This is a genomic window from Massilia sp. BHUDP2 (assembly GCF_046236355.1).
Taxonomy (GTDB): Bacteria; Pseudomonadota; Gammaproteobacteria; order Burkholderiales; family Burkholderiaceae_D; genus Telluria; species Telluria varians.
Genome location: NZ_JBJUVW010000001.1, coordinates 1,023,538 through 1,078,576, shown reverse-complemented (window position 1 = coordinate 1,078,576; position 55,039 = coordinate 1,023,538). Strand labels below are relative to the sequence as shown.

53 protein-coding genes (2 of these 53 running past the window's edge) are annotated in these 55,039 nt (G+C 66.5%); 26 read left to right on the top strand and 27 right to left on the bottom strand.

From position 1 onward, the window contains the following. The 3 genes from ACK6C6_RS04765 to ACK6C6_RS04755 all read left to right on the top strand — a co-directional run. On the top strand, positions 1-992 hold the 3' portion of the coding sequence (locus tag ACK6C6_RS04765; RefSeq protein ID WP_409266161.1) for a JmjC domain-containing protein. Its footprint begins 130 nt before the window's first position; 992 of the gene's 1,122 nt are visible here — the last part of the coding sequence; the start codon falls outside the window, past its left edge; the stop codon is at positions 990-992. A 12-nt stretch (positions 993-1,004) separates the two neighbouring features. Beyond that, a complete protein-coding gene (locus tag ACK6C6_RS04760) occupies positions 1,005-1,493 on the top strand; it encodes a hypothetical protein (RefSeq protein ID WP_409266160.1) in 489 nt (162 codons plus the stop codon). Positions 1,494-1,761: 268 nt separating this feature from the next. After that, positions 1,762-2,037 (top strand): hypothetical protein, encoded by a 276-nt coding sequence (locus ACK6C6_RS04755; protein WP_036214272.1) that lies wholly within the window; start codon positions 1,762-1,764, stop codon positions 2,035-2,037. 135 nt (positions 2,038-2,172) lie between these two features. Here ACK6C6_RS04755 and bamC read toward each other — a convergent pair whose 3' ends face one another. The 10 genes from bamC to ACK6C6_RS04705 all read right to left on the bottom strand — a co-directional run bounded on the left by bamC (position 2,173) and on the right by ACK6C6_RS04705 (position 10,370). Further along, on the bottom strand, positions 2,173-3,327 hold the full coding sequence (bamC, locus tag ACK6C6_RS04750; protein ID WP_409266159.1) for an outer membrane protein assembly factor BamC: 1,155 nt from the start codon (positions 3,325-3,327) through the stop codon (positions 2,173-2,175). Between the two features lie 42 nt (positions 3,328-3,369). Next, positions 3,370-4,251: a 4-hydroxy-tetrahydrodipicolinate synthase gene (gene dapA / locus ACK6C6_RS04745; protein WP_313030721.1), complete on the bottom strand. Its 882-nt coding sequence runs from the start codon at positions 4,249-4,251 to the stop codon at positions 3,370-3,372. A 57-nt stretch (positions 4,252-4,308) separates the two neighbouring features. Further along, entirely contained in the window at positions 4,309-4,884 is a 576-nt protein-coding gene (locus ACK6C6_RS04740) for a class I SAM-dependent methyltransferase (protein WP_409266158.1), read from the bottom strand. Continuing rightward, positions 4,881-5,537, bottom strand: a complete 657-nt coding sequence (locus tag ACK6C6_RS04735; protein ID WP_209588952.1) for a site-2 protease family protein — start codon at positions 5,535-5,537, stop codon at positions 4,881-4,883. Before ACK6C6_RS04735 ends, ACK6C6_RS04740 begins: the two co-directional genes overlap by 4 nt. 53 nt (positions 5,538-5,590) lie before the next feature. Continuing rightward, a complete protein-coding gene (locus ACK6C6_RS04730) occupies positions 5,591-6,214 on the bottom strand; it encodes an L-threonylcarbamoyladenylate synthase (RefSeq protein WP_209588951.1) in 624 nt (207 codons plus the stop codon). Positions 6,215-6,233: 19 nt separating this feature from the next. Further along, positions 6,234-7,109 carry a protease HtpX gene (gene htpX / locus ACK6C6_RS04725; RefSeq protein WP_036214262.1) on the bottom strand — a complete coding sequence of 292 codons (876 nt, stop codon included), beginning with the start codon at positions 7,107-7,109 and terminating at the stop codon, positions 6,234-6,236. A gap of 98 nt (positions 7,110-7,207) precedes the next feature. Next, entirely contained in the window at positions 7,208-8,038 is an 831-nt protein-coding gene (locus ACK6C6_RS04720; RefSeq protein WP_209588950.1) for a 3',5'-nucleoside bisphosphate phosphatase, read from the bottom strand. An 85-nt stretch (positions 8,039-8,123) separates the two neighbouring features. Further along, entirely contained in the window at positions 8,124-8,672 is a 549-nt protein-coding gene (locus ACK6C6_RS04715) for a FlgO family outer membrane protein (protein WP_036214256.1), read from the bottom strand. A gap of 18 nt (positions 8,673-8,690) precedes the next feature. Continuing rightward, positions 8,691-9,362 carry a hypothetical protein gene (locus tag ACK6C6_RS04710; RefSeq protein WP_036214254.1) on the bottom strand — a complete coding sequence of 224 codons (672 nt, stop codon included), beginning with the start codon at positions 9,360-9,362 and terminating at the stop codon, positions 8,691-8,693. A 114-nt stretch (positions 9,363-9,476) separates the two neighbouring features. Continuing rightward, positions 9,477-10,370 (bottom strand): alpha/beta fold hydrolase, encoded by an 894-nt coding sequence (locus ACK6C6_RS04705; protein ID WP_409266157.1) that lies wholly within the window; start codon positions 10,368-10,370, stop codon positions 9,477-9,479. Between the two features lie 163 nt (positions 10,371-10,533). Between ACK6C6_RS04705 and ACK6C6_RS04700 the strand changes: the two genes are divergently transcribed. Further along, positions 10,534-11,058 (top strand): gamma carbonic anhydrase family protein, encoded by a 525-nt coding sequence (locus tag ACK6C6_RS04700; RefSeq protein WP_036214250.1) that lies wholly within the window; start codon positions 10,534-10,536, stop codon positions 11,056-11,058. 4 nt (positions 11,059-11,062) lie between these two features. Beyond that, positions 11,063-12,013: an Hsp33 family molecular chaperone HslO gene (gene hslO / locus ACK6C6_RS04695; protein WP_036214248.1), complete on the top strand. Its 951-nt coding sequence runs from the start codon at positions 11,063-11,065 to the stop codon at positions 12,011-12,013. 52 nt (positions 12,014-12,065) lie between these two features. Here hslO and ACK6C6_RS04690 read toward each other — a convergent pair whose 3' ends face one another. After that, complete coding sequence (locus ACK6C6_RS04690; protein WP_209588946.1) at positions 12,066-12,809, bottom strand: hypothetical protein; 744 nt, start codon at positions 12,807-12,809, stop codon at positions 12,066-12,068. A gap of 193 nt (positions 12,810-13,002) precedes the next feature. Here ACK6C6_RS04690 and ACK6C6_RS04685 point away from each other — a divergent pair, with 193 nt between their 5' ends. Further along, positions 13,003-13,509 (top strand): Dps family protein, encoded by a 507-nt coding sequence (locus tag ACK6C6_RS04685; RefSeq protein ID WP_036214244.1) that lies wholly within the window; start codon positions 13,003-13,005, stop codon positions 13,507-13,509. A 65-nt stretch (positions 13,510-13,574) separates the two neighbouring features. Here ACK6C6_RS04685 and ACK6C6_RS04680 read toward each other — a convergent pair whose 3' ends face one another. Next, positions 13,575-13,850 (bottom strand): hypothetical protein, encoded by a 276-nt coding sequence (locus tag ACK6C6_RS04680; protein WP_409266156.1) that lies wholly within the window; start codon positions 13,848-13,850, stop codon positions 13,575-13,577. Positions 13,851-14,099: 249 nt separating this feature from the next. Between ACK6C6_RS04680 and ACK6C6_RS04675 the strand changes: the two genes are divergently transcribed. Then, complete coding sequence (locus ACK6C6_RS04675; protein WP_229445978.1) at positions 14,100-14,519, top strand: PAAR domain-containing protein; 420 nt, start codon at positions 14,100-14,102, stop codon at positions 14,517-14,519. Between the two features lie 42 nt (positions 14,520-14,561). Here ACK6C6_RS04675 and ftsB read toward each other — a convergent pair whose 3' ends face one another. From ftsB to ACK6C6_RS04655, 4 genes are all read right to left on the bottom strand, one after another. Then, positions 14,562-14,906 (bottom strand): cell division protein FtsB, encoded by a 345-nt coding sequence (ftsB, locus tag ACK6C6_RS04670; RefSeq protein ID WP_027864309.1) that lies wholly within the window; start codon positions 14,904-14,906, stop codon positions 14,562-14,564. 72 nt (positions 14,907-14,978) lie between these two features. Further along, on the bottom strand, positions 14,979-16,265 hold the full coding sequence (gene eno, locus ACK6C6_RS04665; RefSeq protein WP_285378403.1) for a phosphopyruvate hydratase: 1,287 nt from the start codon (positions 16,263-16,265) through the stop codon (positions 14,979-14,981). Between the two features lie 142 nt (positions 16,266-16,407). After that, a complete protein-coding gene (kdsA, locus tag ACK6C6_RS04660; RefSeq protein WP_292037655.1) occupies positions 16,408-17,262 on the bottom strand; it encodes a 3-deoxy-8-phosphooctulonate synthase in 855 nt (284 codons plus the stop codon). After that, the gene (locus ACK6C6_RS04655) at positions 17,259-18,938 is read right to left on the bottom strand and encodes a CTP synthase (RefSeq protein ID WP_409266153.1); all 1,680 of its coding nucleotides are present in this window, start codon (positions 18,936-18,938) and stop codon (positions 17,259-17,261) included. Before ACK6C6_RS04655 ends, kdsA begins: the two co-directional genes overlap by 4 nt. A 222-nt stretch (positions 18,939-19,160) precedes the next feature. Here ACK6C6_RS04655 and ACK6C6_RS04650 point away from each other — a divergent pair, with 222 nt between their 5' ends. The 3 genes from ACK6C6_RS04650 (at position 19,161) to ACK6C6_RS04640 (ending at position 23,168) form a co-directional block, all read left to right on the top strand. Continuing rightward, positions 19,161-20,312: a YjgN family protein gene (locus tag ACK6C6_RS04650; RefSeq protein WP_409266151.1), complete on the top strand. Its 1,152-nt coding sequence runs from the start codon at positions 19,161-19,163 to the stop codon at positions 20,310-20,312. Positions 20,313-20,322: 10 nt separating this feature from the next. Next, positions 20,323-21,369 (top strand): M48 family metallopeptidase, encoded by a 1,047-nt coding sequence (locus ACK6C6_RS04645; RefSeq protein WP_409266150.1) that lies wholly within the window; start codon positions 20,323-20,325, stop codon positions 21,367-21,369. A 116-nt stretch (positions 21,370-21,485) separates the two neighbouring features. Next, positions 21,486-23,168 carry a methyl-accepting chemotaxis protein gene (locus ACK6C6_RS04640; RefSeq protein WP_409266148.1) on the top strand — a complete coding sequence of 561 codons (1,683 nt, stop codon included), beginning with the start codon at positions 21,486-21,488 and terminating at the stop codon, positions 23,166-23,168. A gap of 77 nt (positions 23,169-23,245) precedes the next feature. Here the strand turns inward: ACK6C6_RS04640 and ACK6C6_RS04635 are convergent, their stop codons facing one another. Then, the gene (locus ACK6C6_RS04635; RefSeq protein ID WP_409266147.1) at positions 23,246-24,577 is read right to left on the bottom strand and encodes an amidohydrolase; all 1,332 of its coding nucleotides are present in this window, start codon (positions 24,575-24,577) and stop codon (positions 23,246-23,248) included. A gap of 312 nt (positions 24,578-24,889) precedes the next feature. Between ACK6C6_RS04635 and ACK6C6_RS04630 the strand changes: the two genes are divergently transcribed. The 7 genes from ACK6C6_RS04630 to ACK6C6_RS04600 all read left to right on the top strand — a co-directional run bounded on the left by ACK6C6_RS04630 (position 24,890) and on the right by ACK6C6_RS04600 (position 34,790). After that, on the top strand, positions 24,890-26,587 hold the full coding sequence (locus ACK6C6_RS04630) for a methyl-accepting chemotaxis protein (RefSeq protein WP_409266146.1): 1,698 nt from the start codon (positions 24,890-24,892) through the stop codon (positions 26,585-26,587). Positions 26,588-26,804: 217 nt separating this feature from the next. Beyond that, on the top strand, positions 26,805-27,965 hold the full coding sequence (locus tag ACK6C6_RS04625) for a YaiO family outer membrane beta-barrel protein (protein ID WP_409266145.1): 1,161 nt from the start codon (positions 26,805-26,807) through the stop codon (positions 27,963-27,965). Between the two features lie 3 nt (positions 27,966-27,968). Then, positions 27,969-30,320, top strand: a complete 2,352-nt coding sequence (locus ACK6C6_RS04620; protein WP_409266144.1) for an LTA synthase family protein — start codon at positions 27,969-27,971, stop codon at positions 30,318-30,320. Further along, a complete protein-coding gene (locus tag ACK6C6_RS04615) occupies positions 30,317-31,249 on the top strand; it encodes a hypothetical protein (RefSeq protein WP_409266142.1) in 933 nt (310 codons plus the stop codon). Before ACK6C6_RS04620 ends, ACK6C6_RS04615 begins: the two co-directional genes overlap by 4 nt. 60 nt (positions 31,250-31,309) lie before the next feature. After that, on the top strand, positions 31,310-31,846 hold the full coding sequence (locus ACK6C6_RS04610; RefSeq protein ID WP_409266140.1) for a dihydrofolate reductase family protein: 537 nt from the start codon (positions 31,310-31,312) through the stop codon (positions 31,844-31,846). 7 nt (positions 31,847-31,853) lie between these two features. Beyond that, entirely contained in the window at positions 31,854-32,429 is a 576-nt protein-coding gene (locus tag ACK6C6_RS04605; RefSeq protein ID WP_409266139.1) for a TetR/AcrR family transcriptional regulator, read from the top strand. Positions 32,430-32,531: 102 nt separating this feature from the next. After that, complete coding sequence (locus tag ACK6C6_RS04600; protein WP_409266138.1) at positions 32,532-34,790, top strand: penicillin-binding protein 1A; 2,259 nt, start codon at positions 32,532-32,534, stop codon at positions 34,788-34,790. 52 nt (positions 34,791-34,842) lie between these two features. On the opposite strand, the gene ACK6C6_RS04595 is transcribed toward ACK6C6_RS04600, so the two are convergent. The 6 genes from ACK6C6_RS04595 to ACK6C6_RS04570 form a co-directional block, all read right to left on the bottom strand. Next, the gene (locus ACK6C6_RS04595; RefSeq protein ID WP_409266137.1) at positions 34,843-35,364 is read right to left on the bottom strand and encodes a c-type cytochrome; all 522 of its coding nucleotides are present in this window, start codon (positions 35,362-35,364) and stop codon (positions 34,843-34,845) included. Between the two features lie 139 nt (positions 35,365-35,503). After that, complete coding sequence (locus ACK6C6_RS04590) at positions 35,504-37,114, bottom strand: DUF4139 domain-containing protein (protein WP_409266136.1); 1,611 nt, start codon at positions 37,112-37,114, stop codon at positions 35,504-35,506. A gap of 104 nt (positions 37,115-37,218) precedes the next feature. Continuing rightward, on the bottom strand, positions 37,219-37,728 hold the full coding sequence (locus ACK6C6_RS04585; protein ID WP_409266134.1) for a gluconokinase: 510 nt from the start codon (positions 37,726-37,728) through the stop codon (positions 37,219-37,221). A gap of 19 nt (positions 37,729-37,747) precedes the next feature. After that, on the bottom strand, positions 37,748-38,371 hold the full coding sequence (locus tag ACK6C6_RS04580) for a DUF6624 domain-containing protein (RefSeq protein ID WP_409266133.1): 624 nt from the start codon (positions 38,369-38,371) through the stop codon (positions 37,748-37,750). After that, positions 38,368-38,850 carry a DUF3592 domain-containing protein gene (locus ACK6C6_RS04575; protein WP_036214221.1) on the bottom strand — a complete coding sequence of 161 codons (483 nt, stop codon included), beginning with the start codon at positions 38,848-38,850 and terminating at the stop codon, positions 38,368-38,370. Before ACK6C6_RS04575 ends, ACK6C6_RS04580 begins: the two co-directional genes overlap by 4 nt. A gap of 133 nt (positions 38,851-38,983) precedes the next feature. After that, positions 38,984-42,166, bottom strand: a complete 3,183-nt coding sequence (locus ACK6C6_RS04570) for an error-prone DNA polymerase (RefSeq protein WP_409266132.1) — start codon at positions 42,164-42,166, stop codon at positions 38,984-38,986. A 111-nt stretch (positions 42,167-42,277) separates the two neighbouring features. Here ACK6C6_RS04570 and ACK6C6_RS04565 point away from each other — a divergent pair, with 111 nt between their 5' ends. The 3 genes from ACK6C6_RS04565 to ACK6C6_RS04555 all read left to right on the top strand — a co-directional run bounded on the left by ACK6C6_RS04565 (position 42,278) and on the right by ACK6C6_RS04555 (position 45,652). Continuing rightward, entirely contained in the window at positions 42,278-43,177 is a 900-nt protein-coding gene (locus tag ACK6C6_RS04565; protein ID WP_409266131.1) for a PhzF family phenazine biosynthesis protein, read from the top strand. Next, the gene (locus ACK6C6_RS04560) at positions 43,174-43,641 is read left to right on the top strand and encodes an RcnB family protein (RefSeq protein WP_409266130.1); all 468 of its coding nucleotides are present in this window, start codon (positions 43,174-43,176) and stop codon (positions 43,639-43,641) included. The genes ACK6C6_RS04565 and ACK6C6_RS04560 overlap by 4 nt, the downstream gene beginning before the upstream one ends. A gap of 163 nt (positions 43,642-43,804) precedes the next feature. Continuing rightward, the gene (locus tag ACK6C6_RS04555) at positions 43,805-45,652 is read left to right on the top strand and encodes a M61 family metallopeptidase (protein ID WP_409266129.1); all 1,848 of its coding nucleotides are present in this window, start codon (positions 43,805-43,807) and stop codon (positions 45,650-45,652) included. 56 nt (positions 45,653-45,708) lie between these two features. On the opposite strand, the gene clpP is transcribed toward ACK6C6_RS04555, so the two are convergent. Beyond that, the gene (gene clpP / locus ACK6C6_RS04550) at positions 45,709-46,326 is read right to left on the bottom strand and encodes an ATP-dependent Clp endopeptidase proteolytic subunit ClpP (protein WP_409266128.1); all 618 of its coding nucleotides are present in this window, start codon (positions 46,324-46,326) and stop codon (positions 45,709-45,711) included. A gap of 149 nt (positions 46,327-46,475) precedes the next feature. Between clpP and ACK6C6_RS04545 the strand changes: the two genes are divergently transcribed. After that, positions 46,476-47,171, top strand: coding sequence for a sigma-70 family RNA polymerase sigma factor (locus ACK6C6_RS04545; RefSeq protein WP_409266126.1), 696 nt, complete (start codon positions 46,476-46,478; stop codon positions 47,169-47,171). 21 nt (positions 47,172-47,192) lie between these two features. Here the strand turns inward: ACK6C6_RS04545 and ACK6C6_RS04540 are convergent, their stop codons facing one another. Next, entirely contained in the window at positions 47,193-48,077 is an 885-nt protein-coding gene (locus ACK6C6_RS04540; RefSeq protein ID WP_409266124.1) for a LysR substrate-binding domain-containing protein, read from the bottom strand. Positions 48,078-48,199: 122 nt separating this feature from the next. Between ACK6C6_RS04540 and ACK6C6_RS04535 the strand changes: the two genes are divergently transcribed. The 5 genes from ACK6C6_RS04535 to ACK6C6_RS04515 all read left to right on the top strand — a co-directional run bounded on the left by ACK6C6_RS04535 (position 48,200) and on the right by ACK6C6_RS04515 (position 54,648). Further along, the gene (locus ACK6C6_RS04535) at positions 48,200-48,400 is read left to right on the top strand and encodes a hypothetical protein (protein WP_409266122.1); all 201 of its coding nucleotides are present in this window, start codon (positions 48,200-48,202) and stop codon (positions 48,398-48,400) included. A gap of 97 nt (positions 48,401-48,497) precedes the next feature. Further along, on the top strand, positions 48,498-50,939 hold the full coding sequence (locus ACK6C6_RS04530) for a TonB-dependent receptor plug domain-containing protein (RefSeq protein ID WP_409266121.1): 2,442 nt from the start codon (positions 48,498-48,500) through the stop codon (positions 50,937-50,939). Positions 50,940-51,150: 211 nt separating this feature from the next. Then, positions 51,151-52,641 carry an ATPase domain-containing protein gene (locus ACK6C6_RS04525; RefSeq protein WP_409266120.1) on the top strand — a complete coding sequence of 497 codons (1,491 nt, stop codon included), beginning with the start codon at positions 51,151-51,153 and terminating at the stop codon, positions 52,639-52,641. Further along, complete coding sequence (locus tag ACK6C6_RS04520; RefSeq protein ID WP_409266119.1) at positions 52,628-54,352, top strand: response regulator; 1,725 nt, start codon at positions 52,628-52,630, stop codon at positions 54,350-54,352. Before ACK6C6_RS04525 ends, ACK6C6_RS04520 begins: the two co-directional genes overlap by 14 nt. Before the next feature lie 86 nt (positions 54,353-54,438). Continuing rightward, on the top strand, positions 54,439-54,648 hold the full coding sequence (locus ACK6C6_RS04515; protein WP_209588917.1) for a hypothetical protein: 210 nt from the start codon (positions 54,439-54,441) through the stop codon (positions 54,646-54,648). Between the two features lie 107 nt (positions 54,649-54,755). Here ACK6C6_RS04515 and ACK6C6_RS04510 read toward each other — a convergent pair whose 3' ends face one another. Beyond that, positions 54,756-55,007 carry an MbcA/ParS/Xre antitoxin family protein gene (locus tag ACK6C6_RS04510; protein ID WP_409266118.1) on the bottom strand — a complete coding sequence of 84 codons (252 nt, stop codon included), beginning with the start codon at positions 55,005-55,007 and terminating at the stop codon, positions 54,756-54,758. A gap of 11 nt (positions 55,008-55,018) precedes the next feature. Continuing rightward, positions 55,019-55,039, bottom strand: partial view of a branched-chain amino acid ABC transporter substrate-binding protein gene (locus tag ACK6C6_RS04505; RefSeq protein WP_409266116.1) — the 3' portion only. Its footprint extends 1,107 nt past the window's final position; the window shows 21 of its 1,128 coding nt (coding positions 1,108-1,128); the start codon falls outside the window, past its right edge — the gene reads right to left on this strand; the stop codon is at positions 55,019-55,021.

Here is a 55,039-nt window from a genome sequence, read left to right as displayed (position 1 = left end):
CCGAGCTCGCTCGCCGGAATGACGTCGAGTCGCGCCTCGTCACCCTGCGCGGCGGCCAGTGGGACATGCAGCACGGTCCGCTGGAAGAACTGCCGTCCCGCAGCGAACGCGAGTGGACCATGCTGGTCCAGGGCGTCAACCTGGTCGACGAGCGCGCCGACGAACTGCTGCGCCAGTTCCGCTTCGTGCCGGACGCCCGCCTCGACGACCTGATGGTGAGCTACGCCAGCGACGGCGGCGGCGTCGGCCCGCACTTCGACTCCTACGACGTGTTCCTGCTGCAGGCGCAGGGCAAGCGCCGCTGGCGCATCAGCGCCCAGCAGGACCTCGACCTGGTCGAAGGCCTGCCGCTCAAGATCCTCGCCAACTTCGAGGCCGAGGAAGAATTCGTGCTGGAGCCGGGCGACATGCTCTACCTGCCGCCGCACTATGCGCACGACGGCGTGGCCGAGGACGAATGCATGACCTATTCGATCGGTTTCCGCTCGCCCTCCTTCCAGGAAATGGGCGAAGCCTTCCTGCAGTTCATGGCCGATTCGATCGACCTGCCGGGACGCTATGCCGACCCCGACCTGCAGCCGACCAAGAACCCGGCCGAGATCCCGCGCGAGATGCTCGCAACCATCGTCGAGGAACTCAACAAGGTGCGCTGGGACGAGGAAGACGTCTCGGTATTCCTGGGCGAATACCTGTCCGAGCCGAAACACAACGTGTACTTCACCGGTCCGGCCAAGCCGCTGACGGTCGGCCGCTTCATGGAAACCGCGGCAAAGAAGGGCTTGAAACTGTCGAGCAAGACCCTGATGCTGTATCGCGGCAAGAGCGTCTTCATCAATGGCGAGTCCTTCGCCGTTAGCCGCGCCGACAAGGCGGTGCTGGACGTGCTGGCCAACGAGCGCCGCATTGGCGGCGAACTGCTGGGCAGCGCCACCGACGACGTGCTCGAAGCCCTGTACACCTGGTACCAGGACGGCTGGGTGGAACTGGGCTGAGCGGGAGGCGCCATGCAGGAACCGGCAAGGGAAGCAGTCCTCCGTTTCGACACCCGGGCGGAATTCGAGACCCAGATCCGCGCCTGCCTGGCTGCCGCGCGCACCAGCCTCGACCTGTTCGACCCCGACTTCGCCGTGTTCCCGCTGGGAAGCAGCGAGGTCGATGCAAGCTTGCGGGAATTTTTCAGACGCGGCGGCGTGCTGCGCCTGGCGCTGCACTCACCAAGCCACATCGAACGCCATTACCCGCGCTTCCTGCGCCTGCTGCGCGACTATGGCCACCTGCTCAGTTGCCGCAACACGCCGAAAGGCCTGCGCAATCTCACCGACTCCTTTTGCATCGCCGACGACCTGCACCTGGTGCGCCGCTTCCACAGTGCGCACATGCGGGGCGAAGCCAGCTTCGCGCTCGCGCAAGCGGTGGAGCTGCCGCGGCATCGCTTCGACGCGATCTGGATCGAATCTTTTTCTATCCTTCAGTCAACCACAACCGGCTTATGAACGTTATAAGCCTGTTGCTACCAGCTGGCGGCCTGGCCGTTTCATCTTGTAACAATATGAAGCTTGTTAAACCGCAAAATACTTTCGCCAAGGAATGAGTTCGCTATTGCGATTCAGTAAATTTGGCTATAATATCAGGTCAGGAAGGTTCCGTTGCCTATCTGGCAGTATTGCTTTTAACGAAAGCACGAAAATTCCTCTGAGCAATAATTACCGGTAATTATTATTCAAACAAGCAGTACTTACTTTTGAAATATTAAGGAAAATCATGAAAAAATCCCTGCTGATCGTTTCCCTGATGGCTGTTGCTCTGGCTGCTTGCAGCAAGAAAGAAGAAGCTGCTCCGGTCGCTCCGGCTGCTGTTGAAGCACCTGCTGCTACCACCGACGCTGCTGCTACCCCGGCCGCTACCGACGCAACCACCGCTGCTCCGGCTGCTGACGCTGCTGCTGCCGCTTCGGCTGCTGCTTCGACCGCTGCTGACGCTGCTGCTGCTGCTTCGACCGCTGCTTCGCAAGCTGCTGACGCTGCTGCAACCAAGTAATCAGCGCGATCTGATTCAAGACCGGCCTGCGGGCCGGTTTTTTTTCGCCCCTACTGTTTGCGTTTCCCGCAAACCACCCGCGCATAAAAAAACCGGCCGCACGGGCCGGTTTCGACGACATCGTCAAGTTTCCGATTATTTCAGCTCATCCGCCAGCAGCTTCAGGATCTTGGCGCCGGTCTCGCCGGTTTCAAGCTTGCCGTCATTGGTCTGCACGCTCACCTGGCTGGTCGAGGCGCCCTGCTCCGCCTTGACGATCACGCGGTAACGCTGGGCTTCCTTGGCCTTGTCGTCCGCGCCGAAGGTGAACAGCTTCTTGAAGAAGCCATCCTTGTTGGCCGCATCCTGATCGACGTAGCGCACGAAGTACACGCCCTGCACGCGGTCGCGGTCTTCCACGGTGAAGCCGACGCGATCCAGCGCCAGGCCGACGCGGCGCCATGCGCGGTCGAAGCCTTCGTTCAGTTCCACGGCATTGCCGACCAGCGTGGCCTGCTGCGGCGCCACCGGCGCGTTCGCGACCATGGTCTCGGCCGGCTTGGTTTCCTTGACGCCGGTCAGCTGGGCCACCAGGCGGCCCAGGAACTGTGCCTCCAGGCCCGGATCGTTCGGACGCACGGTCCAGACCGTGGTTTCCTTCTGGGCGCCCTGCAGCACTTCCTCGGCGCCGCGGTGGCTGATCCAGATTTCGGTCGAGCCGTCCGGCAGGCGCTCCAGGCGGGTGCGGAACTTGTCGCGCTCGCCGGTCGAGTAGGCGCTGTCGAACACCTTGCCGATCGAGCGGCGGATGAAGTCCTGCGGGATCTTCGAACGGTTCTCGACCCAGTTGGTTTCCATGGTGCCGGTCGTGGCCGACTCGGTCTCGATGGCGAAGCCCTGGTTTTCCCAGAACTGGCGCAGCTGCGGCCACAGTTGTTCCGGGGTCTGCTTGACCACCAGCCAGCGCTGGTCGCCGTTGCGCTGCACGCTCACGGCGTCGGTCGAGACCGGGCCGATCGGCTGCAGCGAACCGGCCACCGGCGCCATCGCACCCTGCGCGCCCATCTGCTGCTGGAAACCGGATGCCGTCGCCACGCCCTTGCCGTCCGGGACGGCATAGCGGTTGTCGCGTTGCAGCGCGGTCAGGTCCGGCGGAACTTCCAGGTTGGCGGCCTTCTTGGCGCCACGGTAGTCGACCTTGTCCGATTCGAAGATGGTGGTGCAGCCGGCGAGGCTCAGCGCGATCGCGGTCAGCGTCAGCACGCGCGCGGCGCCAGGAGTCGCGAGGGTCTTATTAGTGCGATTTGTCATGTCGTTCGATATCAGTTACCAGGAACCGGAACCCTTGCGGGTTCAGGCAGTGAGAAGGCCCGCCTGGGCCAGTGCGCCACGCACGGTATCGTGGAAGGACGAGCCCAACGGCGCCAGCGGCAGGCGCAGGCCGGTCGGGATCCGGCCCATTTCGGCCAGGGCCCACTTGACCGGCACCGGGTTCGGTTCGACGAACAGCTTGGCATGCAGGTCGAGCACGCGGTTGTTGATCTCGACCGCGCGCGCCACGTCGCCCGCCATGGCGGCGGCGCACAGCTCGTGCATCGCGCGCGGGGCCACGTTGGCGGTGACGGAGATGTTGCCGGCGGCGCCGCAGAACATCAGGGCCATCGCGGTCGGGTCGTCGCCCGAATACACACCGAAGGACTTGTCGACCATGCGCAGCAGCTCGATGCCGCGGCCGATGTTGCCGGTGGCGTCCTTGATGCCGACGATGTTGTCGATCGGTGCCAGGCGCGCGACGGTCTCGTTGCTCATGTCGGCAACGGTGCGGCCCGGGACGTTGTACAGGATGACCGGCAGGTCGACCGCTTCGGCGATGGCCTTGAAGTGGCGGTACATGCCTTCCTGGGTAGGACGGTTGTAATACGGAACCACCTGCAGCGAGGCGTCGGCGCCGACGTCCTTCGCGTGCTGGGTCAGTGCGATGGCTTCCACGGTGGAGTTGCCGCCCGCGCCGGCGATCACCGGGATGCGGCCGGCGGTATGATCCACCGCGATCTTGATCAGTTCGGCGTGCTCCTCGGGGGAGACGGTGGCCGATTCGCCCGTGGTGCCGACGATGACGATGCCGTCGGTGCCTTCCGCGATGTGCCAGTCGATCAGCTTGCGCAGAGAGTCGCGGTCAAGACTGCCGTCCTCGAACATCGGGGTGACGATTGCTACGATGCTGCCCTTAATCATATGCGTTGGCCGTGCCGGAAAGTAAATAAAAGTCTGATTGTAGCGGATCGCCCGCCTCTATGGTTCATTCGTACCCACATTATGGTCGAGCTTTGCCTCGGTTTTGGCAAAGCCGGGACCGGCCGCGCACAGACGCTGCACCTGTGCCGGGTGGGGGCGGTCGACGTGGCCATCCTCGTAGGCCAGCACCTGCAAGCCGCCCCCGTGCGCCAGGCCCAGCAGCTCTTCCGGGGCCAGCAGGAAATCCGGGTTCGAGGGCTTGCCGTAGACCTGGTTGCCCTGGGCGAAGGTCTCATAAATGAGGATGCCGTCCGGAAGCAGGCTGGCCGCCAGCTGCGGGAACAGTGGGCGGTACAGGTAATTGGTGACGACGATCAGCGCGAAGCGCCCCGGTTCGAAGGGCCAGACGGCGTCCTCGGCCTCGAGGTCGTGCTGCAGCGTCGTCACGTTCGGGCCGGCAAGCGACGCCAGGAGCTCGGCGTTGCGGTCCAGGGCCAGCACCTGCATGCCGCGCGCCGCCAGCAGACGCGTGTGGCGGCCGCTGCCGCAAGCCAGGTCGAGCGCTTCGCCGGCTTTCGCCAGCGGCGCGAAGCGTGCGACCCAGGGCGAGACCGGCAGGTTCATCATGTTCATGTGAGCAGCAGGGTCAGGGGCGAGGCGATCAGCTGCAGCAGGATGCGTCCCAGGTTCATCACCGGCATCACCCAGAAGGCCAGCAGGTTCATGAAGATCAGACCCAGCACGATGAAGAAGCCGTACGGCTCGATGCGCGCGAACTTGTAGGCCAGGGAATTCGGCAGCATGCTGGTGAGCACGCGGCCGCCGTCCAGGGGCGGGATCGGCAGCAGGTTGAAGGCGAACATCAGGAGGTTGGCGAACAGGCCGGCCTGGGCCACCTTGTGCGGGAATTCCTCGCCGACGCCGAAGGCGACCAGCAGCACCGCCAGCACCAGCCACAGGAAGGCCATGATGAAGTTGGCGGCGGGACCGGCGAGGGCCACCCAGGCCATGTCGCGCTTCGGATTGCGCAGGCGGTTGAAGTCGACCGGCACCGGCTTGGCATAGCCGAACACGAATCCGGTGGTGAGGTAGAGGGCGATCGGAATGACGATGGTGCCGAGGATGTCGACGTGCACCAGCGGGTTGAGCGTCATGCGCCCGGCGGCATAGGCGGTGTTGTCGCCGAAATAGCGGGCGACGTAGGCGTGGGCGGCTTCGTGCAGGGTAATCGCAAAGAGGACGGGCAGCGCGTAGACGGCAATGTTGCGTATCAGTTCAGGATCCATGTGCGCGATTCTATCAGGTCCGCAGGACCCGGCTGTTAGGAGAAACTGAAGCCCTACAGCCCGAACGCGGCCGGATCGCCCCTGCCCTCGCGCACCAGTTCCGGCGCCGGCCCGGTCAGGTCGATGACCGTGGTCGCCTCGAGCGTGCCGGCCCCGCCGTCGATCACCAGCTCGATCTGCTTGCCGAGGCGAGCCAAGACTTCGTCGGGATCGGACAGCATGTGGTCGTCGCCCGGCAGCTGCAGCGTGGTGCCGATCAGGGGCTCGCCCAGTTCCTCGATGAGCGCCAGCATGATCTGGTTTTCCGGGACCCGCACGCCGATGGTCTTGCGCGACGGGTGCGACAGGCGGCGCGGCACTTCGCGCGTGGCTTCCAGGATCACGGTGTAGGGGCCCGGCATGGTCGCCTTGAGCAGCCGGTACTGGGTGTTGTCGACGCGCGCGAAGTGCGCGATCGCGGACAGGTCGCGCACCAGCAGCGTCAGGTGGTGCTTGTCGTCGACGCCGCGAATGCGGCGCAGCTTCTCGACCGCAGCCTTGTCGTCGAGGCGGCACACCAGCGCATAGGCCGAGTCGGTCGGCGCGGCCACGATGCCGCCCGAACTGATGATCTGGGCCGCCTGCTTGACCAGGCGCGGCTGCGGGTTCTCGTGGTGGATCTGGAAGTATTGGGCCATCTGGATGCCGCCTTTCTTTTTATCTGATTGCCTGCAGCGCCGCGATACGCTGCTCCATCGGCGGGTGGGTCGAGAACAGCGCGCCCCAGCCGCCGCCGCTGCCCGAGATGCCGGAAGCGGCCATCGACGAGGGCAGCGCACCCGGCGCCAGGCCACCGAGGCGGGCCAGCGCATGCTGCATCGGCACCGGGCTGCCCAGCAGCTTTGCCGAACCGGCGTCGGCGCGGAACTCGCGCTTGCGCGAGAACCAGGCGACGATGATCGAGGCCAGGATGCCAAATGCGATCTCGCACACGAACACGGTGATCATGTAGCCGATGCCGGGGCCGCGGTCCTCGCTGCGAAACAGCACCTTGTCGACGAAATAGCCGACCACGCGCGCCAGGAACACGACGAAGGTGTTGACCACGCCCTGGATCAGGGTGAGCGTGACCATGTCGCCATTGGCGATGTGGGCCACCTCGTGGCCGAGCACGGCCTCGACTTCGTCCTGGTTCATGCTGGCCAGCAGGCCGGTGGACACCGCGACCAGCGCGGAATTCTTGAAGGCGCCGGTGGCGAAGGCGTTCGGTTCGCCTTCGTAGACGGCGACCTCCGGCATGCCGATGCCGGCGCGCTCGGACAGCCGGCGCACGGTGTCGACCAGCCAGCGTTCGGTGCCGTTGGCGGGGGTCTCGATGACGCGCGCGCCGGTGGACCACTTGGCCATCGGCTTGCTCATCAGGAGCGAGATGAAGGAACCGGTAAAGCCGACCACCAGCGAGAACACGGCCAGGCTGCCGATGTCGATCCCCTGCCCCGTGACGGCGCGTCCCACCCCGAGCAGGTTGAGCACGAGCGACACCACCAGCACCACGGCGAGGTTGGTGGCAAGGAACAACACGATGCGTTTCATGGACAGCCCTCCTGGCAACAAGATGATGTCAGGCTGCAAAGATTGGGCTGTTCAGCCGAAAATTCAAGTAGGGTGGACGGCTCTGCCGTCCACCCTACCTAGAACCAGTCGTGCCAGACCGGCGTGAGCCCGGCCGGCAGCGGCGGCAGTTCGGCAAACTCGACGCGCGCTTCTCCCGGCGCGTGGAAATCCGTCCCGCGCGAGGCCAGGAAGCCGTAGCGCCGGGCGAGCTCGGCGTAAGTCTGGTACTGGTCCGGCGTATGGCTGCCGGTGACCACTTCGATGGCATTGCCGCCCAGCTGGCGGAATTCGTCGAACAGCGCCCCTTCGGCCGTGTCGCTGAACGGGTAGCGGCCCGGATGCGCGATCACCGGGATGCCACCGGCGCCGCGGATCCAGCCGACCGCGTCCGCCAAGCTGGCCCAGCGGTGCGGCACGTAGCCCGGCTTGCCCTCGGTGAGGAACTTGCGGAACACTTCCGAGGTCGAGCCGCAGGCGCCGATCTCGACCAGGAAGCGGGCGAAGTGGGTGCGCGAGATCAGGTCCGGGTTGCCGACGTAGCGCAGTGCGCCCTCATAGGCGCCGGGAATGCCGGCAGTGTCCAGCTGGGCCGCGATTTCCCTGGCGCGCGCCTGGCGGCCGTTGCGGGTGGCGGCCAGGCCGTCGATGAGGGCCCGGTTGTCCTCGTCGACCTGCAGGCCGACGATGTGGACGGTCTCGTTCGCCCAGGTCACCGAGATCTCGACGCCGGCCACGAAGCGCATGCCGAGTTCGCCCGCCGCCTGGCGCGCGGCCTTGATCCCGCCGATTTCGTCGTGGTCGGTCAGCGCCCAGACATCGACGCCACCCTTGCGCGCATAGGCGGCGACGGCGGCGGGTGCGAGCACGCCGTCGGAAACGTTGGAATGGCAGTGGAGATCGGCTTTCATGGCACGGCGCGTAGTGACTATTGATTGGCGATGGAGCGAAACATTGTACGCGCCAATGGGCCCGCCATGCTGCCAGGAGAACAGATCAGTTGGATTGAAGCATGGAACGCACCGTGCCCTCTTTCGCCAGCACGTAATCGTGGCCGGCCAGCACCAGGTTGGTGCTCGGCTGGATCACCTTGACGTTGATGAAGACGGCGTCGCGGGTCTCGGCATACGAGCCCACCACCACCGCCTGTGCGTTGTGGGCGCTGGCCACCTCGCCGATCTCGCGGGTGAGCATCAGCTCGCCCTGCCCGCGCTTGAGGTACACGCTGTTGCGCAGCTTCATCTCCAGCATCTTCATGCCGCCCTGCGCGAGGCGGGTCGAGAGCTGTTCCGACACCAGGCGGCCCAGCATCGAGGTCTGCTCGAGCGCGTCGATATTGACGATGGTGGCCATGATCAGGGGCTTCTCGTCGCCCAGCTTGCCGCGCAGCTGCAGCGCCAGCGCGTCGGCGGCGCGGTAGTTGGCGGCCACGAAGGCATTCGCCGAGACCGAGGTGTAGTTGGTGTCTTCCTTGGTCGTCGAGCAGGCGCCCAGCAGCAGGGGCAGCGCGAGGAGCGCGGCGCGGAGGGTCAGGGTTCGCTTCATGGCCTCAGTGCTCCGTGCTCAATGGTTGCGGACCGCGAAGGTCTTGGTGGGTTGCGCCGCCGCGTCGTACAGCGCGCGATCGCTGTCGGTGGTGTAGTACACCGAGGTGGTGCGCGCGTAGTAGCGCGCGTCGTCGGCCAGCGACAGGTTGACGATGATCTCGGTCTTCGGCGTGTCGCCGGTGGCGAACTGGGAATGGAACCAGGAATAGGCGTCCTCGGCGAAGATGGCGGCGGTGGCCAGCCACTCGACGGTGTGGTCGATTTCGGTCAGCACCCAGGCGCCCGCCACCAGCAGGCTGCGCTCGCCGGCGAACTTGTACTGCGGACGCTTGGCCGAGAAAGCCACTACCTGGGTGTCGAGTTCGATGCGCAGGGTGTTCGCATCCGGCACCTTGACCACGATGTAGCCGTCGTTGACCAGGGCCGAGACCAGGTGGCTGCTCACGCCCTGGGCAAAGGCGCTCGACTGCTGCGAGCTGACGTACAGCGGGCGTTTCGCATTCACCTTCAGCGAGGGCGCGAGCTGGCCCGCCATGTGGCGTGCGATCACGCCCCAGTGCGCGGCCGCCTGCAGCTTGGCCTGCTGGGTGCTGGGGAAGTTGGTGGCCACCGGGGCCGGGCTGTAGGGAATGGCGCAGCCCGCCGCCAGGAGGGCGCCGCAGAGCGCGAGGGCGGCTCGAAATCGCATGTGTGTCCTGTCAGTCTGTCGAAGGGCGCGCGGGGCGCCGGGTCGGGTGGGACTGTAGCACAGGCGTTTCCGTGCGGCAATTAATGCTGCGTCGGTTGAGGGCTGCTTACAACGCTAGGCCGGCACCTCGGCGCCATTCAGGAATGCCTCGATCATCCGCGCCAGCAATTCCGGCTGATCGTGATGCAGCATATGCCCCGCTCCCGGTATCATGCGCGCCGTGACCTTGGCCAGGTGTTCGCGGCGCCGGTCGATCTCCGCCCGCGCCTGTTCCTTCGGCCCCATCCAGCGCCACATCTCGGTTTCTTCCGCCTCGATCCACAGCACCGGCGCCGTGATCTGGGTCCAGCAGGCCAGCACCTCGTCGGCGTGGTACAGCAGCGGGCCGGTCATCTTGTGCGCCGGGTCGCCCAGGATGCGCCACTGGCCGTCCGCGTCCTGAGCCGCCCAGTGCCCCGCCAGGAAGGCGGCCCGCTCGCCGGATAAACGCGGATTGGTCTTCTGCAGCCGCGCCGCCACCTCTTCCAGGCTGGCATAGCCGCGCATCTCCGGCTTGGCCTTCAATTCGTCGAGCCACTTGGCGAAACGCCCCGGCGCCTGCGAGGGGCGGGTCGCGGGCAGGCCGAAGCCTTCCAGGTTGATCAGCCGGGCGATGCGCGCGGGGCGCACGCCTGCATACAGGCTGGCGATGTTGCCGCCCATGCTGTGGCCCAGCAGGTTCACGGCCTCGCCCGGCGCGTAGTGGTCGAGCACCGCTTCCAGGTCGGCCAGGTAGTCCGGGAACCAGTAGGTGTCGGAGTGCGAGCGCTCGCTCAGCCCGAAGCCGCGCCAATCAAAAGCAATCACGTGCCAGTCGCCCCTGAGTGCGTCGACCACGAACTGGAACGAGGCGGCGACGTCCATCCAGCCGTGCTGCATGAAGATCTTCGGGGCGCCTTCGCGGCCCCAGTGGCGCACATGGGTGCGCAGGCCGCGGATGGTGAGGAATTCGGAACGGGATGCTTGCATAAGTCAGGCAAAAGCGTGAGCGAAAGGAGAAAAAAAGTACGACCGTTCGCATTATACCGCTTCAATCTTGATTTCGTCTTGCCCGTCCCCATTTGCGATCGACCGGACGATGGCGGACAGGGGGTTTACAATAGCGGCATTTCAATCTTCCGCGAGCACATCCATGGCGATTTACCAGCTGGGCGAGCATGCGCCCGAGATCGACACCTCAAGCTTCGTGGCCGATTCGGCAACCCTGATCGGCAAGGTCACGCTCGAGGCCAACGCCTCGGTGTGGTACGGCGCGACGCTGCGCGGCGACAACGAGCGCATCACCATCGGTGAAAACAGCAACGTGCAGGAAGGCACGGTGATGCATACCGATATGGGATTCCCGCTCACGCTGGGCAAGAACGTGACCGTCGGCCACCAGGCCATGCTGCACGGCTGCACGGTCGGCGACGGTTCGCTGATCGGCATCCAGGCCGTCATCCTGAATGGCGCCCGGATCGGCAAGGGCTGCCTGGTGGGCGCCGGCGCGCTGGTCACTGAAGGCAAGGAGTTCCCGGACGGTTCGCTGATCCTCGGTTCGCCTGCCAAGGTCGTGCGCACCCTGACGGAAGAAGACATGCTGCGCCTGCAGGCCAGCGCCGCGAGCTACGTGGCGCGCGGCCAGCTGTTCAAGGCGCAGCTCAAGCAAATCGGATAACAGAATGACAGACACTCGCGACACCCTCCAAAAATTCATCTTCGATAACGCCGCCGTGCGCGGCGAGCTGATCGAGATTTCCGACACCTGGCGCGAGATCCAGGCCCGGCATGCCTACCCGAAGGCGGTGCGCGCCGCCCTCGGCGAAATGGTGGCCGCGTCTGCCCTGCTGTCGGCCAACCTGAAGTTCAACGGCGCCATCGTGATGCAGATCTTCGGCGATGGCCCGGTGCGCCTGCTGGTGGTCGAGTGCGACGCCCAGCTGCGCATCCGCGCCACCGCGAAACTGGCGCCGGACGCCGAACTGGCCGACGACGCGACCCTGGAGCAGATGTTCAATGCGCACGGCAAGGGCCGCTTCGTGATCACGCTCGATCCGGTTGACAAGGTGCCGGGCCAGCAGCCCTACCAGGGCGTGGTGCCGCTGATCGGTGACGACATGGCGACCGTGATCGAGAACTACATGCTGCGTTCCGAGCAGATGGACACGCGCCTGTGGCTGGCGGCCGACGACCAGGTGTCGCGCGGCCTGCTGCTGCAGAAGCTCCCGCGCCACAGCGGCAAGGACGACCAGCAGAAGCAGGCTTCGGAAGCGGAAGACCTGGAAACCTGGAACCGCGCGGTCATGCTGGGCCAGACCCTCAAGCGCGAGGAACTCCTGAGCACGAACATCGAGACCCTGCTCAAGCGCCTGTTCTGGGAAGAGACGATCCGCGTCTTCGATCCGCAGCACCCGCAGTTCCACTGCAGCTGCACGCGCGAAAAGGTGGGCAACATGCTCAAGATGCTGGGCCAGCCGGAAGTGGAATCGGCCCTGGCCGACCTGGGCGAACTGGGCATTAACTGCGACTTCTGCGGCAAGCACTACGCCTTCGACAAGGTCGATTGCGCCCAGCTGTTCGCCAGCGATACGCCGGTGGAAACCATGATGCCGGCCAGCGGCAGCATCAACTGAGCGTCGTAGCGGCGCTTTGCGAAAGTGGGCGGCGCTGCCGCCCGCTTGTCGTTTACGGCGCAGGAGCCTGCGGCGCCTCGGCGAATTCATACACGACCAGCGCGTCGTCGTCCCAGCTCTTGTCGCGCAGCGGCGCCATGTAGGCGGCGCCGTTCAGGTGAAGCGGGAGCCCCGCCTTGCGCTCGCCCGACACGATCATGGCCGAGGCCAGACGCCGCGGTGCGCGGTAGGGATAGGACACCATCGGCAACCTGCACAGACCGCCTGCAGCCACCGCCCCTGCGCGGTATAGCAGCGGAATGTCTTCCTTGCGTACTGCCACGCCGACCTCGCACTCGAGGCGCAGGTCGCCCAGGCGCCGCGCATTCGCCGGCACGCCGGGCGTGCGTACGTGCGGGCGCCAGCGGATCTCGGCCTTCTTGCGGTTCGAAACGAGATCGGCCTGATCGTCGAAGGCTTCCTGGCTGCGCGGCAAAACAAAGGTGCCGCTCGCGTCGAGCGGCAGCGCAATATCGACCGTATCGCCGGCAATGCGCAGCTGCAGGCCGTCGGTAACGGCCGGCTTGCCGTCCTTCGTCCACAGTTCGAAGCGCAGCTCCGCCTTCGGCGCCAGCGCGCGCTTTTCTTCCCATGCGTCGAGGCCGCGCACCATGCGGCGGTAGGGAAGCAGCTCGGGATCCTTGATGCTGCTGACTTCGACCTTTTCGGTGGGCGGCGCTTCTGGCGACGTGCCGTCCTGGGCAAATGCGGGTGCGGCCATCGCCAGCAAGGCGGCGATAATGGAAAGTCGCTTCATGAGGGTCCTTCATTGGCAAGAGGTGCCTGCATTGTAAATACTGCTGGGTTGCCAATGTGCGCACATTCTCACGCCCCGCATTTGAACCGTGACACTTAAAACGCGCATTTTTTGCAGCGGTGCTAAGCTGATGCATCTTTGACAGTGTTGTCATTTCCTTACAAACACTGCACTCACCCACAGGAGAAAAACGATGCACATGGATACCGGAATCAGCACCGAAGACCGCGCCAAGATCGTCGATTCGCTCTCGACCGTCCTGGGCGACGCGTTCATGCTTTACCTGAAGACCCACAACTTCCACTGGAACGTCACCGGGCCGATGTTCTCGACCCTGCACGTGATGTTCGAGGAGCAGTACACCGAGCAATGGAATGCGCTGGACGAGATCGCCGAACGCATCCGCGCCCTGGGCCATTTCGCCCCAGCCACCTCCAAGCGCTACGTCGAACTGTCGAGCATCAAGGAAGAGCCGGAAGTCCTGTCGGCCAAGGAAATGATCCGCCAGCTGGTCGAAGGCAACGAAATCCTGGTGCGCACCATGCGCCAGGGCGTCAAGGTTGCCGACGACCTGGACGACTTCCCGACCGCCGACATGCTGACCACCCGCATGGAAGTGCACGAGAAGAACGCCTGGATGCTGCGCTCCTTCCTGGAGCAAGGCGCCGGCGCGAGCCAGGGCGACGCCTCGTCGGACTGATGTGAAAATGGCCGCGGTCACCGACCACGGCACGTATCAAGCCTGGAGCTGGACGCTCCAGGTGTTCAACCGCGGCCAGACATGTGCAGGTCGACCACCTTCATGATCTCGAGCGTCAGGTCGAGGTTGAATTCCTCCGCCACCAGGGCGGTGTGCAAGGCGTCGCGCGGCATGCCCACGGCAGCTGCCAGCGCGCCGAGGCCGGGCGCCTGCGCCACGGCCTGCATGGCCACGGTGATGACGGCGCCGTCGCCGTCCTCGAAGGCGTCAGCGAGACAGTCGGCGATGGCGTCGAGCGAATCGAGCTCTGCGGGATTCGGAGGGGTGTTTTCCTGGGTCATGCTGGGTTCCTTGAAGTCATTCTACTGATCATACACTGCCAGGGTCTTACCCTGTACGCATCGTGACGCCCACCTTCCGGTAAGTTCAGTGTAGTCCCAGTCCTACATGAATGTTGGTTTACGGAAAGTCAACCATGGGTCGGCCTTGATACATTCCAATACGCTTCGCCATATCGAGAGTAAGACCGCGTCGAGCACGTCTGGCAAGCGTGGAAGGATCACTCGCCGGTCACATCCATAGGAGCGTCAATGAAGCGTATGTCCGCAGCGGCAGCAGCGTCGGTCGATCAAGAATGCAATCCTGTTCCGGCTCGCCGAAAAATCACGGCCCGTTATCCCATCGCGACGATCGGGTCGCGTACCGTACAAGGCGGGGAGGTCGTCGTGGCCGATAACGTGGTGCACATGGACGGTTTCCGCATCGCCTGCGTCGGCGACCGGGTCCGCTATCCCGACGGCAGCGAAAGCATCATCGTTTCCGGCGCGGGCAATGCGTCCACGTTCGGCGACCGGCCGGTTGCGCTGGTCGGCAGCCACGTCGAGAACGGCGACCGCATCGCCCTGAGCCGGCAGAACATGGGCGAAATCGTGCTGTTCGAAGGGGATGCGCCGATCACGGGGCTGCTGCAACCCGGCTACATGCCGGCACGGGGCAGCAGCGAAGCCTGAACGCGCCGCCGGGCGCTGCCGCTGATACGGGAAAGGCGGAGATCAGCGGCCGCCCTTTTTTTCCTTCGGCGGCGGCGGGGGCGGCGGCACGGTCATCGAGACCGCTGGCTGTTCGTCCTTGCGCAGCACCTGCACGAAGATTTCATTCTGCTTGATCATGCCCAGTTCATAGCGGGCACGCTCCTCCACCGCACCGGTGCCGTCGCGCAGGTCGCGCACTTCCGATTCCAGCTTGGCATTGCGCGCTTCCAGCAGCTCGGTCTTGTTGCGGGTCTTGTCGACCTGCTCGCGCATGTCGGCGACGTTCAGCCAGCCACCCTTCCCCAGCCATAGCGGGTACTGGATCAATAGCAGCAGGACGGCGAGGGCGATGGTGATGAGTCGCATGAATGCAGTGAGACGAAAGACGAGGCCGGACTGCCCGCGGGGGCAGTCCGGCCAGGGGCCCTTGCTTCGGGTTTACTTCAGATTATAGAACGCGTCGCGGCCCGGGTAGGAAGCGACGTCGCCCAGGTCTTCCTCGATGCGCAGCAGCTGGTTGTACTTGGCCATGCGGTCCGAGCGCGACATCGAGCCGGTCTTGATCTGCAGGGCGTTCAGGCCAACCGCGATGTCCGCGATGGTCGAGTCTTCGGTCTCGCCCGAACGGTGCGAGATCACGGCGGTGTAGCCGGCGCGCTTGGCCATCTCGATGGCGGCGAAGGTCTCGGTCAGGGTGCCGATCTGGTTGATCTTGATGAGGATCGAGTTGGCGATGCCTTTCTGGATGCCCTCTTTCAGGATCTTGGTGTTGGTGACGAACAGGTCGTCGCCCACCAGCTGCACCCGCTTGCCCAGGGCGGCGGTCAGCGTCGCCCAGCCTTCCCAGTCGCCTTCGGCCATGGCGTCCTCTATCGAGATGATCGGGTACTTGTCGCACCAGGTGGCGAGCATGTTGGTGAAGTCCGCGCTAGAGAGTGCCAGGCCGCCCTCGCCTTCGAGCACGTACTTGCCGTCCTTGTAGAATTCGCTCGCAGCGCAGTCCAGGCCCAGCGCGAAGTCCTGGCCGGCCACGTAGCCGGCCTGCTCGATCGCCTGCATGATCAGCTTGATCGCTTCTTCATGGTTGGCAACCGACGGGGCGAAGCCGCCTTCGTCGCCGACGGCGGTGTTCAGGCCCTGGGAATGCAGGATCTTCTTGAGGGTGTGGAACACTTCGGCGCCCCAGCGGATCGCTTCCTTGAACGACGGTGCGCCGACCGGGATGATCATGAATTCCTGGATGTCCAGGTTGTTGTCGGCGTGGGCGCCGCCGTTGATGACGTTCATCATCGGGACCGGCAGCTGCATTGCGCCGGAACCGCCGAAGTAGCGGTACAGCGGCAGGCCGGCTTCCTCGGCGGCTGCCTTGGCCACGGCCATCGACACGGCCAGCATGGCGTTGGCGCCCAGGCGGCTCTTGTTTTCAGTGCCGTCGAGATCGATCAGGGTGCGGTCCAGGAAGGCTTGCTCATTCGCGTCCAGGCCCATGATCGCTTCGGAAATCTCGGTGTTGATATTCTCGCAGGCCTGCAGCACGCCCTTGCCGAAGTAACGCTTGGGGTCGCCGTCGCGCAGCTCGATCGCTTCGCGCGAACCGGTCGAGGCGCCCGAAGGCACGGCGGCGCGGCCCATCACGCCCGATTCCAGCAGGACGTCGCATTCCACGGTCGGATTACCGCGCGAATCAATGATTTCGCGGCCGATGATATCAACGATAGCACTCATGTTTTTCAGTCTCCGGAAAGGTAAAAATCTGTAGCAGCCGCCTGCTGGGCAACCCCTTGGCAGCCAAATCGCTTGACATTGTAACAAATGCGCGCGTCCGCCCGATCGCCGGGCGCACGCGCGCATTTTGCTGATGCTGTGCTTACTTGAAGTCCGCTTCCAGGAAGCCGGTCTTCTTGACGATGCGGTCGAGCTCGACCAGGGTCGTCAGCAGTTCCTTCATGCGGCCGAGCGGGACCGCGTTCGGGCCGTCCGACATGGCGTTGGCCGGGTCCGGGTGGGTCTCCATGAACAGGCCCGCGATGCCGGCCGCCACGGCCGCACGCGACAGCACCGGCACGTGCTCGCGCTGGCCGCCGGACGAGGTGCCCTGGCCGCCCGGCAGCTGCACCGAGTGGGTCGCGTCGAACACCACCGGGCAGTTCGATTCGCGCATGATGGCCAGGGAACGCATGTCCGAGACCAGGTTGTTGTAGCCGAACGAGACGCCGCGTTCGCAGGCCATGAAGTTATCTTCCGGGAGGCCCGCTTCGCGCGCGGCGGCGCGTGCCTTGTCGATCACGTTCTTCATGTCGCCCGGCGCCAGGAACTGGCCCTTCTTGATGTTGACCGGCTTGCCCGAACGCGCGCAGGCGTTGATGAAGTCGGTCTGGCGGCACAGGAAGGCCGGCGTCTGCAGCACGTCGACCACGCTGGCCACCTGCGGGATCATCTCTTCGTCGTGCACGTCGGTCAGGACCGGCACGCCGATTTCCTTGCGCACGTCGGCCAGGATGTCCAGGCCCTTCTCCATGCCGGGGCCGCGGAAGGACTTGCCGGACGAGCGGTTGGCCTTGTCGAAGGACGACTTGTAGATGAAGGGGATGCCCAGCGCGCTGGTGATTTCCTTCAGCGTACCGGCGGTGTCGAGCGCCATCTGGCGCGATTCGATCACGCAGGTACCGGCGATCAGGAAGATCGGCTTGTCGAGGCCGACGTCGAATCCGGCGAGTTTCATGCTGCGTCTCCTTGCAGTGCCGGCGAGCTGTTCGCCGCCACGTTGGTGTTGCCCGCCTGGTGCTTCAGGGCGGCCTGGATGAACGAGGTAAACAGCGGGTGGCCGTTACGCGGGGTCGACTTGAACTCCGGGTGGAACTGCACGCCGATGTAGAACGGGTGCACCTCGCGCGGCAGTTCCATGATTTCCAGCAGGTCTTCGTTCGGGGTGCGCGCCGATACCACCAGGCCGGCCGCTTCGATCTTCGGCAGGTAGTAGTTGTTGCCTTCGTAGCGGTGGCGGTGGCGCTCGGTCACGACGTTGCCGTAGATCTCGGCAGCGAGGGTACCCGGGTTCACGGCGCAGGTCTGCGCGCCCAGGCGCATGGTGCCACCCAGGTCGGAATTGACGTCGCGCTTCTCGACCTTGCCGTCATGGTTCTGCCATTCGGTGATCAGGGCGACCACCGGCTGGTCGGTTTCCGGATCGAACTCGGTCGAGTTGGCGTTCGTCAGGCCGGCCATGTTGCGCGCGTATTCGATCAGCGCGACCTGCATGCCCAGGCAGATGCCGAGGTAAGGAATCTTGTTTTCGCGCGCGTAGCGGGCGGCCAGGATCTTGCCTTCCACGCCGCGCTTGCCGAAGCCGCCCGGGACCAGGATGGCGTCGTACTTGGCCAGGTGATCGCAACCCTTGCTTTCGATCTCTTCCGAGTCGAGGTATTCGATGTTGACGCGGCTCTCGGTATGGATGCCGGCGTGACGCAGCGCCTCGGTCAGCGACTTGTACGATTCGATCAGGTCGACGTACTTGCCCACCATGCCGATGGTGATCTCGTGCTTCGGGTTTTCCAGGGTGTGGATCAGCTTGGTCCACATCGACAGGTCGGCTTTCGGCGCTTCCAGGCCGAGCGCTTCCAGGATGATGTCGTCCAGGCCCTGGTCGTGCAGCACCTGCGGCACCTTGTAGATGGTGTCCACGTCCCACACCGAGATCACGGCCTGCTCTTCCACGTTGGCGAACAGCGAGATCTTGGCGCGCTCGTCGTCGGGGATGCGGCGGTCGGCGCGGCACAGCAGCGCGTTCGGCGAGATGCCGATCTCGCGCAGCTTCTGCACCGAGTGCTGGGTCGGCTTGGTCTTCAGTTCGCCGGCCGAGGCAATCCAGGGCACCAGGGTCAGGTGCACGAAGGCGGCGCCCTTGCGGCCCGAGCGCAGCGACAGCTGGCGCGCGGCTTCCAGGAAGGGCAGCGACTCGATGTCGCCGACGGTGCCGCCGATCTCGACCAGCGCCACGTCCACGCCTTCGGCGCCGCGGCGGATGTAGTCCTGGATTTCATTGGTGATGTGCGGGATCACCTGCACGGTCTTGCCGAGGTACTCGCCGCGGCGCTCCTTACGAATCACCGACTCGTAGATCTGGCCCGTGGTGAAGTTGTTCACCTTCTTCATGCGGGTGCTGATGAAGCGCTCGTAGTGGCCCAGGTCCAGGTCGGTCTCGGCGCCGTCGTCGGTGACGAACACTTCGCCGTGCTGGGTGGGGCTCATGGTGCCCGGGTCCACGTTGATGTACGGGTCGAGCTTGAGCAGGGTGACTTTGAGGCCGCGCGATTCGAGGATCGCGGCGAGGGAAGCGGCTGCGATCCCCTTGCCCAGGGAAGACACGACGCCGCCAGTGACGAATACGAATTTGGTCATTTGTACTGAAGGTGCCGAATGGCACGCGCGGGAAATAGAAATTATACCTTAAACCGCGCAAATACTTCTGGTCACCATGCCAATGCCGCAGCAAAAGGCGCGTTTGGATGCCATTACCGGAGAAAAACATGACATCTGCAAAACGCCAAGGATCAAGAATATGCCCCATCAATTGACCGACTAGCAGGGGTGCTGCCTATACTGGGATTTTTTGGCCGATCCATGCATACATTGACCGACCCGCCCGCCGACGCAGCCGTCTTGTCCGACACCGAGACGGTCGCCGCGCCGCAGCAGCCGCGCACCCTGGCGCTGGGCTTCACGGGCGACGGCCGCGAATACTTCCGCATCTGGGTCGTCAACCTGCTGCTCACGCTGGCCACCTTCGGCATCTACTCGGCCTGGGCCAAGGTGCGCCGGTTGCAGTATTTCGACCGAAACACGGTCCTGGCCGGGGCCAGCTTCGATTTCCATGGCAATCCGCGCGCGGTGCTGGCCGGGCGCCTGCTGTCGGTCGTCCTGCTGGTGGCTTACCACTACGCCTTCGGCTTCTCGACCACCTTCGGGGTGATGGTGATCGTCGGCCTGCTGCTCGCCTTCCCTTACCTGATGCGCGGCGCCCTGCGCTTTCGCCTCGGGAACACCAGCTACCGCGGCCTGCGCCTGGGTTTCGATGGATCGGTGGGTCAGGCCTACCTGGCCTGGCTGCCGCCCGTGTTCACCTTCCTGATGCCGGGCGCCCTGCTCGCGCTGTATCCAGGAAAGCCCGGGCTGGCAACCCTGCCGCTGCTGCTCTACCTGCTGTGGCCACTGATGCACGCACGGATCCGCCGCTTCCAGCATGCCCACCTGCTGTTCGGCGACCAGCACGCTAGCTACGAGGTCAAGGGGCGCCGCTTCTACCGCTTCTACCTTGTGGGCGGCAGCCTTGGCTTGCTTGCGGCCTTCTGCGCCGGCCTGGCCGGCGGCTTCGCCGGCGCCGCAGCGGGCAACGGGCGCAGCGCAACCCTGTTCATCGCGGTGTTCACCGGGGTCGCGTCGGCCTACCTGGCCTACCTCCTGATCGGCCCCTACATGGTGGTACGGGTGTCGAACCTGGCCTGGTCGAACACCCGCTTTCCCGGCATCCGCTTCCGCTCCACCCTGCCGGCGCGCGACTTCATGAAGCTGCAGGCCAGGAACGCCCTGTTCACCGTCCTGAGCCTGGGACTGTACCGCCCTTTCGCCGTCGTCGACGTGTACCGCTTCCGGCTGGCGCACCTGCACATCGAAGTGGACGGCGACATCGACGCCGCCGCTTCCCGTGTCACGACCCGCGACGGCGCGGCCGGCGACAGCGTCGCCGACGGCTTCGGCATCGACCTCAGTTGGTAAGAAAGACATCATGAGCGCAGCACACTACTTCGATGGCCGCAGCGCACGCCTGCACGTGGTCGACCTGAGTACCGGCAACGGGGCGATCCACCTGTCCGGCGAAACCATGCGCAGCTACCCGGCGCCGGAAACGCGCCTGGCCGAGCCTTTCCGGCACACCCCGGCCGTGCTGTATTTCGCGGACGGCGCGCGGGCCGAAGTCCATGACCCGGCCATGCGCGCGATGCTGGCCGAAACGCTCGGCTACCGCAAGTCCTGGGTGGTGCGCTGGCAGGAGCATACCGCCGCCGCACTGGCGGGCTTGGCCCTGCTGGTGGGCTTGATTGCGTCCGCCTGGCACTGGGGCATTCCGGCGGCGGCCGAGCGCCTGTCACGCGAAGTCCCGCCTGCGGCCGACCAGGCCCTCGGCCGCAATGCCCTGGCCCTGCTCGAGCGCCAGGGGCTGTTGCGACCCTCGCGCCTGAGCGAGGACCGGATCGCGGCGCTGGCAGGCATCCTGCAACGGGTCCAGCCGGCCGCGCCACGCATTCCGCTGCGCCTGCGGGTGTATGCGGCGCCCCAGTTGGGTGCGAACGCATTGGCCTTCCCCGACGGGACCATCGTCCTGACGGACGAGATGGTGCGCATGGTGATGGGCAGGGACAACGACTTCGACGCACGTGCCGCAGCGGCGCTCGCCGGCGTGCTCGCCCACGAGGTCGGCCACATCGAGATGCGCCACAGCGTGCGCACCATCACGCGCTCTTCGCTCACCGCGGCGCTGTCGGCCACGCTGTTCGGCGACTTCAGCGCCGTCGCCGCCGGCCTGCCGGCGGTACTGACCAACATGGAATACTCACGTGAGATGGAACTGGCCGCCGACGATCATGCCGCCCGTGCGCTGCAGGCAAACGGCGTCCCGACAGCGCCACTGGCAGACCTGTTCCTCCATCTCGACGAGCGGGCCAGCAAGTTGCCCAAGTTCATGCGCCAGGCAATGTCCTATGCGTCCAGTCATCCAGGCGGAGACGCCCGCAGCCAGCGCCTGCGTAAAGCGCCAGGCAGCCAGACAGACTGAGCCCGGGTGTTGTAAATCATCTATACAAGCCGGGCGGCGTAAAGATAAAGCATGCATTACTGTTACAAATGGGCAATAATTGTTGTTTCCCATTGGTATGTTTGGCAGAGTCAGTTATGCGCACTTTTAACAATCTCGGCATCGGCATCCGCCTGGCCGTCGGCTTTACCCTCACCCTCGTCATGGCGGTCCTGATTGCCGGCTCCGGCATGTGGCGCCTCGAACAGGTTTCCAGCGCCGCCCGCGACACCCTGGCAGCGCCGCTCACCAAGGAACGGCTGATCACCGAGTGGCATACCCAGATCTTCGCTGCCGTGCGCCGCACCGCTGCCATCGTCAAGAGCAGCGATCCCTCGTTGACCGGCTATTTCAAGGAAGACGCCGCTGCCACCGCCAAGACCTCCGCCGACCTGGTCAAGCAGATCGAACCGCTGATCGCGGGCGAGCAGGAAAGCGCACTGTTCAAGCGCATCACCGAACAGCGCAAGCTGTACGGCGCCGCGCGCGACAACGCCATCAAGGCCAAGGCCGAGGGCAACCAGGAACTGGCCGACCAGATCCTGGATCAGTCCTTCACTCCGGCCGCCAAGGCCTACCAGGAATCGATCCATGAACTGGTCGCGATGCAGCGCGCCCACATCACCGCCACCGCTGCCGGCATCGATGCGACCGCCACCCGCGGCCAGATGATCATCGCCGGCCTGACGGCGGGCGCCGTGTTGCTCGGCGCGCTGTTCTCGTGGATGCTCACGCGCGGCATCACGCGCCCGATCCGCGCCGCCGTGCAGGCCGCCGAGACCGTGGCTGCGGGTGACCTGAGCAGCCGCATCGACGCCGACACGAAGGACGAGACCGGCGCCCTCCTGCGCGCCCTCGGCCACATGAACGACAGCTTGGTGAAAATCGTCAGCGAGGTGCGCAGCGGCACCGACACCATCGCCACCGCATCCGGCGAGATCAGCGCCGGCAGCCTCGATTTGTCGAGCCGCACCGAACAGCAGGCAGCCTCGCTGGAAGAGACCGCTGCCTCGATGGAAGAGCTCACGGGGACGGTGCGCCAGAACGCCGACAACGCGCGCCAGGCCAACCAGCTAGCGATCACCGCGTCGAAGGTCGCCCTCGATGCCGGCAGCGTGGTGGACCAGGTCATCGCCACCATGGGTTCGATCAACGACTCCTCGAAGAAGATCGTCGACATCATCGGCGTGATCGACGGTATCGCCTTCCAGACCAACATCCTGGCCCTGAACGCGGCTGTGGAAGCGGCACGCGCCGGTGAGCAGGGCCGCGGCTTCGCGGTGGTGGCGTCGGAGGTGCGCACCCTGGCACAGCGCTCGGCGGCGGCCGCCAAGGAGATCAAGACCTTGATCGGCGCCTCGGTCGAGAAGGTCGAAGCCGGCACCCGACTGGTGGACCAGACCGGCGACACCATGGAGCAAGTAGTCACCTCGATCCGCCGCGTCACCGACATCATGGCCGAGATCGCGTCGGCCAGCCAGGAACAGATCCACGGCATCGAGCAGGTCAACCAGGCGATCGGCCTGATGGACGAATCGACCCAGCAGAACGCCGCGCTGGTGGAGGAATCGGCTGCCGCGGCGGGCGCCCTGCAGGACCAGGCCGCGCGCCTGGCCGGCATGGTGAACGTGTTCAGGCTCGATGCGCAGGCGGCCGCACCGGCGCCATCGCGTTCGCTCGCGGTCGCTGCCAAACCGGCATTGCGCAAGGAGCCGCGGATCCAGGCACCGAAGCCCGCGACACGTGCAGCCGCCGAGGCGGAGGAATGGGAAACCTTCTGATTTCCTGACCATTTGGTAAAAAAAAGGCCGGACCCTGTGCATGACAGGGTCCGGCCTTTTGTTTTATCGCTGACGGATTACTTCTGCGCGCCCGGCTTCATCAGGTCGAGCAGCACCGCGGTTTCGGCCGCGATGAAGGAAGTCACGGTCGGCTTGAAGTCCGGCGCCCACTGCGGCGAGTGGGTGCCCGGCGGGTACTTGCCGGCCTGGCGCGCGGCGGCCAGCTTGCCCGGCTCCACGGCGCCGACGTGCAGCAGGATGGCCTTGACGCCGGCCTGGCCGTAGTGGGCGAAGTCTTCCGAGGTCATCTTGGCCGGCATCTCGCTCACGTTCTGCTCGCCGATGGCGCCCTTGATCGCGGCGACGGCGCGCGCGGTCAGTTCCGGATCGTTGAACACCGGGAAGGGGCCCGGCTTGACGTCGATGGTCGGCTCCTTCGGTGCGCCGGCCGCGATGGCTTCGCCCTTCACTTCGCGGGCGATGCTGGCCAGCACGCGCTGGCGCACTTCCGGACGGAAGGTACGCATGGTGAGCATCAGCTTGACCTGGTCCGGCACCACGTTGGCCTGGGTGCCGCCGTTGATGCTGCCGACGGTGATTACGACCGGGTCAGCCGGGTTGTTCTCGCGCGAGACCAGGGTCTGCAGCGCCATCACGATACGCGCCGACATCACGACCGGGTCGCGGGTCTCGTGCGGGGTGGCGCCGTGGCCGCCCTGGCCATGGATGGTGATGGTGACGGTGTCGGCCGAAGCGCGGAACGGGCCGGCGCGGTAGCCCACGTGGCCGGCCGGCAGCGTGCCTTCGTCGTGCATCGACAGCGCGTAGTCAGGCTTCGGGAAGCGCGTGAACAGGCCGTCCTTGAGCATGGCGAGGGCGCCGGTCAGCGGCTCTTCGGCCGGCTGGCCGACCAGCATCAGGGTGCCGCTCCAGGCCTTGCGGTTGTCCGCCATCAGCTTGGCGGTGGCGTACCAGGCCGACATGTGGACGTCGTGGCCGCAGGCATGCATGGTCGACACGGTTTCGCCGGCCGCGTTCTTCTGGGTGTGGGCGCTGGCGAACGGCAGGCCGGTCTTTTCCTGGACCGGCAGGCCGTCCATTTCGGTACGCAGCATCACGGTCGGGCCGGGGCCGTTCTTCAGGATCGCGACCACGCCGGTGCCGCCGACGCCGGTGGTCACGTCGAAGCCCAGCGCCTTGGCACGCTCGGCGAGCTTCTTCGCGGTCTGGTGCTCCTGGAAGGCCAGCTCCGGCGTGCGGTGCAGGTCCTGGTACAGGGCTTCGACCGACGGGAACATCTTGTCGAGCTGGGCGCGCATTTCCGGCGGCAGGCCGGCGGCGTGGGCGGAACTGGCGGCGAAGGCACCGGCCAGCACGAGTTGTCGGATGAGACGGGCGGATTGTTTCATGAATCTTCTCGAAAAACGGGGGGAACGGAGGCGACTCCGATGGACTGTACTGGCAATCATCGGGGCCGGAACCATAACAGACGCATTTCCATGCGGCAATATTTAACAATTAACATAGGTAGTTCTACGTAACAAAAGTGTCGTAAAAATTTCTCATATTCATTTTTTATTTCTACAGAGAATTGATTTACACGTAAAATCCGTCCCCTCAAGTGATGTCGGACTATTCCTACGCGCCGCACGTGCCACGCCTTCAACGTCGCCTGCAGCCGCCGGCGTTCACGCCACCCTCGAATACCAAAGGACGATGTAATGGGTTTCATCTCGAATATTCGCATTGGACGACGCCTGGGTCTCGGCTTTGCCGTGATCCTGGCGATGACGCTCTTGATCGCCGTGGCCGGCATCTCGCGCATGAACGACGTGGCGGCGTCGACCCGCGACATGATGGCGGCGCCCCTGACCAAGGAGCGCCTGATCACCGACTGGTACAGCCTGAACTTCGCCTCGATCCGCCGCACCGCCGCGATCGTCAAGAGCGCCGACCCGGAACTCGGCCCCTACTTCAAGGAAGACGCCGCCGCCTCGGTCAAAAAGGCAGCCGAACTGCTCAAGCAGATCGAGCCGCTGATCGCGGGTGAAAAGGAAAAGGCGCTGTTCGCCAAGATCCTGGAACAGCGCAAGACCTACAGCGCCTCGCGCGATGGCGCGGTCAAGGCCAAGGCCGACGGCAATGCCGAGGAAGCCGCGCGCATCCTCGAGCAGGGCTTCACGCCGGCGGCGCAGAAGTACCAGGACCTGCTGCACGAGCTGGTGCTCATGCAGCGCAACAGCATCGACCAGACCGCCAAGGCGATCGACGAGAGCGCGCGCCACAACAGCACCGTCATCAGCGTGCTGGCCGCCGGCGCGGTGCTGCTCGGCGCCGCCCTGTCGTGGCTGCTCACTACCGGCATCACCCGTCCGATCCATGCCGCAGTGCAGGCTGCCGAGACCGTGGCCGCGGGTGACCTGACCGGTCGCATCGAAGCCGACACGAAGGACGAGACCGGCGCCCTGCTGCGCGCCCTGCGCAACATGAACGACAGCCTGGTGAAGATCGTCAGCGAAGTGCGCAGCGGCACCGACACCATCGCCACCGGCTCGGCGGAAATCTCGGCCGGCAACTTCGACCTGTCGGCACGTACCGAACAGCAGGCCGGCGCGCTGGAGGAAACCGCGGCGTCGATGGAAGAACTGACCACCACGGTGCGCCAGAACGCCGACAATGCGCGCCAGGCCAACCAGCTGGCGATCACCGCGTCCAGCGTGGCCCTCGATGCCGGCAACGTGGTGGACCAGGTCATCACCACCATGGGTTCGATCAACGACTCCTCGAAGAAGATCGTCGACATCATCGGCGTGATCGACGGCATCGCCTTCCAGACCAACATCCTGGCCCTGAACGCGGCCGTGGAAGCGGCGCGCGCCGGCGAGCAGGGCCGCGGCTTCGCGGTGGTGGCGTCGGAAGTGCGTACCCTGGCCCAGCGCTCCGCCGCCGCGGCGAAGGAGATCAAGACCCTGATCGGCGACTCGGTCGAGAAGGTCGAAGCCGGCACCAGGCTGGTGGACCAGACTGGCGACACCATGGAGCAAGTGGTCACCTCGATCCGCCGCGTCACCGACATCATGGCCGAGATCGCATCGGCCAGCCAGGAACAGACCGGCGGCATCGAGCAGGTCAACCAGGCCATCGGCCAGATGGACCAGGTGACCCAGCAGAACGCAGCGCTGGTCGAAGAGTCGGCAGCAGCAGCGGCCTCGATGCAGGACCAGGCCGCCCGCCTGGCCCAGGTGGTCGGCGTGTTCAAGCTGGACGCCCAGGCTCCGGTCGCCACGACCGCAGTCGCCACTGCCGCGTCGCGCAGCCTGGCGCTTCCGGCCAAGCCGGCGGCGCGGGTTGCGAAACCGGCGCCGGCAAATGCACGTGCCGCCGCGCGTACCGAAGCCGAGGAATGGGAAACCTTCTGAGTCTGCGTAAAAAATGATGAAAACGCCCGGCCAAGCGCCGGGCGTTTCGTTTAGGTCCTTTCCAATTCGCAAATCCACGTGTCAAATTGGCCATGATTTGACGATTTTGCGCGACACTCGGGCGCAGCCCCCCTGTTGTTTCCTTGACGCACTATCCATGCTCGGGCAAAGTTTTGTCTGCCGCGGCCCCGTCCGTTTCCGTTTCCCTCACCGCCCCATGCCCGTCGATTACCAGCAGCCTCCCGCCGAAGTCGCCCAGGTCCAGCCTGCCGCCGCCCCGTTCGAACAACAGTACGAGGAGGCGCGCAGGCTCGCCAACTCGGGCCAGCCCGAACTGGCGCTGGCCGCTTATAACGCCCTGCTAGCGCGCTCGCCAGGCAACGTGGACGTACTGCTCGGGCGCGGTATCCTGCTCAGCCGCCTGGAGCGCTGGAGCGAGGCCGAGGCCGACCTGAAGGCCGCTGCCAAGGCCTCGCCGGAATATGCCGACGTCTGGTTCGCGCTCGGCAGGCTGTACCAATGGCAGGACCGGCCGGCGCAGGCCGCCGAGGCCTATGGTCGCGCCGCCGCGCTGCGTCCCGGCGATGCCGCCACCCTGGCGGCGCATGCCCAGGCGCTGCGCGCCTTGCAGCCGCATCCGCACCCGTCGCCCCAGCCGTTCACCGGCAATCCTGAAGCCGCGATCGCCGCGGGTTACACCTGGGCCGCCGGCCTGTCCGGCAGCTGGCAGGACGTGGGCGACGGCCCGCGCTGGAACGACCAGACCCTGAGCGTGCGCCACTACATGAAGCGCGGCTCGATCGGCTTCGAGGCGCTGCGCGCCCACCGCTTCGACCAGACCGGGCGCGCCTGGGCCATCGACGCCTATGCCAGCCTGTGGCAAGGCGCCTATGCCAACCTGCGCTACCAGCGGGCGCCGAGCGAACGCCTTTTCCCGGCCCATTCCGGCCGCATCGAGCTGTATCAGTCGCTCGGCAACGGTTGGGAAGCCTCGGTGAGCGACGACCTGCTCGGCTTCGATTCGCGCGTGAACATCTATGGCGTCAGCCTGGCCAAGTACAGCGGCAACTTCTACGTGCAGCTGCGTCACCAGAACATCGTGTCGCAAGGCTCGCACAGCTCGGGCGACCGCCTGCTGGCGCGCTGGTACTACGCGGGCGACGCCGACAGCTACCTCGAAGCGACGGCCAATCGGGGCCGCAGCGACGACCCGCTGTCGCTCACCGGCGGCCGCGCGCGCTCGGGCGGCGGCAGCCTGACCTGGGTCCACTACCTGTCGCGCGACTGGGGTACGCGGGTTGGCGCCAGCTTTGCCCAGAGCGGAAGCGGCGAGGCGCGCGAGCGCGGCCTGAGCCTCGGCCTCTATCGCCGCTGGTAAGCCATGGAAGGCCTGCCTGTCCGCCAGCGGCTGCAAGCCGTACTGGAAGCAGCCCTCGACGCCGCCGCGTTCACCCTGTCGTCGCTGCCCGCGCTGATGCTGGCCTGGCTGTGCCTGCGCATCGCCGAGGCCATCCATGCCGCAGCCGCCGGCGTGCCGCACTCGACCCTGTTTGGCGTCGGCATCGGCAACGACACCTTGTCGCTGCTGCGCTACGGCTTCGTGTTCCTGCTCGGCTCCCTGCCGCTGGCCTTCATCGCCTCGCAGCGCCTGCGCATCGCCTGCCTGGGTACACTGTGGAGTGCGCTGCTGTGCGCCGATGCAGCGCTGCTGCAGTACCACTGGGTGGCGGGCGTGCCGCTTGGCGCCGACCTGTTCGCCTACAGCGGCGACGAAGTCGCGACCGTCATGGCCAGCGGCTGGCAGGCCAGCCCGCTGCTGCTGGCCGCCCTGGTGCTCGGCCTGGGTGTATTGTGGGGCGTGCTCCTGCTGTCACGGCATGAACTGTGGCCGCGCGCCAGCGGGCGCATGGCGGGTATCGCGCTGGCGGCCAGCCTCGCGGCCTTCGCCTTATTGCCGGCGCGCATGGTGCCAGCCGTGGTGCACACCGACGCCGACCTGGGCTTCGTCATCAACAAGGCCGCCTTTTTCGCCGACAGCAACCTGGCCGGCCTGCGCGGCCAGGCGGCGCAGGCCAGCGACCACGGGACGTTGCAGGGCCAGGCGCCGTGGGACGGCAAGGACCCGCACTACCCCTTCCTGCGTGCCGAGCGCACACCCGATACCCTCGGACCGCTGCTGCGCCGCGCCGACGCGCCGCCGAACCTGGTGTTCGTGATCGTCGAAGGCCTGGGCCGCAGCTTTTCCGGTCCCGGGGCACGCCTGGGCAGCTTCACGCCCTTCCTCGACGAGCTGGCAGGACGCAGCCTCTACTTCGAAAACTTCCTGGCCGGCCAGGGCCGCACTTTCGGCGTGCTGACCACGATCTTCGGTTCGCTGCCCTTCGGCGAACACGGCCTGGCCGCGCTGGGCGAGCGCATGCCGCGGCACGATTCGCTCCTGTCCATCCTGAAGGGACAGGGCTACGACCTGCGCTTCTACTCGGGCTCGAATATGGAGTTCGACAACGAAGGTTTGTTCCTGCGCCGCCAGGGTGTGGACAGCATCGTCAGCGAGAAGGACTACGGCCCGGATGCAGAGCGCGCCAACGATTGGGGCTATGCCGACCGCGACCTGATGGACATGGCGCTGCGCCGCGAAGCGGCAGCCAGGGCGACGCCCTACGCCACCATCATCCAGACCACCAGCATGCACACGCCCTTCACCTTCCCCGGCAAGGACGCCTACCTGCAGCGGGTCGATGCGCACGTGGCGCGCCTGGGGCTGCGCGAGCGGCCGGAATACCGCGCCCAGCGCGAGGTGTTCGCCAGCATCCTGTACACCGATGACGCGCTGCGCCTGTTCTTCGAGAAGGCCTCGACCCTGCCCGGCTACGCCAACACCGTGTTCGTCATCACCGGCGACCACCGCCTGCCCGAGCTGCCGATGGACACCCGCATCGAGCGCTACCACGTGCCGCTGATCGTGTATTCGCCGCTGCTGAAGGCGCCGGCTTCGATCAAGGCGGTGTCCTCGCAGTTCGACATCGCTCCCTCGCTGCTGGCCTGGCTGTCGAAGGATTACGGCTTGAAGACGCCGCGGCAGGTGACCTGGCTGGGCACCGGCCTCGACACCGAGAAGAGCTTCCGCAACCTGCACGCGATCCCGCTCAAGCAGACCAGGACCGAGATGAGCGACTTCGTTTCCGGCACGGCCTATCTCGCGCAAGGCAAGCTGTACATGCTCGGCGATGGAATGGAAACCGAGCGCGCCGATAATCCGGCGGCGCTGTCGCTGGCGCAGGCCCAGTTCCACGCCTTCCTGAAGGCGAATCGCCAGGCTGGTACCAGCACGGTGCTGGCGCCCGAAGGCGGAGCGCTCGCCGGCTGGGGCGGCGAGCGCAGCCTGCACGGCACGCCGCTGGTACAGCAGGCCGGTGACGTCGCCGTGCGCGGCCTGCGCCCGCGTCCCGACGCCAAGCGCCTGGCGATCGAAGCCACCTTCAGCAACAGCGCCGCCACCGAGTCGCGCGCCTTTGCGCCGCTGCTCGTCATCGCCGACGCGCATGGTGTCGAGATCGGCGAAACCACCGGCGAGGCGCGCCGGCTGGGCGCAGGCGAGTCGGCCTCGATCACGCTGCGCGCGAACCTGCCGCGCCTCCCGTCCGGCACCTACTATATTTCCGTGATCCCCTCCCATCCCGACACCGGCCGCGCGATCGGCGTCGGTCAATACCACGTGGAACTGAAACTGTGAAGCATACCCTCGCCTGCCTGGCGCTGATGCTGGCCTGCGCCGGCGGTGCCGCCCATGCCTCCGATGCAGCCGCTCCGCGCGCGATCTGGACCTGGGAAGAAGACAGCAGCGCCATGCTGCAGCAGCCGGCCGCGGCGGAACGCGCGATCGCCTTCCTGAAGTCGAAGTCGGTGCAGACCGTGTTCCTGTATGCCGACGCCTTCGGTGGCGGCAACCCGATCGTGTCGAACCCGTGCCAGTACCGACGCCTGGTCCGGCGCCTGCATGCCTCGGGCCTGCGGGTCTACGCCCTGCTCGGCTCCGCCTACCTGCACACCGAACGCTACGTGCTGCCCAGGCACCATGTGGACGCGGTGGCAATGCTGCAGCGCGTCCTCGACTACAACCGCACGGCGGCGCCGGAAGAGCGCTTCGACGGCGTCAATGTCGACATCGAACCGCACATCCTGCCGGAATGGTCGGCGCGCAAGATGGAATTGCTGGCCGGTTTCCTCGACATGTCGGACGCGCTGATGCGCACCGTACGTGCCTCCGGCCAGTCGCTGCCGGTCGGGCCGGCGATTCCATTCTGGCTGGACGGCATCCAGCTGGAGTGGAAAGGCAGGCGCAAGCCGGTGAGCCAGCACGTGCAGGACACCTACGACTACGTGGCGCTGATGGACTACCGCGACCGCGCCGAAGGCGGCGACGGCATCGTCAGCCATGCGATGGACGAGCTGCAGTACGGCGAGACCATAGGGCGCCGCGTGCTGATCGGCGTCGAGACCATGCCCAACGCAATCAAGAAAGTGTCCTTTCACCACCTGCGCGAGCCGGACCTCGAGCGCGAACTGGACGAGACCCGCGCTGCCGTCGGCAGCATGCCCTCGTTCGGAGGCTTCGTGGTGCACCACTACGGCTCCTACCGCAAGTGGCTGGGGCTGGACTGAGCACACAAGGCATTTCGGATTTTCGGTTAATATATACACCGTATAAATAAGGAGTCTGCCTTGATCTCTGCACACGTCTTCATTGCCACCAGCCTCGACGGCTACATCGCGCGTCCGGACGGCGACATCGGCTGGCTGCTGCAGCGCGACGCCCCGGACGAAGACCATGGCTACGGCGACTTCATCGCCGACAAGGACGTCATCGTGATGGGACGCGGCAGTTACGAGAAGGTGCTGGGCTTCGATTCCTGGCCCTATGACCGGCCGGTGCTGGTGCTGTCGAAGCAGTTGGCGGGCGCGCTGGTACCGGAGGCGCTGCGCGGAAAAGTTCGCTTCTCGGACGCCGCGCCGACACAGGCCATGGCGGAACTCGCATCCCAGGGTGTACATCGGGTGTATGTCGATGGCGGGCAGTTGGTGCAGTCCTTCATCCGCGCCGGGCTGGTCGAGGACATGGTGCTCAGCACCGTGCCGGTCCTGATCGGCGCCGGCCGGCCGCTGTTCGGGGCCTTGCCGCGCGACCTGGACCTGGCCCTCGTCGCCAGCCGCAGCTTCCCTTCGGGGCTGGTCCAGTCTACCTACCGCTTTGTCAAATAAGCCTGCCATGACGCGGCCACGTGGACGCCCTGCCCGTGGCGAAGGCGTGACGCGCGACGAGATCCTTTCCGCCGCGCTCGCCCTGCTCGATGAGGACGGCGCCGGCTTCGGCATGCGCGCGCTGGCGGCGCGGCTTGGCGTCACCCCGATGAGCCTCTATCACCACGTCGGCGACCGCGGCAAGCTGCTGCAGGCCCTGTCGGACCACGTCTATGCCGCGGTGCCTGACCACGCCCCCTCCCCGGCCGGCGGACTTGCGGAGATCCGCGCCCTGCTCACCCGCTACCACGACGCCGTCGCACGGCATCCGCAGCTGACCCTGGCCATCTTCGCCGAGCCGGCCGCCTTCGCCGGAAATACTCGCGCGATCACCGAGCGCCTCACCCTGCTGCTGTCGGCGCTCACGCCGGACTACCTGCTGTGGCGCGACATCCTGGTCGACCACGCGCACGGCAGCGGCCTGGCCCTGTGCGCGGCGCGCGGCGACCGGCAACAGCTGGACGCCATGCGCGAACAGTATGGACAGGCGCTGGACTGCATGCTGGCGCGGATCGCGGCGCCAGGCAAGGGTAGCGCCAGCTGAGCCCACTCAAGGCAGGCGGCGCTACCTTCCCGGTTGCGGATGCGCCCGCCAGGCAAGGGCGCTATGATCGGCGCCGCCTTCAACCCAACCCAGACCAACCCCATGTACCAGCCATTCCCGCTCCGCCCGACGACGCGTGCCGCCGTATTTGCCGCCCTGCTGCTGCCGGCCGCCCTGCCCGCGCGCGCCAGCGTCCTGGACGAAGTGCCGCTGCCCGACATCAGCGCCGTGACCGACTACCGGCCGAAGATCCCGCTGCGGGTGTACTCGGCCGACAAGGTCCTGATCGGCGAGTTCGGCCTAGAACGGCGCGACTTCGTGCCGATCGCAAAGATCCCTCCCCTGATGAAGGCCGCCGTGCTGGCGATCGAGGACTCTCGCTTCTATGAGCACAGCGGCATCGACTGGATCCGCGCGCTGGGCGCCGCCAAGGCTAACCTGGCGTCGCTCGGCAGTTTCCGCCAGGGCGGCTCCACCATCACCATGCAGGTGGCGCGCAACTTCTTCCTGTCGCGCGACAAGACCCTGCCGCGCAAGCTGACCGAGGTCGCCCTGGCCTACAAGATCGAGCAGGCCCTGTCCAAGGACCAGATCCTCGAGGTCTACATGAACCAGATCTACCTGGGCCAGCGTTCCTACGGCTTCGCCAGCGCGGCGCGCACCTATTTCGGCAAGCCCTTGTCGAGCCTGAGCCTGGCCGAGGCCGCGATGCTGGCCGGCCTGCCGCAGAACCCGTCGCGCCACAATCCGGTGGCCAATCCGGAGCGCGCGCAGCAGCGCCAGCAGGTGGTCCTCAAGCGCATGCTGGCGCTGGGGAAGATCACCGAGGCGCAGTACCGCCAGGCGCTGGCCGAACCGCTGCGCGTGCGGCGCGACGGCGGCGGCCCGGGTGCGGGCGCCGAATACGTCGCCGAGCTGGCGCGCCAGGCCGCCCATGCGCGCTTCGGGCAGGCGGCCTACGAGCACGGCTACACGGTCACCACCAGCATCAACGCGGCCGAGCAGACCGCCGCCTACGAGGCGGTGCGCCGCAACGCCATCGCCTACGACCGCCGCCATGGCTACCGCGGACCGGAAGCGCGCATCACGCTGCCGAAAGCGGAGCAAGAGCGCGAAGAGGCGGTCAACGAGGCCCTGCAGAAGCGCCCCGCGGTCAGCGGCTTCACGCCCGCCGTGGTGCTGGCGGCGTCGCCCAAGCGGGTGCGCGTCGTTACCCGCGACGGCGACACCATCGAGATCAAGGCCGGCGGGCTCGCCTTCGCCGCCCCTGCCCTCCTGCCTTCCGCCAAGGCCGGCCTCAAGCTGGCGCCGGGCGCCGTGGTACGCATCGCCCCCGGTGGCAAGGATGGCTGGGCCATCACCCAGCTGCCGCAGGTGGCCTCGGCCTTCGTCGCGCTCGATGCCCAGACCGGCCTGGTGCGCGCCATGGTGGGCGGGGTCGACTACCAGCTGCAGAAACTCAATCACGTAACGCAGGCCTGGCGCCAGCCGGGATCGAGCATCAAGCCCTTCGTGTATTCGGCGGCACTGGAGCGCGGCTTCTTCCCGGGCACCACCATCCTCGACGAACCGCTCGATTTTTCGAACGAGAAGGCCTATGCCAACTGGTCGCCGCGCAACGACGACGGCCTGTTCGAGGGTCCGGTGACGATCCGCCATGCGCTCACGCACTCGCGCAACGTGCCGACGGTGCGCATGCTGCGCGCGCTCGACGTCGACTATGCGCGCGAACACCTGGGCCGCTTCGGCTTCGACATGGCGCGCCATCCCAGCAACCTGACCCTGGCGCTCGGCACCGGCGCGGTGACGCCGCTGCAGATGGCCGGCGCCTACGCGGTGCTGGCCAACGGCGGCTACCGGGTCGAACCCAGCCTGGGCATGACGATCCACGACCGCGACGGCAAGCTGCTGTTCGAAAGCGGCAAGCCGCGCCCGCTGCAGGAGAGCGCGCGCGTGCTGGATGCCCGCAATGCCTTCATCGCGGACAGCATGCTGCGCGACGTGGCGCGCTTCGGTACCGGCGCCCAGGCCTCGCGCCTCTTGAACCGCAGCGACCTGGCGGGCAAGACCGGCACCACCAGCAACGCCATCGACGGCTGGTTCGCCGGCTATGGCGCCAATGTGGTGGCGGTGGCCTGGATGGGCTACGACGAGCCGCGCTCGCTGGGCAGCCACGAATTCGGCTCCACGCTGGCCTTGCCGGTGTGGGTCGACTATATGCGCGTGGCGCTGGCGAAGACGCCGCAGCGCGAGCGCATGCCGCCCGAGGGCGTGGTACGTGCCGGCGGCGACTGGGTGTATGCGGAGTTTGCCGAACCGGCGCCGGCCGAGGAGGAAGCCGCAGCGCCGCAGTCACCCTAACAAGGCAGGGCGGGTGCCGGAGCTTGTATCCGGCACGCCGCCGTGTGACCGCTTATTTGCCTGGCGGCGCCGGGAACAGGATCGCCGGCCCCTTCGGGGCTACGCCCGGGGCGAGCGCGGCGGGCGCCGGCTTGCCGGCCGGGCCGAGGTGGCGCACGAAGCGGTAGATCGCGCGCAGGTCTTCCTTGTCCATCTGGTGCAGCGTGAACCAGGGCATCGGCGGGCGCGCCTGCATGGTCTGCGCCATCCTGATCCAGTCGTTTTCGCCCATCGCATTCATCGACAGGCGCAGGTTGGTCGGGTAGGTCGTGCCCCAGGGGCCGCGCCAGCCCAGCTGGTCGCCCTGCAGCCAGTCCTTCTCGGGCACCTTGCCGGCGCTCATGCCATAGCCGGCGGTATGGCAGTCGTTGCAGCCCCCGACCTTGACCAGGTAGCGCCCGCGCTCGATATACTTGCCTTGTGCCGTGGCGTTCGCCGCCGGCTGGTGCGGATTGTTCTGTGCCGCCTGCACGGCAGGCATGGCCAGGGCCAGCAGCACGGCGGCGGCGCAGGCCTTGTAAAGAGGTGAGATCATGTGCTCGGTTCCCGATAATGGCCGGCCCATGATGCAGCGAGTAGCGCGGGCGCCGGCTGTTTCTTGTCAATAGGCGACAAGATAGCCGGCGTTCGCGGTCGATGGCAGCCCCACGGCTGGGGGGATCGTACACGCCGCCTTACGGCAGGCCCTGCACCGTCCCCTCCTTCGGATAATCGATCACGTAGTCGACGTTGAAGCGGGCGGTCTCGTTCGGCTTGAGCGTGCGCTCCCAGCCGACCACGCCGCGCCGCTGCTGCCAGTCCTTCACGCTCGGTTCCGGATTCAGGGAGATCCTGGCGCTGATCTTGTCCGACTGGCTGACCGGGGTTGGCTCGAGCACCAGGATATCGATCGACTGGCGGTGCAGGTTGGTCACCACATAGGTGTCGGCGATGCGCTTCTGGTTCTCGCGGTTAAAGAAACCTGCTTCGCCCGATTTCTCGTTGCGGCGCTCGGTGCTCACGCGCACCAGCGGATCACGCCCGAAGGCCATGTTGAAGCGCTCGCTGGCCTGGGGATCCCAGTGCAGTGCGCCCACGTAGGAACCGTCGCGGCGCAGCTGCACCTGGCCCGGCAGCCAGACGCCGTCGGGCCGCGCCGCATCGATGGTCAGCACCGCCGTATCCTTGTCGTCGCGCGGGGCGATGCGCACCAGCTGCTTGACGGCCAGGTTCTGCTTGGCCAGGCCGACCGAGATTTCGCGGCCATCCGATGCCAGGTCGACCCGGGCCGGCACCTCGAATTCGGTCGTGAAGCTGCCCTGCGTCTCGATGACCGGCGCGATGTAGTCGTCCGCGGCGACGCGCGAACCCGTGACCATCACCGGGGACGGCGCCGGGGGCGGTGCGGCCGGCGCGATGCGACGGGCATATTCGTTTCGAACGTTGAGCGCTGCCTGCACTTCCTGCGGCGGCCGGTGGGTCAGCAGCCACGGGAAGGGATCGGGCGCATAGGCGGTCAGGTTCGGCTGGCCGGTCGACAGGCGCAGCCTGACCTTGCTCCAGTCCTCGCCGGTCTTTTGCGAAATCGCCGCCATGCGCTCCAGCTCCACCGTGGACGTGTTCGAGTCCAGCGTGGCGCGATAGGTCGGCTTCCAGCCGGCGCGGTTGACCTGGTAGGACAGCAGGATCTTGCCGGGCTGGCGCACCGCGACCGCCACCGTCATGCTGCGGCTGTCGCGCGTGCTGGCCTGGACCTTGGCGAGATCGCCCTTGAGGGCCTCCAGCTGCCTGGTCAGCCCACGCTTCTTCACCTCGGCCTCGTGCATGCGCGCCAGGGCTTCACTGCCGCCCTTGCGGATCGCGTCCAGGGTCCCCAGCAATGCCTTGGGGTCGCCCGCGGCACGTCCCGTCCCGTTGTCGCCGCCGCCGAGGCGCTCGAGGTAGCCCTGCACCAGCTGGGACGATTTGATCTCGGCATCGACCAGCGCGACCTGGTCCTGCAGCGCCTGGATCTTTGCTTCGAGTTCCGCCTGGCGCGGGCTCGGGCTGTCGACGGCGCGCTGGTCGCGCGTGAGCACCTGCCCGACCTGGATGCCCGGATCGGCCTGCAGGCGCACGGTGTCGGTATTGAAATTGGCCAGCAGGCCGGTGATCTCGACCTGGGTCATGCCCGGCGTTACCTGGACCAGGCGCTCCACCGTGGCGCTGCCCGGATACAGGGTGACGCTCTGGATCGGCGCCTCGACAGCGGATGCGCCGGATGCGGCCAGTGCCAGGAGGATGGTCCACTGCTGCTTGATTGCCATGGAATCTCTTTCAAAAGTGAAATATTTCCGCGAGCGTAGCAGATGTGGCCTGGCAAAAACCATCACAAAACCACGGCGTAGCAAGGACTGTGTAACGAGACGTTTCAGGAAGCGCCGCGTGTGGCCATGACCTGCTCCACCAGGCGCTGCGGCAGCTCGCGCACGTCGAGCGTGACGCCGTGTTCGTCCGGCTGGAGCGGTTCGAGGGTGCGCAGCTGGCTGTCGAGCAGCGATACCGGCATGAAGTGCCCGCTGCGCGCCGCCATGCGCTGTGCAATGAGATCGCGATCGCCATGCAGGTGCACGAAGCGCACGTCGCCGCCATCGCCGCGCAGCACGTCGCGGTAGGCGCGCTTGAGCGCGGAGCACGACAGCACGACTACCGGATCGGTCTGCCATGCCCGCTCGATCTCGGCGCGCAATGCCTGCAGCCAGCAGCCCCGGTCTTCGTCGTCGAGCGGGATCCCGGCCGACATCTTGGCCACGTTCTCCGGCGGATGGAAGCGGTCGCCCTCAATGAAGGGCGCACCGAGCGCCTGCGCCAGCCGGGTGCCGATGTCGCTCTTGCCGCAGGCGCTGACGCCCATCACCACCCATGCCGTCCGTTTATCCATGTGCTCTGTTCGTCCTGGTTCATTGGGGGATGGCGACTGTCCGCTTGGGGTGCGAAGCGCTGTGCAAGCTCATATGGGGATTGGCGCAGCCTTCCTTGAACAGTTTCGCATACTCGGCAAGTGGCGGCAGGCCGAGCGCACTCCGGCGCTCGTCGACCCTGGCGATATCCTCGATCTCGAAAGGCTGCCACTCGGTCCTGCTGACGCAACTGCCCTGGGTGCCGAAGCGTTGCGGATAGTGGGTACGGTCGTACAGGTAGGCGAAATTCGTCCCGGATGCCTGCCCTTGCCGCACCAGGGGCTCCATCAAGGCCAGCACCTCGCGCTGGAAGGCCTGGTCCCGGTCCGCGTGCTGGGCGATCAGCCAGGCGGCAGTAGCGCCGTCCTGGCCGACCATCGCGACCGTCGGCCAGCCGGATTGCGCGACAATCTCTTTCAGGCGGACCCGGTTGGCGTCGTCGACGGCGGCCCAGCGGCTGAAGTCGCCCTTGCGCGCGAGCTGGCGGACTTCCTGGTCGCTGGCGGCCATGTTCAATAGTTCGTCGCGCAATGCGGCGTGCGTCGGGCCGGCGGCGTAGGCGCCGACGGAGACCGCGAACAGGATGGCGGCGGTGAATAGCTGTACCAGGATCAGGTGCTTCATCTCCGTGCAGTGCCCTTGATCAAGATGATCCCGGCGCCCAGAAAAGCGGCCGTCAGTATCAAGAAAATAAAGTCTGAAAAATCCACATCATCAAGATACACGATCGATGTTTCCGGGTCAGAGGGATCGTAGCGGATCGCAATGCCGGCGCCCGGCTGGAATCGTCTGAACAGGGCATCGGCGACCTGCTTGTCCCGATAACAGGCTACCCTGGTCGTCAACGACAATCTGGTGGACGAGAAACGATGCTCACCGACGCGGTAGTGGTAGCGCAACTCGATACACCATGCGCCGGACTTGACCCGCTTGCGCAGATCGATTGTCGAGACTTCGGCATGCGCGACCGGCCACGACGTCGAGGCCAGCTTGTCCATGCACCTCGTGAAGGTGAAGAACCCGAGAGGCAAGGCAAGCAGGACGAGGAGCCAGCCGATGATTTTTTCCTTCCGGGGAAACGCCGAGCGCTTTCTACTACCCAAACCAAGCCTTTCTTCAGTTGACGCGACAGCAGGATGCGCCGGAGCGCAGTGTTACCGGCGCACGATAACACGTCGACGCTGTTCCCAAAACGTCCTGGTGGTGGCCTGGCGAGCGCGCATGTCATCCGGGATGTCAACAAAAATCCCGGCTCGGCGCGCGCAGCTTTCCAAGTAAATGCGACATGTCCACCAGCCGCTTGGCCACCAGGTGCCGCACCTCGCCCTGCTTCTGCCAGATGCCGTACACCCCCAGCAGCGGGGCATTCAGCACCTCGCGCCGCTGCTGCTCCACCAGCGTCGGCCAGACAATCACGTTGATGTTCCCGGTCTCGTCCTCGAGCGTCATGAACAGCACGCCCTTGGCCGTCCCGGGCCGCTGGCGCACCGTCACCAGGCCGCAGGCGCGCGCCAGCTGGCCGTCGGCGTAGTCGGCGAGAACGGAGGCCGGCATGAAGCGCTTGGCCAGCAGCTGTTCACGCAGCAGCGCCAGCGGATGGCGGCCCAGTGTCAAGCCCTGGGCGCGGTAGTCGCCCACGATCTCGTCGGCTTCGGTCGGCGCCGCCAGCTGCGGCAGTTCCTCCTGCGGCGTGGTCGGGCGCAGCAGGTCGCGGTCGGGCACCGCCCCCACCGCCTGCCACAGCGCTTCGCGCCGGTGCCCGGCCAGCGACTGCAGCGCATTGGCGCCGGCCAGCACCTGCAGGTCGCCGCGGTCGAGCTGGGCGCGGCGCGCCAGGTCGGCCACGCTCTCGAAGGGGCGCACCGCACGCGCCATCTCGATGCGCAGGGCCACTTCCTGTTTCAGCCCGCGCAGCAAGCCAAGACCCAGGCGCACCGCGGGCTGGCGCGACCGGCTTGTGGGATGCAGTTCCTCCAGGGCCGAGTCCCAGCCGCTGATGGCGACGTCGCCAGGGCGCACCTCGATGCCGTGGCGGCGCGCGTCCTGTACCAGCTGCGAAGGGCTGTAGAAGCCCATCGGCTGGCTGTTGAGCAGCGCGCAGAGAAAGGCCGCCGGCTCGTGGCACTTGAGCCAGGAACTGGCATAGGCCAGCAGCGCGAAGCTGGCCGCGTGCGACTCGGGAAAGCCGTATTCGCCGAAGCCCTGGATCTGGCTGAAGATCGCTTCCGCGAACTCCAGCGTGTAGCCGCGCTCCAGCATTCCGCGCACGATGCGGTCGTAGTATTTTTCGAGCCCGCCCTTGCGCTTCCAGGCCGCCATCGCGCGCCGCAGCTGGTCGGCCTCGCCCGGCGTGAAGCCGGCGCCGAGGATCGCCACCTGCATCACCTGCTCCTGGAAGATCGGCACGCCCAGGGTGCGCTCGAGCGCCACCTTCATTTCCGGACTCGGATAGTGAATCGGCTCCAGGCCCTGCCTGCGCCGCAAATAAGGATGCACCATGCCGCCCTGGATCGGGCCGGGGCGCACCACGGCCACTTCGATCACCAGGTCATAGAAGCGGCGCGGACGCATGCGCGGCAGCATGCTCATCTGGGCGCGCGACTCGATCTGGAACACGCCCACGGTGTCGGCCGCGCAGATCATGTCGTAGGTGGCGCTGTCGTCCGGCGGGATGTCCTGCATCTCGAACAGGTTGCCGTAGCGCTGGCCCACCAGTTCGAGACCGCGCCGCATCATCGACAGCATGCCCAGCGCCAGCACGTCGACCTTCATCAGGCCGAGTTCCTCAAGGTCGTTCTTGTCCCACTGGATGACGCTGCGCTCCGCCATGGTGGCGTTCTCGATCGGCACCAGGCGCGACAATTTGCCGCGCGCGATGACGAAGCCGCCCGGGTGCTGCGACAGGTGGCGTGGGAAGTTCAGCAGCTTGTCGGCCAGCGTGGCCCACTGCTGCGCCAGGCGCGATTCCGGATCCAGTCCCGCCTCCGCCAGGCGCCCCAGCAAATCGGCACGGCTGTCGAACCAGTGGTGGGTCTTGGCCACCTTCTCGACGATGGCCAGGTCGATGCCGAGCGCACGCCCGCTGTCGCGCAGCGCGCTCTTCGGGCGGTAGCTGATCACCACCGCCGCCAGCGCCGCGCGCTCGCGCCCGTATTTCCGGTAGATGTACTGGATGACTTCCTCGCGGCGCTGGTGCTCGAAGTCGACGTCGATGTCGGGCGGCTCGTTGCGCTCCTTCGAGATGAAGCGCTCGAACAGCAGGCTGGCGCGCGCCGGGTCGACCTCGGTGATGCCGAGGCAGTAGCACACCGCCGAATTGGCGGCCGAACCGCGCCCCTGGCACAGGATATGTTGCGAGCGCGCGAAGCGCACGATGTCGTACACGGTGAGGAAGTAATGTTCGTACTTCATCTCGGCGATGAGCTGCAGTTCGTGCTCGATCTGCGCCTGCACCTTGGCCGGGATGCCCTCGCGGAAGCGCCGGTGCGCGCCGACATAGGTTTCCTGGCGCAGGAAGCTGGTGGCATCCATGCCGGGCGGGATCACTTCGTCGGGATATTCGTAGCGCAGCTCATCCAGCGAGAAGGTGCACAGGCGCGCGATGCGCAGCGTCTCGGCCAGCGCCTCGCGGCCGTAGATGTTGGCCAGGCGCAGGCGCGAACGCAGGTGCTGCTCGGCGTTCTGGGCCAGGCCATAGCCGCATTCGGCCACCGGTTTCTTCAGGCGGGTGGCGGTGAGCGTGTCCTGCAGGGGTTTACGTGAGCGCACGTGCATTACCACGTGGCCGAGCGCCGTGATCGGCAGGCCGTGCTGCCAGCCCACCTCTTCCACCGCCTCGCGGTGCGGCTCATCGAAGGCGCGATGCAGCAGGACCAGGCCGAGCCAGGCGCGGCCCGGGAAGGTGCTCGCCATCCAGGCGGCTTGCGCGTGCAGGCGGTCGACGTCCGCCGCTTCGTGCGAGGGATAAGCGGGGAGCAGGATCGCCAGGCAGTCGGGCATGTGCTTCAGGTGCGCGTACGCAGGCGCGGGCCGGGCCAGGTCGTCCGGCGTGAGAAAGTAGGTCCCTTTTTCGCTGCGGGTGCGGCCCAGGGTGATCAGCTCCGCAAGGTTGCCGTAGCCGTTGCGGTTCTTGGCCAGCAGCAGCAGCGACAGCGCCGGACTGCCGTCCGGGTTCTTCAGGTGGAAGTGGGCGCCGATCACCAGGTGCAGGCCGGCCTTCTTGGCCTCGGCATGGGCGCGCACCACCCCGGCCAGCGAGCATTCGTCGGTCAGCGCCAGGGCAAAATAATCAAGCTGGACCGCGCGCGCCACCAGTTCCTCCGCATGCGAGGCTCCTTCGAGAAAGGAGAAGTTCGACAGGCAGAACAGCTCCGCATACGGAGGCAAAACCTGTGGTGGCGGAGAAAGCGGATCGGTCATCGGCAGAGGACGGACAAAAGCGGGGCGAACGGGATACAATGCTGGACAAACCGGCAATACTGTATAAAAACACAGTATAACCGAGACTTCCCGCTCGACAAGGAGAAACGCATGCAGATTCGTGCACTGAGCTGTTTTGGCGAACATGCCGGCGACGGCAACCCGGCTCTCGTCATCGAAGGCGGCCAAGCGAACGAGGAAGCGCGCCGCGCCTTGGCGCAAGCACGCAACACCACCTGCGTCTTCCTCGACGGCGAGGTGGTCGATTTCTATTACCCGCACATGCGCAGCCCGCTGTGCCTGCACGCCACGCTGGCCGTGGCGCACGTGCTGTTCGGGCGCCATCCCGATGCCGCCCTGCTTTCGGTGACGACGGCGATGCGCGGCCAGCAGCTCGCGCTGCTGCGCGGCGATCATGCCTTTTATGTTCGCCTGCAGGCGCAGGAAGTGGCGCAGCCGGTGCTGGCAAGCGGCCTGCTGGAGCACTTGCTCGCAGCGCCCGGCTTCGTGCCGGCATCGCCGCCGCGTGTCGCTTCGGTCGGCAGCCCGAAGCTGCTGGTCGAAGGGCCGGACGCCGCCACGCTGCTTGGCCTGCGGCCGGACCTGGAAGCGATCACGGCATGGAGCAAGGAGGCGGGCATCAACGGCATCTACGCCTGGTGCCGTCTTCCAGACGGCCGCTTCGAAGGCCGCAACTTCAACCACCTCGACCCGGCCCTGGAAGACAGTGCCACCGGCGTGGCGGCGGGTGCGCTCACCGCGCTGCTGGGACATGGCATCGTGCTGCGACAGGGACGCGCCACCGGCCAGTCCTGCATCATCACGACCCGGGCAGAGGACGGGGCCATCCTGGTCGGCGGCCGCACGGAGCCGGCCGCGCTCATTGAATCCACCGGCGGCCCTGATACGTTTGGTAGCATTCCTTACTGCCTGGCTTCACCTGTCCGGCCCGGTTCGCGGTGTAATGGACACATCGCGAAAGCACACCGCGTCACCAGGAGAACAGCATGAAACCACGTTTGATCGCATCGGCACTGATCGCCCTTAGCCTGACTGCCAGCGGCAGCGCGTTCGCCCAGCGCGGCGACCATGGCCACGACGGCCGCAACGGCAACGCCTATGGTCAGGACAACCGCCGTGGCGACAAGTATGACAACGGCCGCTATGACAATGACCGCCATGACGGCCCACGCGGCAACGCCCACCAGCGCGCCAACGACCGCAATTACGATCGCTACTACGATGCACGCCAGTTCCATCGCGACGACCGGCGCGGCGCCGGACCGCGCCACGACCTGCGCCGCGGCCAGCACCTGAGCAAGGAATACCGCGACAGCCGCTACGTCGTCACCGACTGGCGCGACCGCCACCTGAGCGCGCCGCCGCGCGGCCACCACTGGGTCCGCGCCGGCAACGACTACATCCTGGCCGCCATCGCCACCGGTCTGATCGCACAGGTCTTGCTGAGCAACTGACACGACACCGGGTCAGTCCCGGAAAGGCCGCGCCCTGTAACAAGGCGCGGCCTTTTTTCGCATGGCCAGGCCGTATTGACGCCGCCAGCAAGGGCTGTCCCCCGTCCGCGAGCTGGTATACACTTCCGCGCACGCTCTACCGGAGCTCATCCATCCTGCGGACATGAAACCACAACTCCTGACCTACGCCCTCCCCTTGATCCTGCTCGGCGCCAGTGCCACCGCACGCGCCGACGTCGATTACCAGCTGCGCATTACCGATGCGGCACAGCACCTGGCCGAAGTGCGCGCCACCTTCCCGGCAGCCACCGGCACCACGCTCGACGTGCAAATGCCGAACTGGCGCACCGGCCGCTACAACATGCTCAACCTCGCCAACGGCGTGCGCCTGTTCAAGGCCTTCGACGCCAAGGGCCAGCCGCTGCCGGTCGCCAAGACCGACAAGGGCACCTGGCAGGTCCGCACCAAACCGGGCGACGCGGTGACGGTGCAGTACGAGCTGTACGCCAACCTGCTGGGCGAGCGCACCCGCCACATCGACGACACCCACGCCTACCTGGATGCCAGCGGCGTGTTCGTCTACGCCGCGCCCTTCCGCAAGGAGAAGGTAGCGGTCAAGCTGGACGTGCCGCAGGGCTGGAAGTCGCGTTCGGGCATGGATTCGGGCAACTGCGACCACTGCTTCGTGGCGCCGAACTACGACGTGCTGATCGACGCGCCGATCGAGACCGGCATCCACGAGTTCTACACCGACAAGGTGGATGGCCGTAGCATCGAGCTGGCGATCTGGGGCCGCGGCAACCACGACGGCAAGCAGATGATGACCGACCTGAAGAAGATCGTCGTCGAGACCGCGAAGATGTACGGCAACCAGTATCCGTTCCAGCGCTACCTGTTCATCGTCCACGCCACCGACGGCGTCGGCGGCGCCACCGAGCACGCCAATTCCACCGTCATCCAGAAATCCCGCTGGACCTTCGCGCCGCGCAAGGACTACCTGAACTTCCTGCGCGTGGCCGCGCACGAGTTCTATCACACCTGGAACGTCAAGGCCTACCGTCCGAAGGAGATGGTGCCCTACGACTACCAGAACGAGAACTACAACCGCCTGCTGTGGGTCGCCGAAGGCCATACCTCCTACTACGACGAGCTGATCGTCCTGCGCGCCGGCCTGCAGAAGCGCGACGAGTTCCTTGAAGGCTACGCCAAGCTGATCGACGACTACCTGCACCAGCCGGGCCGCTTCCAGCAGAGCGCGGCCGATGCCAGCTTCGACGAGTGGATCGCCGTCGGCGGCGAGCGCGCACGCAACGCCTCGGTCAACATCTACTCCAAGGGCCAGGTGCTGGCGCTGATGATGGACATCGAGCTGCGCCGCCAGACCGGCGGCAAGCGCGGCCTCGAGGACATGCACCGCATCCTGTTCGAGAAGCACTCGACCGCCCAGGGCGGCTACGACGTGCCGGCCGTGCTGGCAGCGCTGCGCAGCGTGAGCGGCCAGGACTGGAGCGGCTGGTGGGCCCAGTACGTGGACGGCACCACAGAGATCCCGTTCGACACCCTGCTGGCCCAGGTCGGCCTGCAAAAGATCGCCGACGTGCCGAAGGACCAGGAGCAGAAGACCGAATGGTGGGCCGGCTGGACCCTGCGCGACGGCAGCGACCCGGCGGTGGTCACCGTCGTCGAGCGCGACAGCCCGGCATGGAAGGCCGGCGTGGTCTCGGGCGACACTCTGGTGGCCGTGAACGGCCTGCGCGTGTCCGCCAAGGACATCGGCGACAAGATGTCGCTGGTGAAGACCGCCCCGTTCAAGGTGCACCTGTTCCGCCGCGACGAGCTGGTGGAAAAGCAGCTCACCCCGCTGCAGCAGCCGAAAGGCAAGGCCAAGCTGAAGGTCGCGGACAAGGCGACCGACGCGCAGAAGGCGCTGAACGCGTCCTGGCTCGGCGTGGCATGGCCAAAAGACGATTCTGCGAGGGCGGAATCGACAGCGGCAGCGAAGAAACCGTAATCCACGGCGCCGGCCATCGAACCGCGGCCCCGGTCCCGACCGGCGCCGCGGTTTTTTCATGGGGGTTCTTCGCGCACCTCCAGCACCCGGTCGATCAGGCCGTATTCCGCCGCCTGCCCGGCCGACATGAAGTTGTCGCGGTCCGAATCTTTCTCGATCCGGCTCAGCGGCTGCCCGGTGCGCTCGGCCAGCAGGCTGTTCAGGCGGTGACGCTGGTACAGGATCTCGCGCGCCTGGATCTCGATGTCGGCCGCCACGCCCTGCGAGCCGCCATGCGGCTGGTGGATCATGATGCGGGCATTCGGCAGCGCGTAACGCTTGCCGGGCGCGCCCGCGGCCAGCAGGAAGGAGCCCATGCTGGCGGCAAAGCCCGTGCACAGGGTCGACACGTCGGGCTTGATGAACTGCATCGTGTCGTAGACGGCCATGCCCGCATACACCGAGCCGCCGGGCGAATTGATGTACAGCGCGATGTCCTTGTCCGGGTTGTCCGATTCCAGGAACAGCAGCTGGGCCACCAGCAGGTTGGCGGATTGCTCGGTGACTTCACCGACCAGGAAGATCACGCGCTCCTTCAGCAGGCGCGAGTAGATATCGAAGGCGCGCTCGCCGCGCCCCGTCTGTTCGATGACTGTAGGCACCAGGCCCAGTCCCATCGGTGAATGCAAGCCCATGTTCGTCCTTTCGCGGTAGAGTGGAACTACCCGCATGACGCCCGCCGCCCGCCGCGTGTGACAGCCCGAAAAAAATTCCGCCGGCCTGTCACATCCGGGCCAGCCCAGGCGTCAAGCGGTAGACCCATCCGCCCAGAACAGGAGTTGCCATGCCAAGCGCCACCGATCCAGATGCCGCCACCTTCGAACAGCTGCGCCCGCGCCTGACCGCGATCAGCCGCCGCATCGTCGGCAGCGCGGCCGAGGCCGAGGACATCGTGCAGGACTGCTACCTGAAATGGCATGGCGCGGAACATACGGCGCTGGCGACGCCGGCGGCCTGGCTGACCACGGTCGTGCAGCACCAGTCGATCGACCGGCTGCGCAGGCGCGCCCGCGACGCGGCGGCGGCCCAGGCCGCGCTGGAACTCGGACCCGAGCCGGCGCCGGCCCTGCCCGAGGATGGCCTGCTGCGGCAGGCCGAGCTGGACGCGGCGCTCGCCCGCCTGGCGCGCCTGGCGCCGTCCGAGCGCCTGGCCCTGGTCCTGCACGAGGCCTGCGAGTGCAGCCATGCGGATATCGCCGCGGTGCTGGGCACCAGGGCGGCGAATGCACGCCAGCACCTGGCACGCGCGCGGCGGCGGCTGCGCAATGCGGAAAGCGCAGAGCCGCCGCCGCCGGAAGAGAAGCTGTGCCGCGACCTGGTACGCCGCTTCCAGGCCGCCATCAACGGCCTGGACCTGCCGGCGCTCGTCACACTGCTGGCTGCCGAACAGCCGATGTCCGTGCATGCCTTCCCGCAGCCGCGGATGAAGGGCGGCGCCTGCGCCAACGACGCATCGTACAGCCTCGTCCTGGCAGCATAAGATCCGGGAAGCGTCCGGCGATTATTCCGGCACCTGCTCCAGCAGTTGCCGCGCCAGCAGGCCGGCATGCGGGGTCAGCGCGGAGAAGTCGCGCGCGCACAGGTAGAGCTGCCTGGCCGCCCAGGCTTCGGACAGGGTCAGGACGGCCAGGTCGCGTTCGATCGTTGCGGCCAGGGCACGGGAGAGGATCGAAATGCCGATGCCTGCCTCGACGTACCTGGCCACCTGCCCGGTATTGCGCAACTGGATGCGGTAGTCGAGCTGGCGGCCCAGGCGCGCTGCCCGTTCCGCCAGGTGCGTCTCCAACGCGGTGTCGGCCATGCCCACGATCGGCTCGGCAAGGATATCGGCAAAGCTCACCTGCGCCTGCCCGGCCAGGCGGTGCGAACGGCCCACCAGTACCACCAGCTGGTCGCTGGCAACGAGATGCGTCTGCAGCATCCGCATGTCCGTGACGTCGGCGACCACGCCCAGGTCGGCGCGCAGGTCCACCAGCGCCTGGACGATGTCGGTGCTGGGCCGCTCTTCCAGGTCGATCGACAGGTCGGGGTGCGCCGCCAGGAAGCGGCACAGCTGCGGCGGCAGGAAGGCGGCCATCGCCGCCGTGTTCGAGAGCAGGCGGATGCGGCCCTTGAGGCCGGTCGCATAGGTGCGCAGCTCGCCGCGCATCTGTTCGACCTGGCCCAGGATCGAGCGGGCATGCCGCACCAGGGCCTCGCCGGCCGCGGTCGGACGTACGCCCCGGCGGTTGCGTTCCAGCAGGGGCGCGCCCAGCGCCGCTTCCATGCCGGCGATGCGTTCGCTGACCGATGCCAGCGCCAGGTGCATCGCGCGTGCGCCGTGCGTCAGGCTGCCGCATTCGACAACGCTCAGGAACAGCCGCATGTCGGTCAGGTTGAAACGCATCGTACCGCCCTCTACTTTCGGAATCTCCGAAGTCTAGCACCGGAATTGCCAGATTGCGCAGGCCTGCAGACTCGCCTACCATCATTTACATCGGTTCAGGCGAATGCTTACAGGAGGAAACCATGCTGGACGCCTTGCTGGCAACGATCGGCATACTGGGCCTGCTGGCCACCATCGCAGTCAAGTTCGGTAAATCGTGCACGGAAGCGATGGCGCGCCACGCCGAGCGCCACGAAGATCCGCCCGAGACCGGGCCGGCGCCAGCTTCCGCACGCGCCTGTCCGCACCGCCGGCGCCGCAGGAAGGCGCCGGCCAGACGATAGATGCGGGTTATATATTGACAACGTTGTGTTAATGATACAGCGCCTTGGTGCTCCGTCATGGGATTGTTTAGTATTCAATTTTCCTTCGGAGTAAGCGGTGCTCACACTCAAACGTCTACCCAAGTCGGTCCTGCTCGCCCTGTACGGCGGCGCCGCATTCGCTACCCTGGCCCCAAGCGCCTTCGCCCAGAGCACTGCGCAGGAGCCATCCACCACCCCGGTCGCCGCCGGCACCCCGGCCGCTGCGGACAGCAAGGGTGGCGGCGGCATCCAGAGCGTCAGCATCGTCGGCTCGCGCCGCGTCGGCAACGTCTCCGATATCGACACGCCGGTGCCGGTCGACTTCATCCCGATGACCAAGGCGACCGAACAGGGCGGCCAGTTCGACCTGGCGCAAGTCCTGAACAACGTCTCGCCTTCGTTCAACTCGACGCGCCAGACCGGCGCCGACGGCGCCGACCTGATCGACTCGGCCGCCCTGCGCGGCCTGGGTTCGGACCAGACCCTGGTGCTGGTCAACGGCAAGCGCCGCCACACCACCGCCCTGGTCAACCTGTTCGGCGCGCGCAACCGCGGCAATACCGGCACCGACATGAACGCGATCCCCTTGATGGCGATCCGTAACGTGCAGGTGCTGCGCGACGGCGCCGCCGCGCAGTACGGCTCGGACGCCATCGCCGGCGTGCTCAACATCGAACTGAAGAAGAACCTCGGTTGCGAGATGGTGACCGGCTTTGGCCAGTACACCGAGGGCGACGGCGACAACTACCTGGCCTCGGCCTACTGCGGCGTGGCCGTGGGCGGCGGCGTGCTGGGCATCACCGGCGAATACTACGACCGCGGCCGCTCCAACCGCGCCGAGGAAGGCAGTCCGCGCATCATCGGCGACACCAAGTCGCAGAACAGCACCGTCTACCTGAACGGCGAATTCCCGGCGGGCGACGGCAAGCTGTACGTCACCGCCGGCGCCCAGAACCGCGACGCCTCGTCGGCCGCCTGGGCGCGCGAAGGCCTGGGCTCCGAGGACATCCCCTCGCGCAACTCGGCCGCCATGTACCCGAACGGCTTCGTCCCCTTCATCAACGGCGACATCAACGACCACTACGGCACCCTCGGCTACCGCTTCCGCCTGGGCGAATGGAACACCGACGTCTCGCAGACCTTCGGCCAGAACCGCATGCGCTATACCATCGCGAACACGCTCAACGCGTCGATCGCCAACCTCGACCTGCTGCGCGGCGGGCCGGGCAGGAGCGCCAGCATGTTCGACGCCGGCGGCTTCTCGTTCCGCCAGGCGACCACCAACCTGGACTTCTCGCGCTTCTTCGAGGGCATCGGCAATGGCATGAACGTGGCATTCGGCTTCGAGCACCGCCGCGAGAATTACAAGATCAATGCCGGCGAGGCGGGTTCCTATGTCGACGCCGACGGCGTGGGCGTGGGCGGCAACGCCGGCAGCCAGGGCTTCCCGGGCTTCCAGCCGATCGACGTGACCGACAGCAACCGCCACTCGAACGCTGCCTACCTCGACCTCGAGACCGACCTTGCCGAAGGCTTCAAGCTGCAGGCCGCGCTGCGCCACGAACGCTACTCGGACTTCGGCGCCACCACCACCGGCAAGCTGGCGGCCGCCTACCGGATCAACCCGGCCCTGCTGCTGCGCGGCTCGGCCAGCACGGGCTTTCGTGCGCCTTCGCTGCAGCAGGTCTACTTCTCGTCGACCTTCACCGACTTCGTCAACGGCCAGCCGCTCGACGTGGTGCTGGCCCCGAACGGCGGCCGCGTAGCGAATGCCGCCGGCATCCCGCAACTGAAGGAAGAGGAATCGAAGAGCTATACCCTGGGCCTGACCTGGTCCCCCGGCCAGGCCACCTCGCTGACGGCCGACCTGTACCGCATCAACATCGACGACCGCATCGTGCTGTCGGGCCGCTTCGACGCCGACAACTACCCTGCCCTGGGCGCCACCCTGCAGCAGCTGGGCGTGGGCCAGGCGCAGTTCTTCGTCAACTCGGTGGACACCAAGACCCAAGGCCTGGACGTGACCCTGTCGCACCGCATGGACTTGGGCGCCGGCAAGCTGAACGCCTTCCTGGCCCTGAACTTCAGCAAGACCGAAGTGACCGGCGTGCATGCGCCGAGCGCGCTCAGGGGCTTCGAGGACGTGCTGCTGTCTGAGCGCGAGCGCCTGTTCATCGAGGAAGGCGCGCCGCGCCGCAAGGCCACGCTGGGCTTCGACCATACCCTGGGCAAGCTGGAGACCGCGCTGCGCATCGTGCATTTCGGACCACAGACCCTGGGCACCTTCTCGGGCCCGCCGGTGCCGAACCAGTACTACGAGCCGAAGACCTCGGCCGACCTGTCCTTCACCTGGGCCTTCACCGAGAAAACCAAGTTCACCGTCGGCGGCACCAACATCTTCGACGTCAAGCCGAGCGCACAGGATCCGAACGAGACCGACAACGGCTTCAAGTACGAGAGCGTGCAGTTCGGCCTGAACGGGGCGGCCTGGTTCGCGCGGCTGTCGCACCGTTTCTGAAGGCCGTGATCCGGTCCAGAAAAAGGGTTCCCGATGGAACCCTTTTTATGCGTCATCAGACGATGTTCGCCGCATGCACAATCGCTACAACTGAACCAAGCTTGCGTTGACGAATGCGTATAATGCCCTGATCAATGCGCGTTGGCGGTAAGCAACGTCTTCCTCCACACCGTCGCGCCTCGCTGGCGCGACCAGCATGGGCCGTACCAGAATGAATACCGCTGCAAACGTACGCATCTCCACCGGCGTTGCCGGCCTCGACGACATCCTCGGCGGCGGCCTGACTCCACAGCGCGTCTACCTGGTGGAAGGCTCGCCCGGTTCCGGCAAGACCACGCTGGGCCTGCAGTTCCTGCTCGATGGGGCAGCCAGGGGCGAGGCCGGCCTGTATATCACCCTGTCCGAGACCGCCGACGAGCTGAAGGCAGTCGCAGCGAGCCACGGCTGGAACATCGATGCGCTGTCGATCTTCGAACTGGCCGGCGACACCGAGCTGGATCCCGATTCCGAACAGTCGATCTTCCATCCTTCGGAAGTCGAGCTGGGCGAAACGACCCGCAATGTCATGAACAAGGTCGACGCGATCAAGCCGGTGCGCGTGGTGTTCGACAGCCTGTCCGAAATGCGCCTGCTGGCGCAGAACCCGCTGCGCTACCGCCGCCAGATCCTGGCCCTGAAGCAGTTCTTCGCGGCGCGCGCCTGTACCGTCCTGCTCCTGGACGACAAGACCAGCCAGTCCGACCAGCACCTGCACAGCATCGCGCACGGCGTGATCAGCCTGGAGCAGATCGCCAAGGAGTTCGGCACGGAGCGCCGGCGCGTGAACATCATCAAGATGCGCGGCATCCGCTTCCGCGGCGGCTACCACGACTACACGCTCGACACCGGCGGCATCACGATGTATCCGCGCCTGGTGGCGGCCGAGCATCTCCGCGACTTCGTGCCGGCGGTGCGCTCCACCGGCTCGAGCGGCATCGACGCCCTGCTGGGCGGCGGCCTGGTGCGCGGCACCAATACCCTGATCGTCGGGCCTTCGGGCATCGGCAAGACCACCCTGTCGACCCGCTGCCTCCTGAGCGCCCTGGAACGCGGCGAGCAGGCCGCGCTCTACCTGTTCGACGAAGGACTCGGCACCTTCTTCGCGCGCAGCCGCGCGCTCGGGATGGAGCTGAGCCCCTATCTGGACAAGGGCCAGCTGCGCATACACCATATCGACCCGGCCGAACTGTCGCCGGGCGAGTTCGCGCAGATGCTGCGCGACGCGGTCGAACTCTCCAAGGTCGGCTTCATCGTCATCGACAGCCTGAACGCCTACCTGCAGGCCATGCCCGGCGAGCAGTACCTGATCCTGCAGATGCACGAACTGCTGTCCTACCTGAACCAGCAGGGCGTCACCACGGTGCTGGTGCTGGGCCAGCACGGGATGATCGGCGAAGTGAGGTCCGACGTCGACCTGAGCTACCTGAGCGACAGCACGGTCCTGATGCGCTTCTTCGAGTCGAACGGCCGCCTGCGGCGCGCCGTCACGGTGATCAAGAGCCGCGCCGCCGAGCACGCGCTGACCATCCACGAGCTGCAGCTGGGCGCCGACGGCATCCGCGTCGGCGAAGCGCTGGAAGGCTTCGACGGCGTCCTCACCGGCCTGCCCAGCTACCGCGGCCTGACGCCCATGATGTCGGACATTCCCGATGGCGCCGGCTGAGCGGAACGACCAACGCATCCTGATCCTCGCGCCGCGCGGGCGCGACGCCGAGGTCATGTGCTCGGTGCTGGCGCAGGACGGCGCGGCCTGCGGCGCGATGCCCGATTTCGCCGCACTTGCCGGCGCCATCGGCGAAGGCGCCGGCCTGGCCATCGTGGCCGAGGAAGCGCTGCATGGCGCCGACCTGGCGCCCCTGCACGCCTGGCTGGCGGCGCAGGAACCCTGGTCCGATTTCCCCTTCGTGATCCTGCTCGGCAAGGCGGTCGGGCCGGCCGCGGCCACCACCCGCTCCCGGCTGGAAGAGCTGGGCAACATCATCCTGCTCGAGCGCCCGCTCAACGCCCAGACCCTGCGCAGCGCCGCCAGCTCGGCCCTGCGCGCCCGGCGCCGACAGTACCAGGCACGCGACCTGCTGGCCGAACGCGAGCGCGACGCCGCCAGCCTGCAGCAGAGCCGGCAGGACCTCCTGTCCCTCAACGAGACGCTCGAATCGCGCATCGAGGAACGCACCCGCGCGCTGGCCGGGGCCAACGATCGCCTGATGAACGAAGTCATCGAACGCGAACGGGTGCAGCAGGCGATGGTGCAGTTCCAGAAGATGGAAGCGGTCGGCCGCCTCACCGGCGGCATCGCCCACGACTTCAACAACCTGCTCAACGTGGTCCAGGGCAGCATGGACCTGATCCTGCTGCTGTCGAAGGACGAGGTGGCCAGGCAGCGCGCCGAGATCGCGCGCCGCGCCTGCCAGCGCGGCGGCAAGCTGACCAGCCAGCTGCTGGCCTTCGCCCGCAACCAGAACCTCGACCTGCGCCCCGCCGAGGTGAGCGACCTGTTCGATGGCGTGCGCGAACTGGTGGCGACCTCGCTCGGCTCGCGCATCCATCTGCGCTTCGAGGTCGAGGAAGGCTGCGCGCGCGTGTTCGCCGACGCCAACCAGATGGAAATGGCGCTGCTGAACCTGGCCATCAATGCGCGCGACGCCATGGGCGACAGCGGGGAACTGGCTTTCCGTGCGGGGAATGCCCGGCCGCCCGCCGGGCTGCTGCCGAGCGGCGAATACGTGCGCATCGCCGTCACCGACAACGGCCCCGGCATGCCGCCCGAGCTCGTGGCCAAGGTCTTCGAGCCCTTCTTTACCACCAAGGCGGTCGGCAAGGGCACCGGGCTGGGCCTGAGCCAGGTGTACGGCATGGCGCAGCAGTCGGGCGGCGCGGCGCGCATCCTGAGCCAGCAGGGGTGTGGGACCACGGTCGAAATCTGGCTGCGCGCCTGGGACGGCGGCGAGCTCCCTGCCGCCGCGCCCCTGCCGGACGCCGTCCCGGCCGCCGGACAGGGTTCCCGTATCCTGGTGGTCGAGGACGACAACTTCGTGCGCGAATCGATGGTGCAGTCGCTCGAAGCCTTCGGGCATGCGGTGACCCAGGCGGCGGACGGCGCGGCCGCCCTGCGCGAACTGGGACGCGGGCGGCCGGACCTGATCATCACCGATTACCTGATGCCGGGGATTACCGGGGCCGAACTCATGCGGCGCGCGCGCGAAGTCTTCCCCGGCATACCGATGATCATCGCCACCGGCTATGCGGACATGCATGCGATCGACCAGGTCCTGGGCGACGACATCCTGCTGCGCAAACCCTTCCAGCTGGCCGAGCTGGCGCTCAGCGTCGAGCGTGCGCTCGGCCGCGGCGGCTCATCCGCACGGCCTCACTGAGCGGCGCCGGCAGCCCACATCGAGCTGGACGCCGCCGAAAACGACTCTGTGCCACACTTTGTTCGTCACCTTCAGGGGAGAACATCATGAGCAAGGAACAGAAGTCGCACGAGAAGCAGGCCGCGCCGCAAGGCCAGCAACAGGGGCAGGAACAGGGACAGCAACAGGCGCAGCCCCAGAACCGGCAGCAGGCGAACGACGTGGATGGTCTGGCAGACAAGAAGCCCGAAGAGCTGACACCGGAAGAGCTGAGGCTGATGGCCGATACGATGCCGGGCGAAGGGCCGGGCGATTGAGATGTTCTTATTCTTCTCGAACAAACTCGGCTGCCTCGGCTCCATCGCCGTCTCGATCGTGCTGACGCTGATCGTACTGCTCCTGATCGGCGTGTTCTGAAGCGCCTTTACTTCTTCAGCGTACGCACGTAGGCCAGGACCTCGTCCTCGCGCCCCTCTCCCACCGCCTCGGCGGCAGTCTTGCCGCCGAGCGCGGGCTGCGGCTCGTTCATCCATGCGCTGGCTGCGTCATCGCTGCCGACGATGCCGCGCACTTCGTGCATCACCGTGTAATAAGCCTGCGCCTTGCGCGACTGCTGGCCAAAACGGGCCTGCAGCGCCGCGAAGGCATCCGGCTTGATGGAATCGCTTGCTGCCATGGCCGTTCTCCTTATTTCGTGACGGTGAGCAG

What these genes read in the sequence shown, in the direction of transcription:
- ACK6C6_RS04760 (WP_409266160.1), top strand. Translation starts at nt 1,005, where the DNA reads ATGCAGGAACCGGCAAGGGAAGCAGTCCTCCGTTTCGACACCCGGGCG.
- ACK6C6_RS04755 (WP_036214272.1), top strand. Translation starts at nt 1,762, where the DNA reads ATGAAAAAATCCCTGCTGATCGTTTCCCTGATGGCTGTTGCTCTGGCT.
- bamC (WP_409266159.1), bottom strand. Translation starts at nt 3,327, where the DNA reads ATGACAAATCGCACTAATAAGACCCTCGCGACTCCTGGCGCCGCGCGC.
- dapA (WP_313030721.1), bottom strand. Translation starts at nt 4,251, where the DNA reads ATGATTAAGGGCAGCATCGTAGCAATCGTCACCCCGATGTTCGAGGAC.
- ACK6C6_RS04740 (WP_409266158.1), bottom strand. Translation starts at nt 4,884, where the DNA reads ATGAACATGATGAACCTGCCGGTCTCGCCCTGGGTCGCACGCTTCGCG.
- ACK6C6_RS04735 (WP_209588952.1), bottom strand. Translation starts at nt 5,537, where the DNA reads ATGGATCCTGAACTGATACGCAACATTGCCGTCTACGCGCTGCCCGTC.
- ACK6C6_RS04730 (WP_209588951.1), bottom strand. Translation starts at nt 6,214, where the DNA reads ATGGCCCAATACTTCCAGATCCACCACGAGAACCCGCAGCCGCGCCTG.
- htpX (WP_036214262.1), bottom strand. Translation starts at nt 7,109, where the DNA reads ATGAAACGCATCGTGTTGTTCCTTGCCACCAACCTCGCCGTGGTGCTG.
- ACK6C6_RS04720 (WP_209588950.1), bottom strand. Translation starts at nt 8,038, where the DNA reads ATGAAAGCCGATCTCCACTGCCATTCCAACGTTTCCGACGGCGTGCTC.
- ACK6C6_RS04715 (WP_036214256.1), bottom strand. Translation starts at nt 8,672, where the DNA reads ATGAAGCGAACCCTGACCCTCCGCGCCGCGCTCCTCGCGCTGCCCCTG.
- ACK6C6_RS04710 (WP_036214254.1), bottom strand. Translation starts at nt 9,362, where the DNA reads ATGCGATTTCGAGCCGCCCTCGCGCTCTGCGGCGCCCTCCTGGCGGCG.
- ACK6C6_RS04705 (WP_409266157.1), bottom strand. Translation starts at nt 10,370, where the DNA reads ATGCAAGCATCCCGTTCCGAATTCCTCACCATCCGCGGCCTGCGCACC.
- ACK6C6_RS04700 (WP_036214250.1), top strand. Translation starts at nt 10,534, where the DNA reads ATGGCGATTTACCAGCTGGGCGAGCATGCGCCCGAGATCGACACCTCA.
- hslO (WP_036214248.1), top strand. Translation starts at nt 11,063, where the DNA reads ATGACAGACACTCGCGACACCCTCCAAAAATTCATCTTCGATAACGCC.
- ACK6C6_RS04690 (WP_209588946.1), bottom strand. Translation starts at nt 12,809, where the DNA reads ATGAAGCGACTTTCCATTATCGCCGCCTTGCTGGCGATGGCCGCACCC.
- ACK6C6_RS04685 (WP_036214244.1), top strand. Translation starts at nt 13,003, where the DNA reads ATGCACATGGATACCGGAATCAGCACCGAAGACCGCGCCAAGATCGTC.
- ACK6C6_RS04680 (WP_409266156.1), bottom strand. Translation starts at nt 13,850, where the DNA reads ATGACCCAGGAAAACACCCCTCCGAATCCCGCAGAGCTCGATTCGCTC.
- ACK6C6_RS04675 (WP_229445978.1), top strand. Translation starts at nt 14,100, where the DNA reads ATGAAGCGTATGTCCGCAGCGGCAGCAGCGTCGGTCGATCAAGAATGC.
- ftsB (WP_027864309.1), bottom strand. Translation starts at nt 14,906, where the DNA reads ATGCGACTCATCACCATCGCCCTCGCCGTCCTGCTGCTATTGATCCAG.
- eno (WP_285378403.1), bottom strand. Translation starts at nt 16,265, where the DNA reads ATGAGTGCTATCGTTGATATCATCGGCCGCGAAATCATTGATTCGCGC.
- kdsA (WP_292037655.1), bottom strand. Translation starts at nt 17,262, where the DNA reads ATGAAACTCGCCGGATTCGACGTCGGCCTCGACAAGCCGATCTTCCTG.
- ACK6C6_RS04655 (WP_409266153.1), bottom strand. Translation starts at nt 18,938, where the DNA reads ATGACCAAATTCGTATTCGTCACTGGCGGCGTCGTGTCTTCCCTGGGC.
- ACK6C6_RS04650 (WP_409266151.1), top strand. Translation starts at nt 19,161, where the DNA reads ATGCATACATTGACCGACCCGCCCGCCGACGCAGCCGTCTTGTCCGAC.
- ACK6C6_RS04645 (WP_409266150.1), top strand. Translation starts at nt 20,323, where the DNA reads ATGAGCGCAGCACACTACTTCGATGGCCGCAGCGCACGCCTGCACGTG.
- ACK6C6_RS04640 (WP_409266148.1), top strand. Translation starts at nt 21,486, where the DNA reads ATGCGCACTTTTAACAATCTCGGCATCGGCATCCGCCTGGCCGTCGGC.
- ACK6C6_RS04635 (WP_409266147.1), bottom strand. Translation starts at nt 24,577, where the DNA reads ATGAAACAATCCGCCCGTCTCATCCGACAACTCGTGCTGGCCGGTGCC.
- ACK6C6_RS04630 (WP_409266146.1), top strand. Translation starts at nt 24,890, where the DNA reads ATGGGTTTCATCTCGAATATTCGCATTGGACGACGCCTGGGTCTCGGC.
- ACK6C6_RS04625 (WP_409266145.1), top strand. Translation starts at nt 26,805, where the DNA reads ATGCCCGTCGATTACCAGCAGCCTCCCGCCGAAGTCGCCCAGGTCCAG.
- ACK6C6_RS04620 (WP_409266144.1), top strand. Translation starts at nt 27,969, where the DNA reads ATGGAAGGCCTGCCTGTCCGCCAGCGGCTGCAAGCCGTACTGGAAGCA.
- ACK6C6_RS04605 (WP_409266139.1), top strand. Translation starts at nt 31,854, where the DNA reads ATGACGCGGCCACGTGGACGCCCTGCCCGTGGCGAAGGCGTGACGCGC.
- ACK6C6_RS04600 (WP_409266138.1), top strand. Translation starts at nt 32,532, where the DNA reads ATGTACCAGCCATTCCCGCTCCGCCCGACGACGCGTGCCGCCGTATTT.
- ACK6C6_RS04595 (WP_409266137.1), bottom strand. Translation starts at nt 35,364, where the DNA reads ATGATCTCACCTCTTTACAAGGCCTGCGCCGCCGCCGTGCTGCTGGCC.
- ACK6C6_RS04590 (WP_409266136.1), bottom strand. Translation starts at nt 37,114, where the DNA reads ATGGCAATCAAGCAGCAGTGGACCATCCTCCTGGCACTGGCCGCATCC.
- ACK6C6_RS04585 (WP_409266134.1), bottom strand. Translation starts at nt 37,728, where the DNA reads ATGGATAAACGGACGGCATGGGTGGTGATGGGCGTCAGCGCCTGCGGC.
- ACK6C6_RS04580 (WP_409266133.1), bottom strand. Translation starts at nt 38,371, where the DNA reads ATGAAGCACCTGATCCTGGTACAGCTATTCACCGCCGCCATCCTGTTC.
- ACK6C6_RS04570 (WP_409266132.1), bottom strand. Translation starts at nt 42,166, where the DNA reads ATGACCGATCCGCTTTCTCCGCCACCACAGGTTTTGCCTCCGTATGCG.
- ACK6C6_RS04565 (WP_409266131.1), top strand. Translation starts at nt 42,278, where the DNA reads ATGCAGATTCGTGCACTGAGCTGTTTTGGCGAACATGCCGGCGACGGC.
- ACK6C6_RS04560 (WP_409266130.1), top strand. Translation starts at nt 43,174, where the DNA reads ATGAAACCACGTTTGATCGCATCGGCACTGATCGCCCTTAGCCTGACT.
- ACK6C6_RS04555 (WP_409266129.1), top strand. Translation starts at nt 43,805, where the DNA reads ATGAAACCACAACTCCTGACCTACGCCCTCCCCTTGATCCTGCTCGGC.
- clpP (WP_409266128.1), bottom strand. Translation starts at nt 46,326, where the DNA reads ATGGGCTTGCATTCACCGATGGGACTGGGCCTGGTGCCTACAGTCATC.
- ACK6C6_RS04545 (WP_409266126.1), top strand. Translation starts at nt 46,476, where the DNA reads ATGCCAAGCGCCACCGATCCAGATGCCGCCACCTTCGAACAGCTGCGC.
- ACK6C6_RS04540 (WP_409266124.1), bottom strand. Translation starts at nt 48,077, where the DNA reads ATGCGTTTCAACCTGACCGACATGCGGCTGTTCCTGAGCGTTGTCGAA.
- ACK6C6_RS04535 (WP_409266122.1), top strand. Translation starts at nt 48,200, where the DNA reads ATGCTGGACGCCTTGCTGGCAACGATCGGCATACTGGGCCTGCTGGCC.
- ACK6C6_RS04525 (WP_409266120.1), top strand. Translation starts at nt 51,151, where the DNA reads ATGAATACCGCTGCAAACGTACGCATCTCCACCGGCGTTGCCGGCCTC.
- ACK6C6_RS04520 (WP_409266119.1), top strand. Translation starts at nt 52,628, where the DNA reads ATGGCGCCGGCTGAGCGGAACGACCAACGCATCCTGATCCTCGCGCCG.
- ACK6C6_RS04515 (WP_209588917.1), top strand. Translation starts at nt 54,439, where the DNA reads ATGAGCAAGGAACAGAAGTCGCACGAGAAGCAGGCCGCGCCGCAAGGC.
- ACK6C6_RS04510 (WP_409266118.1), bottom strand. Translation starts at nt 55,007, where the DNA reads ATGGCAGCAAGCGATTCCATCAAGCCGGATGCCTTCGCGGCGCTGCAG.